Genomic DNA, 54,837 nt, shown 5'->3' with positions numbered 1-54,837 from the left:
TAGTGGGTGCATCCCAGGACGACGGTGGTCACCTCCTCGGGCGTGAGGGCGGCGGCGGCACGGACGGCGGCGTCGACGGCCGCCTCGTCCGCGTGCTCCACGGCCTCGGCCAGGCCCCAGCAGGGCACCTCGGTGACGGGCACCCCGCCGGCGAAGTCCCTGATCAGGTTCTGCTGGTAGGGGCTGCCGGTGGTGGCCGGGGTGGCCCAGATGGCCAGGTGGCCGCCTCCGGCCGCGGCCGGCTTGATCGCGGGTACGGTGCCGATGACCGGCAGCTCCGGCTCCAGGCGGGCGCGCAGGGCGGTCAGGGCGTGCACGGTCGCGGTGTTGCAGCCGACGATGAGGGCGTCGGGGCGGCGCGCGGCGGCCGCTTCGGCGACGGCCAGGGCACGGCCGGTCAGGTCCTCCGGCGTCCTCGGTCCCCACGGCATGCCGTCGGGGTCGAGGGAGAGCACGAGATCGGCGTCGGGGCGCAGCCGCCGCACCGCGGCGGTGGCCGCCAGCAGACCGATTCCGGAGTCCATGAGCGCGATCTTCACCCGATCACGATAGACGATGAGCGGCTTGCGGCCCCGGCCGTGGGGGAGACTGCGCGCGTGAGCGCCGTTGTGTGGACTGCCGCTGGATCACTGCTCGCCTGGCTGTGGCTGCTGCTCGGCCAGGGCTTCTTCTGGCGCACGGACGTGCGCCTGCCGCGGCGGCGGGAGCCGGACGTGTGGCCGCCCGTGTGCGTCGTGGTCCCGGCCCGGGACGAGGCGGCGGTGCTGCCGGAGGCGCTGCCGTCACTGCTGGGGCAGGACTATCCGGGCCGGGCGGAGGTCTTCCTCGTCGACGACGGCAGCACGGACGGCACCGGGGAGCTGGCACGCGAACTGGCGCGGCGGCACGGCGGGCTGCCGTTGACCGTCGTCTCCCCCGGCGAGCCGCCCGCGGGCTGGACCGGCAAGCTGTGGGCGGTGCGCCACGGGATCGCTCTGGCACGCGCGCGTGGGCCCGAGTACCTGCTGCTCACGGACGCCGACATCGCGCACGGGCCGGACAGTCTGCGCGAGCTGGTGGCGGCGGCCGGGTCCGGCGGGTTCGACGTCGTGTCGCAGATGGCGCGCCTGCGGGTGGAGAGCGTGTGGGAGCGCTTGGTGGTGCCGGCGTTCGTCTACTTCTTCGCGCAGCTGTATCCGTTCCGCCGGATCGGCCGGAGAGGCACCCGCACGGCGGCGGCGGCCGGTGGCTGCGTGCTGCTGCGGGCGGACGCCGCCGTGCGGGCGCGGATCCCGGACGCCATCCGGCACGCGGTGATCGACGACGTGGCGCTCGCGCGGGCTGTGAAGAGCGCGGGCGGCCGGGTCTGGCTGGGCCTGGCCGACCGGGTGGACAGCGTGCGGCCGTACCCGCGGCTGCACGACCTGTGGCGGATGGTCTCGCGCAGCGCCTACGCCCAGTTGCGGCACAACCCGCTGCTCCTGGCCGGGACGGTGGCGGGACTGGCGCTGGTGTACCTGGTGCCGCCGGCGGCCCTGGCCGCCGGTGTGGCGGCGGGCAGCACGGCGGCGGCGGTGGCGGGCGGTCTCGCGTGGCTGATCATGGCGGGGACGTACGCTCCGATGCTGCGCTACTACCGGCAGCCGTGGTGGCAGGCTCCGCTGCTGCCGTTCACGGCGTTCCTCTATCTCCTGATGACGGTCGACTCCGCGGTGCAGCACTACCGGGGGCGCGGTGCGGCCTGGAAGGGCCGCACCTACGCGCGCCCGCAGGCCGTCCCGGACGAGGGCTGACGGCCTGCGGCCGGTGTCACTTCCTGCCGGGAGTCCAGTTCATGCCCCACCCGTAGGCGTGGTCGACGGTCCGCTGCGGGCTCACGCCCCGCTCGGGCACCAGATAGCGCGCCTCCCGCTGCACGACGAGGTCGCCGCCGGTGTTGGTGATCAGCGCCAGCGCGCACACGAGCGAGGGGACCGTGCACTCGTCGAGGGAGAACTCGATGGGGGCCCCGTGCTGCGGCCGGAGCGTGACGGTGGCGTGCAGGTCGGCGAAGGAGCGGGCGCCCTCGTAGATGGTGACGAAGACGAGGATGCGCCGGAAGGCCTGCTTGTGGTCGAGGTTGACGGTGAGGTTCTCGCCGGCCGTCGAGGCGCCGGTGCGGTCGTCGCCGTCGAGGTGGATGAAGGGGGGCCGGTGCAGTGAGCCGAAGCTGTTGCCGAGGGCCTGGACGACGCCCTTGCTGCCGTCGGTGAGCTCGTACAGGGCGCACAGGTCGAGGTCGAGGTCGGAGTGCATCGCGGTGGGGCGGCCGAACTTGCTGCTCCAGCCCGAGAACTGCTTGCGCACCTCCCAGTTGAGGTTCACGCGCAGGGCGCCGGAGGTGCCGCCCTGCTTGGTGAGCGAGACGGAGGGGGCGCTCTTGGTGAGCGTGACCTTGGTGAGGCGGACGGGCTCGGGCGCCGGAGGCGCGGCGGGCGGAGGCGGGGCGACGGGGTGCGCGGTCATCGGGGGTGCGGGCGGCGGGGGCGGGGTGACCGGGTGCGCGGTCACCGGCGCAGCGGGCGGCGGCGGAGCGACGGCGGGGGCCGGGGTCGTCTGTTGCGGCTCGTCCACGGTGATGCCGTAGTCGGTCGCCAGTCCTTCGAGGCCGCTGCTGTAGCCCTGCCCCACGGCGCGGAACTTCCAGGCGCCCTGGCGGCGGTAGAACTCGCCCAGCACGAAGGCGGTCTCGGTGGTGGCGCCGGGGTTGTCGAAGCGGGCGACGGCGGTGCCCGCCGCCGCGTCCCGGACCTCGATGGACAGGCCCGGGACCTGTCCGAAGGTGCCGCCGTCCGCGGAGGCGGCGAGGACGATCGTCTCGATGGCGGGCTCCACGCGCGCGAGGTCGACCAGGAGCGTGTCCGTCACCTGCCCGCCGGCGTCGCGCTTGCCCTCGTGCCGGATCGCGCCGGAGAAGTGCACGGGCTGGTTGTAGAAGACGAAGTCCGCGTCCGAGCGCACTTTCCCGCCGACCAGCAGGAGGGCGGAGGCGTCGACGTCGGGCACGCCGGGACCGGTGCGCCGGCCCAGGTCCACCCGCAGCGCCCCCGTGGGCACCGGAGTGTTGGATCCCTTCATCATGCTCATGTCCGCCCCCATTGCCGATCACCGCGCCGGGCCCGTCCCGGGCGTCCGTGGAGTTCCGTCCGCACAACCTATTCCTCCTCGCGGCGGACTCCCATGCACGGCGGACGGAACACCGCCGGTCAACCGTCGGTAACCCGCCCGGAACTCGGGCTTTACACGATCTACGCCTCGCTCGGTGCCCCTTTTTGCCGAGTTCGCTCGCATTGGGGATCCCGGGCCACTGCGGGCCCGCAAAACAACCCTCTTATCGGTCTCCCCAACCAGCACATCGTGGGCTTAACTTATGTGCCATGACCTCCCCCCGCTCCACCTATGGCGGCGGCTACTACTCCGCCTCCTTCCCGGACACCCCGATCTACGACAGGCTCGTCGCCGAGCGGGGCACCCCGCAGATCGCCCCGATCCGGGTCCCCGCTCAGTACGACATGCCGGGCGGCAACCTCCCCGCCCTGCCCTCGGCGCTGCCCGCCCTCCCGGCAGCCCCCTCCCAGCCCGCCTACGGCTACCCGCAGGCTCAGCAGCCCGCCCCGCTGCAGCAGGCGCCCGCGGCGTACATCCCGCAGCAGGCCACCGCGCCGCGCGGCTACCCGGGCCCGTACCCGCAGCAGCCGCGCCCCGCGGCGCCCGCGGGCTACGAGGCGATGCGCCCCGCGGCTCCCCGGCCCGCCCCGGCGCCCTATCAGGACCCGTACCAGAGCCAGCAGTACCGCGGGTACTGAGCCGCCCCCGGGGCCGTCGGCGCGTGGTGGCACGATGGCCCCATGGGGAACGCTCACCTGCACTCGATCCACGTCCACCCGGTCAAGGCGGTCCGAGGGCTCGCGCCCGGTGAAGCCGCCGTGGAGCCCTGGGGGCTGGCCGGCGACCGGCGCTGGGCCGTGGTCGACGACGGGGGAAAGGTCCTCACGCAACGCCGGCTGCCACACCTCGCCCTCGCCGCCGCCGAGTTGACGCCCGGTGGCGGCGTCCGGCTGTCCGCGCCCGGCATGGAGCCGCTGACGGTGCCCGTCCCCCGGGTCCCGGGCACGGTGCCGATGGAGATCTTCCGCGACAAGGTCGACGCCGTCCCGGCCGAGGGCGCTGACGCGCACGCCTGGTGGAGCTCCTACCTCGGCGTCGGCGCGCGCCTCGTGTACCTGGACGACCCGGCGACGCGCCGCCCGGTCGCACCGGAGTACGGGCGGCCCGGCGACACCGTCTCCTTCGCCGACGGCTTCCCGCTGCTGCTCACCACGACCTCCTCCCTGGACGCCCTCAACGCCTCGATCGCCCGGGGCGAGCACGCGCACGAGGGCCCGCTGCCGATGAACCGCTTCCGGCCGAACGTCGTCGTGACGGGCACGCCGGCGTGGGCGGAGGACGGCTGGTCGCGACTGGCCGTGGGCGAGGTGGAGTTCCGCGTCGCCAAGCCCTGCGGGCGGTGCGTGGTGACCACCACCGACCAGGGCAGCGGCGAGCGCGGCCGGGAGCCGCTGCACACCCTCGGCCTGCACCGCCGCCTCGACGGCAGGCTCGTCTTCGGGCAGAACCTGATCCCGCTGTCCCGGGGCACCCTCCGCGTCGGCGACCCGGTCCGGATCCTCGCGTAGCGACCGGTCCGGAGCGTCCGGTTCCTCGCGCGGCGGTCGCGCCCCGGTCGAGCGGAGGCCGGGCGGCGGGACGGGAACCGGCTTCGCGGCCCGGGCGTTGGCCCTGTGTGAGAAATTCATGAGAGGGCCGGCGTGAGGTGAGGGTGGGCCCTCCTTCCGCGGGACCGGGCGTGGCGGCACCGCGGAGGCCGTCGCGGAGCGGGGAGGGGTGCGGGCCGTGCGGGTGATCAGCGGACTGTGGCGCTGGCGGGCCAACCCCCTGTGCCGTGCGACCGATCTGGCCGAAGCCTGGCTCGCGGCGGCCGCCCTGCTGCTCGTCGTCGTGGCCGCGCCCGTGGCCGGAGTGCTCGTCGGCGGTGCCGCCCAGGACGCCCTGCAGCGCTCCGTCCGCGCCCAGCACCAGACCCGGCACACGGTGACGGCCACCGTGGTCCGCACGTTCCGGCCCTCCCCTCTGGAGGCCGACCCGGAGACCTCGTCGGGCCGGGACCTGCGCACGCGCGTGTCCGCCGACTGGACGGCACCGGACGGAACAGCGCACCGGGGCACCGTCCCGGCGGACCTGCGAGACCCCCAGCGGGGCGATCGCTTCACGCTGTGGACCGATCGGCAGGGCCGTCCGGTGACCCGTCCCCTCGACCCCGCGACGGCGTCGACGCACGCCGTCCTCGCCGGCGTGGGTGCCGCGCTGCTGGCGGGTGCCGTCGTCGAGGCCGGCAGACGGCTCGTCCTGTGGCGCATGGTCCGCCGCAGGTACGCCCGTTGGGACCAGGCCTGGAACAGGGCGGGGCCCGACTGGGGCAGGACGGACGCCGGCAGCTGACGGCCTTCCGGCTCTGGTCAACCCACCACCCGCGCGCACGCTACGGTGGTCCGGCCGAACCCGTTCGGCACAACCCGCGCGCGAGTGAGCAGGAAGGCGCGCCGGTGCCGACACCGCGTCCGCGACCGGGCCCCCGGGGCCGGGCCCGGGGGCGGCGGCACCGGAGGAAGCGTCCCGAGGGCGAACGAGCCATCAGTACGACCGAGGTGGGGGCACGGCTACACCATGGCACAGGGCACGGTCCAGGTGACGCACACCGGCACGTCGCGGTGGCGGCGCCGCACGGGTGAGTACGCATCGCTCGCCGCGGCCCTGGAGGCAGCGGCCGACGGGGACGTGCTGACCGTCGCCCCGGGCACCTACCGGGAGAACCTCGTCCTGCAGCGCGCGATCACCCTGCGCGGCCCGGAGAACTCCCCGGGCTCGGTGCGGATCGCCCCCGTGGACGGGGTGCCGCTGACCGTGCGGGCCTCCGCGGTGGTGCAGGACCTGCATGTGGAGGGCCAGGATGCCACCGCCCCGGCCGTGCTGGTGGAGGAGGGCACGCCGGAGCTGCGCGACGTACGGGTCGTGACGCGGTCGGCGGCCGGCATCGAGGTGCGCGGCAGCGCCCGGCCGACGGTGCGCCGCTGCGCGGTCGACAACCCGGCGGGCATCGGCATCGCCGTGGTCGACGGCGCCGGCGGGGTGTTCGAGGAGTGCGAGGTGGTCGCGGCCGGCCAGGCCGGGGTGGCGGTGCGCGGGGGTGCCCATCCCCGCCTGGAGCGCTGCCGGGTGCACCACGCCTCGGGGCCGGGGCTCTCGGCGACCGGGGAGAACTCCGCGCTGGAGGCGGTGGGCTGCGAGATCTACGAGGTGCGCGGCAGCGGCGTGCAGATCACCGGCCGGGCCACCGCCCACCTCACCGACTGCGACGTGCACCGCACGACGGCAGACGGCGTCACCCTCGACACCGACGCGGTGCTGACCCTCGCCGACTGCCGCATCCACGACATCCCGGAGAACGCGGTCGACCTGCGCTCGCGCTCCGTCCTCACGCTGACCCGCACGACGGTGCGGCAGTTCGGGCGCAACGGCCTGTCGGTGTGGGACCCGGGCACCCGGGTGGACGCCAACCAGTGCGAGATCTTCGACAGCACGGGCGACTACCCGGCGGTGTGGGTCAGCGACGGCGCCACCGCCGTCCTGGAGTCCTGCCGGGTGCACGACGTGCCGGACGCCCTGTTCGTGCTCGACCGGGGCTCGCGCGCCGACGTCGTGGACAGCGACCTGTCGCAGGTGCGCAACACGGCCGTGTCGGTGAGCGACGGCGCGACGGCGCAGCTCGACGACTGCCGCATCCGGGACGCGGCGACGGGCGCCTGGTTCCGCGACCACGGAAGCGGCGGCACCCTCAGCAACTGCACGCTGTCGGGCACCCAGACGGGCGTGATCGTCACCAAGGGCGCCGATCCCGCGGTGGAGCGCTGCACGGTCGACTCCCCCGCGGAGGCCGGTGTCTACGTCTCGGCCGGGGGCCGCGGCAGCTTCGTGAACTGCCGGGTGACGGGCAGCGGCGGCTACGGCTTCCACGTGATCGACGGCAGCCGCACCACGCTGCGCAAGTGCCGCACGGAGCGGTGCGCGCGGGGCGGGTACGAGTTCGCCGACAGCGGTGCCGACCCGGCCTCCGCGGCGGGTCCGGTGGTCGAGGACTGCACCAGCGACGAGAGCGCGGGACTGCGGGCGCCCGCGGTGCCGGAGACGGCCGTGCAGACGGCGGCCCACTCCCCCGGTCTGCTCGGCGCGGTCCCCGGGCAGCGCACCGAACCGGCGCCCGCCGCCCCGGCCGCCGCGGCGCCGGCGGAGCGGCCCGCCCGCAGTTCCAAGGACGTCCTCGGTGAACTCGACGCGCTGGTGGGCCTGGAGAGCGTCAAGCGGGAGGTGCGCGCGCTCACCGACATGATCGAGGTGGGCCGGCGCCGTCAGCAGGCCGGCCTGAAGGCCGCATCGGTCAAGCGCCACCTGGTCTTCACCGGCTCGCCCGGCACCGGGAAGACGACGGTGGCCCGGCTGTACGGCGAGATCCTCGCCTCCCTCGGTGTGCTGGAGAAGGGCCACCTGGTCGAGGTGTCCCGCGTCGACCTGGTGGGCGAGCACATCGGCTCCACGGCGATCCGCACCCAGGAGGCCTTCGAGAAGGCCCGCGGCGGGGTGCTGTTCATCGACGAGGCGTACGCGCTGTCCCCGGAGGACGCGGGCCGCGACTTCGGCAAGGAGGCCATCGACACGCTGGTGAAGCTGATGGAGGACCACCGGGACGCCGTCGTGGTGATCGTCGCGGGCTACACGGCCGAGATGGAGCGCTTCCTGTCGGTCAACCCCGGTGTGGCCTCGCGCTTCTCACGGACCATCACCTTCAGCGACTACGGCCCCGAGGACCTGCTGCGGATCGTGGAGCAGCAGGCGGAGGAGCACGAGTACCGGTTGGCGCCGGGCGCGGACGAGGCCCTGCTGAAGTACTTCGCCGAGCTGCCGAAGGGCCCGGCGTTCGGCAACGGCCGTACCGCGCGGCAGACGTTCGAGGCGATGGTGGAGCGGCACGCGAGCCGGGTCGCCCAGGTCGCCGAGCCGACCACCGACGACCTCACCCTGCTGTACGCCGAGGACCTGCCCGGCGGGCGGTGAGCGTGCCCGCCGCTTAGGCGGCGGGCGGCTCGGGGGTGTCGCGGGGCGGCGGGACGGACGGCGTGAGCCGGCCCAGCAGGGTGCGGCGTTCCTCGGCGAAGACCGGGTCGGCCCGGTAGTCGGAGTGGCCGAGGATCGGGGCGGGCAGCGGGAGCCGGTCGGTGCGGCCGTAGGCCAGGGGGTCCTTCAGCGGGGCGTGGTCGACGCCGGGACCGGCCTCGGGGGACAGTCGCATCGGGCCGCCGATGGGGTCGGTGAGCCGGTACAGGTTGCGCCAGCAGTCGACGTCCCGGTGCAGGGACCCGAGCGCCGCGGGCCCGAAGTGGGCCGGGAACCAGCGTCCGTAGAGCCGCTCCAGCGGTGAGCCGTAGGTGAGCAGTGCGACCCTTGCGCGGGTGGACGGGGCCAGTTGCCAGGCCGCCGCGGCGGCGAGCACGCTGCCCTGCGAGTGCCCCGAGATGACCAGGCGGCCGCCGGTGGCGCGGGTCCAGGTGGCGATGCGCCAGGTGAGGTCGGGCACCGCGCGCTCGGCGTAGCAGGGCGGGGCGAACGGGTGGGCGGCGCGCGGCCAGAAGGTGCCGACGTCCCACAGGATGCCGATGGTGCGGCGGGCCGCGGCGTCCATGTAGGCGCGCCGGCCCCAGGTGACGAACAGGAGGAAACCGAGGCCGATGAGCCAGGAGCCGAGGGCCTCGGAGGTCTCGGCGGCGCCGTGGACGACGGCCCAGGTGCCCCGCGCGGCCTCGCCCGGCGTCTCGTCGGTGGCGAGCGCGCCCACCAGGGCACCCGCGCCGAGCAGCAGGGTGACGCCCGAGACGACGGCGACGACGCGGGGGCCCCGGTCGGTGAGCGAGGCCATGGCACGGGTGGAGGCGATGCGGCGGGTGCGGGCGCGGTCCTGGGCCTCGTCCGGGTAGTCGCGTGCCACGGCGTCCCGTTCCTCGCGGGCCAGGCGCCAGGCCCGCCGGGCCAGCCAGCCGAACAGTGCGAGCAGCACCACCAGCAGGGGCGGGATGACGGACGCCTGCCAGGTGAGCAGTACCGGCGGGCCCGCGATCGCCGCGCCGGTCCCGTCCAGCCAGTCGGCCACGCGCTGGGACACTCCCCCGGACATCACCCCGCCCAGGGCGCAGGCCAGCATCGCCACCGCCGGTCCGCCGAGGCCCCGCAGCACGGCCCGGCGGTCCGGGTCGGTGCGGTGCAGGACGTGGGCGACGACGGCCAGGCAGATCACGAGCAGGCCCTGGACCAGGGCGATCGCGCCGAAGGTGGTGTCGCCGGGCAGCCTGCCCTGCGATCTCCAGCCCGGGCGCTCCCAGCCGGCGTACAGCACGGTGAGGGCGAGCAGCACCAGGGCGACGAGCGGAAGGCGCCGTACGTGGCGTTCGTCGAGCTCGCGGTCGAGGCGGTTCTCGCTGCGGCCGCGGCGGCACACCACCCAGACCACGGCGAGGGCGCACGCGACCAGGGCCGCCTCCAGCAGCAGGCCGAGCACGTGCAGCGCGGCGGGGCCGCCGGGCTCGCGGTCGTGGCGGGCGGCGGCGCTGCCGACCGCGGCGGCGACGGTGACGAGTCCGGCGGCCGTGTGCGCGGCGCGCAGCCGGGCGACCAGCCGCCGCCCGTACCAGAAGCCGGGCCGGGCGAGGGCGGTCGGCCCGGTCTCCTCCTCGGGCTCGGGGGCGCGGGCGGCGGGCGCGTGCGACTCGTAGTCGTTCCAGGTGCGCCGGGACAGGTACCACAGCAGGACGGTCAGGGCCGTGGGGACGGCGGCGGCCAGGGCGAGGCGGCGGCCGGGGGCGCTCCACCAGCCGCCGTCGGAGACGGTGGGCGAGAGGAAGCCGAGCCAGCTGTGGCGGTCGGCGCACGCGGCGGTGCCGGCGCACTGCCATGCCGCGAGGTCGAGGGCGACCTCGCAGGCCGCCGCGACCAGCAGCACCGTCAGGGTCAGGGCCGTGAGCCGCACCAGCAGGCCGTACAGGCGGACGGTGCGGCGGCGGCCGCGTGCGGTGGGGCGCATCCAGTGGGCGAGGTTGACGACCATGAACGGCAGCAGCAGGAGCCACAGGGCGCGGATGCCGTTGCCGGAGGTGAGGTTGCACCAGACGTAGGCCTCGGGCACCGGTTCGTCGCGGCGGCCGGGGGTGTGCTCGGCGTCGACGTCGTCGGCGCGGCGGAAGACGGCGGCCGTGTCGTCGCCGGTGACGCGCACCGTCCGCGGGTCGTTCAGCATCTCCTGCGGGGTGGTGCCGCCCACGCCGTGGACCAGCAGCTCCAGGGCGGTCTCCCCCGCCCGTTCCGCCGTGCCGGCGGGTCTGCCGGCCGAGTCCTGCTCCTGCGCACGTTCCACTGTTCGCACTTCCCCGTGACGCGCCGTCGGCTCTGTCCGTGCGGGCACAGGATCTCCATTCGGGCGGCGCCCTACACCTGCTGTCACGGAATCTTCCCGATCCGTGACGCGGACGGCGGGCGGGCGGTGCTCGGGGTGACGTGAACGCGACCAGCAGTCGGTGGCGCCGTCCGGAGCCCGCCGTGCGAGGATGGGGCGTCCGTGCACCGGAGCCCGGGGGGAAATGTCCTGGTCGGCGGGGATGTGCGGGCCATGACGGACGGCAGTGAGGCGAAAGGACCGGAGCGGACGTGAGCGAGAATCAGAACCTCCTCGCGGAGCAGCGGCGATCCCTGATCCTCGACGAGGTGCGCCGCCGGGGCGGTGTCCGGGTCAACGAGCTGACGCGTCAGCTCGGCGTGTCGGACATGACCGTCCGCCGCGACCTCGACGCGCTCGCCCGCCAGGGCGTGCTGGAGAAGGTGCACGGCGGTGCGGTCCCGGTGGTCGAGGCCAGCACGCACGAGCCGGGTTTCGAGGCCAAGTCGGGCCTGGAGCTCAGCGCGAAGGAGGACATCGCGCGGGCGGCGGCGAAGCTGGTCGCGCCGGGTGCGGCGATCGCGCTGTCGGGCGGTACGACGACGTACGCGCTGGCGCAGCAGCTGCTGGACGTGCCCGACCTGACGGTGGTCACCAACTCGGTGCGGGTCGCCGACGTCTTCCACGCGGCGCAGCGCACCTCGGGCCCGCGGCAGGGCGCGGCGACGGTGGTGCTGACCGGCGGCGTGCGCACGCCCTCCGACTCGCTGGTGGGGCCGGTGGCCGACCAGGCCATCGCGGCGCTCCACTTCGACCTGCTGTTCCTGGGCGTGCACGGCATATCGGTGGAGGCCGGGCTGTCGACGCCGAACCTCGCGGAGGCGGAGACCAACCGGCGGCTGGTGCAGTCGGCGCGGCGCGTGGTGGTGGTCGCGGACCACACCAAGTGGGGCAAGGTGGGCCTGAGTTCGTTCGCCGCGCTGGAGCAGATCGACACCCTGGTGACGGACGCCGGACTTCCGGACGAGGCGCGCGGGGTGGTCACGGAGCATCTGCGCCGACTGGTGGTGGGCGGCGAGCCCCAGCCCGACGAGGACGGCGGCGAGGACCTCTGACGGGTCGCGCGACGGCGGCACCGCCGCCGCCCGTCCCGCCCTCCTCAGTCACCAGGGTGGGCGTGCGCCCCGCGTGCGCCCCTCGGCCCGGCCCGGCGCCGCGCGGGGACCGCAGCGCGTCAGCAGGGCCAGACGCCGGTCTCCAGCAGCGAGTCGATCGCCGCGCTGTAAGGCGTGATGTCGAGACCCTGCGCGGCCAGCCACGCGTCGGAGTAGTACTTGTCGAGGTACCGGTCCCCCGGGTCGCACAGCAGGGTCACGACGCTGCCCTGCCGCCCCTCGGACACCATCTCGGCGACGATCTTCAGTGCGCTCCACAGGCCCGTGCCGGTGGAACCGCCCGCCTTGCGGCCGATGGCCCGCTCCAGTGCCCGCACGGCGGCGACGCTGGCCGCGTCGGGCACCTTCATCATCCGGTCGACGGCGCCCGGCACGAAGCTCGGTTCCATCCGGGGCCGGCCGATGCCCTCGATGCGTGAGCCGCAGTCGCAGGTGACGTCCGGGTCACCGGTCGTCCAGCCCTCGAAGAAGCACGAGTTCTCCGGGTCGGCCACGCAGACGCGCGTGTCGTACTGCATGTAGTGCACGTAGCGCGCCAGGGTCGCCGAGGTGCCGCCGGTGCCCGCCGTGGCGACGATCCACGCCGGCTCGGGGAACCGCTCCAGGCGCAGCTGACGGAAGATCGACTCGGCGATGTTGTTGTTCCCGCGCCAGTCCGTGGCGCGCTCGGCGTAGGTGAACTGGTCCATGTAGTGGCCGCCGGTCTCGGCCGCGAGGCGGGCGGACTCCTCGTACATGGTGCGGGGGTCGTCCACGAAGTGGCAGCGGCCGGCGTGGAATTCGATGAGGCGGATCTTCTCGGCGCTCGTCGTGCGCGGCATCACGGCGATGAACGGCACGCCGATCAGCTTCGCGAAGTACGCCTCGGAGACGGCGGTCGAGCCGCTGGAGGCCTCGATGACGGGCCGGTCCGGCCGGATCCAGCCGTTGCACAGGCCGTAGAGGAACAGCGAGCGGGCCAGCCGGTGCTTGAGGCTCCCGGTGGGGTGGGTCGACTCGTCCTTCAGGTACAGGTCGATGCCCCACCGCTCGGGCAGGGGGAACTGCAGCAGGTGCGTGTCGGCCGAGCGGTTGGCGTCGGCCTGGACCCTGCGGACGGCCTCTTTCAGCCAGGCGCGGTAGGCGGCGTCGCTGTGGTCGACGTCGAGGGTGACGCCGGTGCGGGTCTGCTGAGGGGTGGTGCTCACGAGGGTGCTCCTAACGCTGCGCGCCGTCGACGCGTCGCGCGGCCGACACCTCGATCATAGGCACCCGGCGCACGCTTCTCACCTGCATAAACGCAACTTTGAGCCCCCCAAAGCGCCCCCTGGGGCAGGGCCGGTGCAAGGGGGCGCGCGGACCCGGGGGCGCATCGGCGGGTGTGCTGCGGGCGCCCCCCGGCCGGGTGTTCTCGGGCACTGGTGCTCGACGCCCGGCGGGGGCAGACTTCACCGCGGGGCCGGACTCCGGGCCGGGCGGCGGGCACGACACCCGCAGCGATCGGATCACCGGAAGCACGGCCCCGGGCACGGCGGCCCTTCGGCACGTGAGGGGCGCCGCGGCCGCAAGGCGGGGACACGGCCCGGGACGGGCACACCGGATCGCGACGAGCCCGTGCCGCACTCGCGTGCAGCGCGGGGCGGTACGCCGATACGCACAAGGGGGCGAGCAGCATGGCGGAGCCGGAGTTCAGCGCCACGGGGGTACGGATCGGCAGGCGGCTGCGCTCGCTCACCCGGGCCGGCCAGGTCCGGATCAGCGACGGCCGGCTCGAGTTGCTGACCAGTTACGGCAGCGAGATCGACAGCGCCCCGGTCCAGGCGGTCCGCGCCTCCAAACCCTGGTTCGGTCCCGATGACCGGGCCACGGCGGATCTCAACGGCAACCGGTACCTGCTGACCCTGGGCGATCACGACCCCGCCCCGGGCGAGCCGGGACCGCCGGCCGCGCGGCGCTTCATCGAAGCCGTGCGCCGGGCGTCGGGGCGTGACGACTGAGATGCACGCGAGTTGCGGTACCTCACCCCGTACGCCACTCTGGTCTCACGTCACTCTGGGTTTACCGGCGATAACGCTGCGAACCAGCCCGCCGGCCACGACAGCGGGCGAGAGTGTCACGAAGGCGCCCTGCTGGATCCGAACTCCGTGTTCTTCCGGACCTCACGTCGGGGAGTCGCAGCCGTGATCAGCATTCCAAGCAGGCACTGCACGGTGGAGCTCCAAGCCCTGCCGTCGCGGATCGGCCAGGTCCGCAGAATCGTATCTGCGCAATTGCGCTACTGGCATCTGGACGCCCTGATCGACCGGGCCTCGCTCGGCGTCACCGAACTGTTGTCCAACGTCCACCGGCATGCCCAGCCGGACAAGACGTGCACGGTCGAGATAGAGCTGCTGCTCGACCGGCTCACGGTCTCGGTGCGCGACGGCGATCCGCGGATGCCCGTGGTCGACGACGCGGAGCCGCTGGCCACCTGCGGGCGCGGACTCGCCATGGTCGCCGCCATGAGCGAGAGCTGGGGCGTCCGGCCGGACGGCGAGTCCGGCAAGGTCGTGTGGTTCACCCTGCCGACCGCCCCCGCCGCCCTGACGGCGCCCACGCTCCGTGCGCGCCACACCGTCAAGGAGAAACCGGTGCGCAGGTTCGCGGAGGTCGGGCACTCCGCCGACGGGCTGCTGCCCGACCATGCTCCCGCCCGGTCCGCCGTTGCCGGCTGACCGGGCGGTGACCACCGTTCGCACGGCGGCCGCCGGGTGGCGTACGCCGCGCGCCGGTCGACGCGCCCCGCGGGGTGCGCCGCCGGCGCGTACGCCACCCGGCGGCGCACCCGGCGAACGGGCTTCCCCAGCGGCTTTCTGACGGCCCGTCACGGCAACGTCCACGCCATCACCGCGGGTCCCGGACGCCGTGCGGGTCCACGCGGACGCCGGGTCCGACGCGGGCCGGCCGTCGCGGATGCCGTCGCTCCGCGCGTCGCGCCCGTCGGCTCGGGGCGTCGTGCCCGTCGGCTTCAGCCGCCGGGCTGGTCGCTGTCCTTCATCGCGCCCCAGCCGTGCCAGCGGTCCACCTCCACCCAGGCGCTGACCCGCGGCCGGTCGCGGTCCGGGTAGGGCCCGCCGGTGTAGTGCCGGGCGAGCAGGTCGATGTCGGCCAGGTCCTCGTCGTCGTGGATCTCGGTGGCGCGGCCGATGAGCGTGACGTGCGTGTACCAGTCGTCCGCCGCCAGGACGGTGAGGGTGACGCGCGGGTCGCGGCGCAGGTGCTTGAGGCGGACGCGGCCCGCGTCGAGGTTGATCAGCGCCCGGCCGTCCTTCCAGGCGTACCAGGTGGCCGTGGTCACCGGCGTTCCGTCGGAGCGCAGCGTGGCCATGACGCACGGGTTGGGCCGGGCGAGCAGGGCCTGGGCCTCGGGCGGCAGCGGCGGCTTGGACATGAGGGAACCTCCGGGTGTCAGCGGGAGTGGTCGTCGAAGCTGGCGAAGTAGGCGGCGGCCATGTCCTCGTCGGCGTGGCCCTGCGCCGCGGCCCGCTCCAGCCGGGCGGCGGTGGCCTCGGCGACGTCCAGGCGGGCGCCGTTGTCCGCACCGGCCCGGGCGATGAGGCGTGCGTCCTTGGCGGCCGTGCCCACCGCGAACTGGGGCGGGGTCAGCCGGTTTTCGAGGATCAGGCCGGACTTGGCGCGCAGATAGCCCATGTCGAGCGGGCCACCGGCGATGAGGTCGAAGAACGCCTGCGGGTCGACGCCGAGGGCCTTGGCCAGCGCCAGGCTCTCCCCGGCGGCGGCCGTCACCGCGAGGACCCAGCTGTTGGCGACGAGCTTGAGCCGTGTGGCGCTGCCCGCCGCCCCGTCCTCGCCGGTCCACACGGTCCGGGCGCCGACGGCGTCGAACACCGGCGTCACCGTGTCCCGGCCCTCGGCGGGCCCGGCCGCCAGCACGGTCAGCTGCCCGTCCTCGGCCGGCTTGCGGGTGCCCAGGACGGGGGCGTCGTAGAAGAGCAGTCCGTGCTCGCGGGCGAGCGCGGCCAGGCCGGCGACGGCCTCGACGCCCGCGGTGGTGGACTGCACCCAGGCGGTGCCGGCGCGCAGGCCCGGTGCGGCCTCGCGCATGGTCGCCTCGGTGGCCGGACCGTCGTGGAGCATCGTGAGGACGACGTCGGCGCCGCGGACCGCCTCGGCGGGGGTGCCGGCGACGTGCGCGCCCGCGTCCGCGAGCGGCTCGGCCTTGGCCCGGGTGCGGTTCCAGACGCGGACGGTGTGTCCCGAGCGGGCGAGGTTGCGGGCCATCGCCGCGCCCATGATGCCGGTGCCCAGGACGCTCACGGTGAGCTGGTCGGTCATGGTGTCGACTTCCTCGGTGGTGCGGTCGGGTGTGCTGCCCGGGGCCGGCCCTGCCGCCTGCCGGCGGCATCCGACCGGCCGGGCGGCGCGGGCGGGCCGCCGGGCGGCACGCGGTGTCCGGGTCCCCCCGTGGACGGGATCATGCCCGCTTTCCGTCGCCGGAGCGCGGCGGGCCGCCCGGCGCGGCGGGTCGGGTCACCCCTGCCGGGCCAGCGCGCCGAGGGGATCGTCCAGGACGGGTTGCCAGGCCAGTTCCGCCGCGCCGACCAGGCTGTTGTGGTCGAGGGTGCAGGCGAGGATGGGGACGCCGCCGCTCTGCCCCCACAGGCTGCGGTCGGCCACGACCGCGCGCAGGCGGGCGGGGTCGGCGTCCAGGAGGGTGCGGTGCAGGCCGCCGAGGATGATGCGGTCCGGGTTGAGGATGTTGACCAGCCCGGCGAGGCCGAGGCCGAGGCGGTCGATGAGGGCCTCGGTGGCGGTGCGGACGGCCGGGTCGTCGTAGTGGTGGCGGACCAGGTCGATGGACTGCTGCAGCAGGGACACCTCGGGACCCGGTGCGCGTCCGGCCTCGGTGAGGAAGGCCAGCGGGTCGGTCTCCACGTCGAGGCAGCCGCGGCTGCCGCAGTGGCAGGGGCGGCCCTCGGGATGCACGGTCAGGTGGCCGACCTCCAGGGCGAGGCCCGAACTGCCGCGGTGCAGACGGCCGTCGAGCACGAGGGCGCCGCCGACGCCCCGGTGCCCGGTGGCCACGCACAGCAGGTCGCGGGAGCCGCGTCCGGCGCCGTGCCGGTGCTCGGCGAGCGCGGCGAGGTTGACGTCGTTAGCGGCGAACGCGGGCCCTTCCAGACCGGCCGCGCGCACCTGCTCGGCGAAGATGTCCCGCACGGGCGCGCCCGCGGGCCAGGCCAGGTGCAGGGGGTTGAGGGCCAGCCCGTCGGGTTCGGCGACGGCGGACGGCACGGCCAGGCCCGCGCCGACGCAGCGGCGTCCGGTCTCGCGCAGCAGTTCGGCCCCGGCGGTGACGACGGAGGCCAGCACCTTCGCCGGGTCGGCGTCGACGGTCTCGCAGCCGGGCGCGGTGGCGACGATCCGGCCGCCGAGCCCCACCAGGGCCGCCCGGAAGCCGTCGGCGTGCACCTGCGCGGCGAGCGCGACGGGCCCGTCCTCGGCGACGGACAGGCGGTGCGAGGGCCTGCCCTGGGAACCGGCCGCCGCGCCGGGGCGGGCGTCGACCCGGATGAGGCCGAGCGCCTCCAGTTCGGCGGCGACCGCCCCGGCCGTCGCGCGGGTCACGCCCAGTTCGGCGGTGAGCACGGCGCGGGTCGGCGCGCGTCCGGTGTGCACGAGCTCCAGCGCGGGTCCGAGCGCCGCGCGCCCCCGGTCCAGCCGTGTCCTCGTGGTGCTCCCGTCCCCCGGCCGGGGGTCCGCCTTCCCGCTCATGAGGGCGAGTCTCCCATGATCCGCCGCGCCGCCGGCTACAGGCCGCTGACCCGGAGCGTGATGTTGAGCCGCCCGGTCAGGCCGAGTCCGGGCGGTGCCGTGCCGGGGTGGATGCGGGGCACCCCGTGGTATGCGAGCCGGGCGGGGCCGCCGAAGACGAACAGGTCGCCGCTGCGCAGCTCGACGTCGGTCCAGGGCCGGTTGCGGGACGCGGTGTTGCCGAAGCGGAAGACGCAGCTGTCGCCGAGACTCAGCGACACCACGGGCGCGTCCGACCTCTCGTCGCTGTCGCGGTGCATGCCCATGCGGGCGTCGGCGTCGTAGAAGTTGATCAGTGCGATGTCGTAGGCGGGTTCCGGTCCGCCGAGGGTGTCGCGGACCGCGCGGCGGCCGAGGTCGCCCAGCAGGCCGGGGAAGGGTTTGACCGGGGCGCCGTCCCCGTCGACGACGGTGCGGGCGTAGCGGTAGGGGTACCAGTGCCAGCCCAGGCACACCTGCCGGGCGCTCATGGTGCCGCCGCCGGGGGTGCGGACCGTGCGCAGTCCGGCGGGCGGGCGGGCCCAGAGGCGGCAGGCCTCCAGCAGCTCGCGCTGGTGCCGCGCGTCCAGCCACCCGGGCACGTGCACCGCTCCCGGGGCGATCTGCGCGCGCTCGCGGGGGAACAGCTCGGCGTCCATGCCCTCCATGGTGCCCGACCGGGGCTGAGCTGCGGCTCGGCTAGCCTGGTCGCACGATGAACGACCGTATGACGACCCCGTGGGGCGAGCTGGCGCTGACCCGTTTCCCCGAGGACCCGCGTGACCGGCTGCGCGCCTGGGACGCCTCCGACGCGTATCTGCTGAGGCACCTGGCCGGGGAGCGGGTGCCGCTGTCGGGGACGGTCGTGGTGCTCGGGGACCGCTGGGGCGCGCTGGTCACGGCGCTCGCGGCGCACCGCCCGGTCCAGATCACCGACTCGTACCTGACGCAGGAGGCGACGCGGGCGAACCTCGCCCGGGCCGGTGCCGAGCCCGGTGCGGTACGGCTGCTGACCACGCGGGACGCGCCGCCGGAGCGGGTCGACGTGCTGCTGGTGCGGGTACCGAAGAGCCTGGCGCTGCTGGAGGACCAACTGCTGCGGCTGGCGCCCGCCGTGCACGCGGGGACCGTCGTGGTCGGCACCGGGATGGTCAAGGAGATCCACACCTCCACGCTCCGGTTGTTCGAGCGGATCCTCGGACCGACGCGCACGTCCCTGGCCGAGCAGAAGGCGCGCCTGATCTTCTGCACCCCGGACCCGAAGCCGGAGCGGCCCGCGGGCCCGTGGCCGCTGACGTACACGCTGCCGGAGGACGCCGGGCCGGTGGCGGGGCGGACGGTGGTCAACCACGCCGGGGTGTTCTGCGCCGACCGGCTGGACATCGGCACCCGGTTCTTCCTGCGCCACCTGCCGCCCGGCCGGGGCGGGCGGGTGGTGGACCTGGGGTGCGGCAACGGGGTCGTGGGGACGGCGGTGGCGCTCGCCGACCCGGGCGCCGAGGTGCTGTTCGTGGACGAGTCGTTCCAGGCCGTCGCCTCGGCGGAGGCGACGTACCGGGCCAACGGCGTGCCGGGGCACGCCGAGTTCCGGGTCGGCGACGGGCTGGCCGGGGTGCCGTCCGGCAGTGTCGACCTGGTGCTCAACAACCCGCCGTTCCACTCCCACCAGGCGACGACCGACGCCACCGCCCGGCGGATGTTCACCGGGGCGAAGCGCGCGCTGCGGCCGGGCGGTGAGCTGTGGGTGGTCGGCAATCGCCACCTGGGCTACCACGTCACGCTGCGCAGGCTGTTCGGCAACAGCGCGCTGGTGGCGAGCGACCCGAAGTTCGTGGTGCTGAAGGCCGTCAAGCGGTAGCGGCGCCGAGGGTCCGCAGGGCCCTCGCCACCGTCCCGGTCATCGCCTCGCGGGCCGCGCTCAGGCAGCCGCGCGGGTCGACGGCCTCGGGGTGGGCGGCCAGGAAGGCGCGGACCGCCCCGGTCAGCGCGATGTTCAGGGCCGTGCCGATGTTGACCTTGGCGATGCCGCCGGCGATCGCGGCCGTGAGTTCCCCGTCCGGGACGCCGGAGGAGCCGTGCAGGACCAGGGGTACGTCCAGGGCGGCGGACAGGCGTTTGAGCAGGGCGTGGTCGAGGGCCGCGGTGCGGGTGGTCATGGCGTGGGAGCTGCCGACGGCCACGGCCAGGGCGTCCACGCCCGTGTCGGCGACGAAGACGCGGGCCTCGTCGGGGTCGGTGCGGGCGCCGGGGGCGTGGGCGTCCAGCGGGGCACCGCCGTTCTTGCCGCCGATCCGGCCGAGCTCCGCCTCGATCCACAGCCCCCGTGAGTGGGCCCAGTCGGCCGCGGCCCGGGTCGCGGCGAGGTTCTCGTCGTAGGGCAGGCGGGCCGCGTCGTACATCACGGAGCTGAAGCCGGCGTCGGCGGCCTGGTGCAGGAGGGCGTCGCTGCGGACGTGGTCCAGGTGCAACGCGACCGGTACGGCGGCCTGTTCGGCGCAGGTGGCGGCGGCGCGGGCCAGGGGGAGCAGCCGCCCGCCGTGGTACCGGACGGCGTTCTCGCTGATCTGGAGGACGACGGGGGCACCTGCCGATTCGGCGCCGGCGACGACGGCCTCGGCGTGCTCCAGCGTGATGACGTTGAACGAGGCGACGGCCGAACGGGCCGCGGCGGCGCGGGTGACGAGCTCGCCGGTGGTGGTCAGGGGCACTCTGTCTCCTGGGTGGGGAGGCGGGACGTCCGGCGGTCAGGGAGTGAGGATCACCGAGCGGGTGAGGTGCCGCGGGCGGTCCGGGTCGAGGCCCCGGGCGGCGGCGACGGCGACCGCGAGGCGCTGGGCGCGGACGAGTTCGGCGAGCGGGTCCAGTCCCCCGGCGATCCACGCCGCGCCGGTGGCGCGCACCTGGGGGGCCAGTCCGTGCGGCGCGTCCCCCAGCATCCAGGTCGCCGTGCCCGAGGTGCTGACGCTGATCGGGCCGTGCCGGTACTCCATGGCCGGGTAGGCCTCCGCCCAGGCCAGTGCGGCCTCCCGCATCTTCAGAGCCGCCTCGGCGGCCAGGCCGACGGTCCAGCCGCGCCCCAGGAAGGTGAACTGGCCGCAGTCGGCGAGCCCTTCGGGCAGCGGTTCGGCCAGTGCCGTGCGGGCGTCGGCCACCGCCCGGTCGGGGTGGAGGCCGACGTGGGCGCGCAGCAGGGTGAGGGCGGTGGTGGCGAACCTCGTCTGCACCACGGAGCGTTCGTCCGCGAAGTCGAGGACGGCCAGGTCGTCGGCGGCGCCGGCGACGGGCGTGGCGGGGTCGGCGGTGATCGCGGTGGTGCGGGTGCGGCCCGCCAGGCGGCCGAGCAGGCCGAGGACTTCGGTGGTGGTGCCGGAGCGGGTCAGGGCGACGACCCGGTCGTAGGCGCGGCCGTGCGGGAACTCCGAGGCGGCGAAGGCGTCCGTCTCGCCATGGCCCGCGCCCTCGCGCAGGGCGGCGGCCGCCTGCGCCATGAAGTACGAGGTGCCGCAGCCGACGATCGCGACCCGCTCCCCCGGCGCCGGCAGCACCCCCGCGTGGTCCGGCGCCTGCGACGCGGCGCGGGCCCAGCACTCCGGCTGGCTGGTCAGCTCGTCCTCGACATGCGACATACGGCACCCTCCGGTCTGCTTGTTCCTGCAAGATAGCGCCTGGTTTCGAGCATCATCAAGCATCGGGTGCGGACCGGTGCGCTAAGGTCGCCCGGAGATCGAGAGTGTGCCGCGGACCGGGAGTGGAGGTGCCGATGTCGCGCGACGCCCGTTGGAAGGCGCTGCTGGAACTGCTCGTGGAGCGCGGCCGGCTGGACGTCGAGGACGCGGCCGGCGAGCTGGGGGTGTCGGCGGCGACGATCCGCCGTGACTTCGACCGGCTGGCGGAGCAGCAGATGCTGGTGCGCACCCGGGGTGGGGCGGTGGTGCACGGGGTGTCGTACGAGCTGCCGCTGCGCTACAAGACGGCCCGTCGCGCCTCGGAGAAGCAGCGCATCGCCAAGGCCGTGGCGGAGCTGGTGGCGCCGGGCGAGGCGGTCGGCCTGACCGGCGGGACGACGACCACCGAGGTGGCCCGGGCCCTGGCCGTGCGCGGGGACCTGGCGTCCGGCACCCCGGCGCTGACCGTCGTGACGAACGCGCTGAACATCGCGAGCGAGCTGGCCGTGCGGCCCCAGTTCAAGATCGTGCTGACCGGCGGGGTGGCGCGGGCCCAGTCCTACGAGCTGGTGGGGCCGCTCGCCGACGGGGTGCTGGGGCAGATCACCGTCGACGTGGCGGTGCTCGGCGTGGTCGCCTTCGACGTCCGGCACGGGGCCGCGGCGCACGACGAGGCGGAGGCCGCGGTCAACCGGCTGCTGTGCGAACGGGCGGAACGGGTGGTGGTGGCGGCCGACTCCAGCAAGCTGGGGCAGCGGGCCTTCGCCCGGATCTGCGGGGCCGAGGCGGTGGGCACCCTGGTCACCGACGCGGCCGCCGAGCCGGGCACGGTGCGCGCCTTCGAGGAGGCGGGGCTGCGCGTCCTGACCGTCTGAGGGCGGCTTTCCGCCCGGGGCCCTAGGCTGGTGCCCAGACGCCTGTCGGGCCAGGGAGGCTGTCATGGGCGTGACGACGGGAGCAAGCGGCACCGCGGACGGACGGCGGTACGTGCCGATCGCCGAGCACGGGCTGATCGGTGATCTGCGCAGCGTGGCCCTGGTCGGGACCGACGGCACGATCGACTGGTACTGCTGCCCGGCCTTCGACGCGCCGAGCGTGTTCGCCTCGATCCTCGACACCGAGCGCGGCGGCTGCTTCGAGCTGGCGGCGGCCGTCCCGGCCCGGACCAAGCAGTTCTACTTCCCCGACACCAACGTGCTGATCACACGTTTCTACACCGAGGACGGTCTCGGCGAGGTGCAGGACTTCATGCCTGTCGACGGCGAGTCGTCGGAACCGGAGCGGCACCGGCTGATCCGCCGGGTGGTGTGCGTGCGCGGCTCCGTGCCGTTCCGCACCCGGGTGGCTCCCCGGTTCGACTACGGCACCCGGCCGCACACCGTGCGGATGAGCGGCGAGGTGGCCCTGTTCGAGTCCCGGGACGTCTCCCTCGCCCTGACCGCGACCGTGCCGCTGGAGGCCGACGGCCCCGACGTGTGCGGGGACTTCAAGCTCGGCGAGGGAGAGACGGCCGTGTTCGCCCTGGACAAGGTGGGCGGCGCGGTGACGCCCCGCCGCTGCGCCCACATCGAGGCCGAGGAGCAGTTCTCGGCGACGGTGGCGTACTGGCGGCGCTGGCTGGCGCAGTCCCGGTACAAGGGCCGCTGGCGGGAGATGGTCCACCGCTCGGCCCTGACGCTGAAGCTGCTCACCTACGCGCCGACCGGGGCGATCGTGGCCGCGCCGACCACGAGCCTGCCCGAGGACCTCGGCGGCGAGCGCAACTGGGACTACCGCTACGTGTGGGTGCGGGACGCGGCCTTCTGCGTCTACGCCCTGCTGCGGCTGGGCTTCTCCGGCGAGGCCGAGGCGTTCATGAGGTTCGTCAGCCGGCACATCAGCCCCGGCGACGGCAAGCAGTCCGGCCCGCTGCAGATCATGTACGGCATCGACGGCCGCACCGACCTGGCGGAGCGGGAGCTGGACCATCTGGAGGGCCATCTCGGCTCGGCGCCCGTGCGGGTCGGCAACGCGGCGGCCGACCAGCTCCAGCTCGACATCTACGGGGCCCTCATCGACTCCATCTACCTGTACGACAAGTGGGCCCAGCCGATCTCCAGCGATCAGTGGGACGACGTGTGCGCGCTGGTCGACTGGGTGTGCGCGCACTGGGACCAGCCCGACGAGGGCATCTGGGAGACCCGGGGCGGACGCAAGAACTTCCTGTACTCGCGGCTGATGTGCTGGGTGGCCATCGAGCGGGCCGTCCGGATGGCCAACCGGCGCGGGCTGCCCGCCGACCTGCCCCGCTGGCGGGAGTGCCGCGACACCATCTACCGGCGGATCATGAGCAGGGGGTGGTCCGAGGAGCGCCGGGCGTTCGTCCAGTACGAGGGCGCCGACGTGCTGGACGCGTCCGTGCTGATGATGCCACTCGCGAAGTTCATCGCCCCGCGCGATCCCAAGTGGCTGTCGACGCTGGACGCGCTGACCGGGGACCTGGTGTCCGACTCGCTGGTCTACCGCTACGACCCGCGCGCCAGCCCGGACGGGCTGCGCGGTGACGAGGGCACGTTCTCGATCTGCTCGTTCTGGTACGTCGAGGCCATGGTGCACGCGGGACGCATCGACGAGGCCCGCCTCGCCTACGAGAAGATGCTGACGTACGCCAACCACCTCGGCCTGTACGCCGAGGAGATCAGCCACACCGGGCAGCAGCAGGGCAACTTCCCGCAGGCGTTCACCCATCTCGCGCTGATCAGTGCGGCGTTCAGCCTGGACCGGGCCCTCGGCTGACGGTCAGTGCCCGTGCCCGCCGTCCCCGTGCCCCTGGGGGGTACCGGTCGAGGGTGCCGCCGCCCCGGCCCGGACGGTGAAGGCCGCCGTGCGGACCTTTCCGTCGTGCTTGAAGTCGAGGAACAGGCGGTAGGAGCCGGCGCTCGGGGCGGTGGCGGTGAACGAGATGTCCGGCCCGGGCCTGGTCGAGCCGTCACCGGGCTCGCCGTTCGGGTGGACGTGGAGGTAGGCGAGGTCGCCGGAGCGCAGGGCGACCAGATGGCCGTAGGCGCCGAGGTAGGGCTGGAGGTCGGTGACGGGCCTGCCGCCGCGGGACACCTTCAGCTCCAGCTCGCCCGCCCGGCCGGGGTTCAGCGCGCCGGCCAGTTCCACCTCGTAGCCGTCGACGGTGGTCCGGGCGCTCGGTGCGGGGAGTTCCTGCGGCCGGTACGGGCCGGAGGCCGCGAGGTCGGCGCCCAGGGTGAGGTTCGCCGCGCCCTTCTTCGCCGGGGTGAAGTCGGCGAAGACGCGGTAGCCGCCGGCACGGGGCAGGTCGACGGGGACGCTCCAGGTGCCGTCCGCGGCCCGGGTGGGGTGCAGGTGGCGGTAGGTGACCAGATCGCGTGAGGCGACGATGAGGTGGAGTTCCTTGTCGTGCTCGCGCTGGTAGGCGGTGAGCGCGCGTCCGGCCGCGTCCCGGACGGTGAAGCGCAGGTCGGAGGGCCGGCCCGCGGTGACCCGCGGGGTCTTCAGGTCGAGCGTGTAGCCGCCTTCGGCGACCTGCAGTCCGCCGGCCGGGGGCGTGCCGTGCCCGCCGTGGCCCCCGCCCGGCTCCGCCGGCTGCGGCGAGGGGCCGGGGTGTTCGTCCTCGTGCCGGGGCGGGCTGTCCGCGACGACGGGGCCGATCCCCTGCCCGACGCCGTAGGCCGTGCCGAACGTCGCGGCCAGCGCGACGGCGAACGTGGTGATCTTCAGTCCGGTGTTCATGGCCCTCGGCTCCTTCGGGTACCGGTTCACTCCCGCTCCTGCGGGGTTTTCCACGCAGCTCACCATACCCCTGGGGGGTATCAAGTCAAGCTGTTCCCGTGCTTGCATCGTATACCCCATGGGGGTATACAGGGAGCCGGGACGGGATACCCCTGGCCCGTATGTGCGCATCTGTCGAAGAGGAGGCACCCGATGCCCGCCACCACCTATGCCGTCTCCGGAATGACCTGCGGCCACTGCAGGACCGCCGTGACCGAGGCCGTCGGCGAGCTGGACGGTGTCAGCGGCGTGGAGGTCGACCTCGACGCCGGGCACGTCACCGTCACCGGCCCCGGCGAGCCGGACGACGCCGCCGTCGCGCGGGCCGTCGACGAAGCCGGTTACGAGCTGACCGGGCGGGCCTGACCATGACCACCGCCACGACGGGCGCCGGGGCCGAGGTCGAGCTCGCCATCGGCGGCATGACCTGCGCCTCCTGCGCGGCACGTGTCGAGAAGAAGCTCAACCGCATGGACGGGGTCACCGCCACCGTCAACTACGCCACGGAGAAGGCGAAGGTCAGCTACACCGGCGACGTCTCCGTGCACGACCTGATCGCCACCGTCGAGGCCACCGGCTACACCGCCCGGGTGCCCGACCCGCCCGCCGCGGCCGGTGAGCCCGACCCCGGCCCGGACGAACTGCGGCCGCTGCGCGAGCGGTTGACCACCGCCGTCGTGCTCGCGGTGCCCGTCGTCGCCCTGGCGATGATCCCGGCGCTGCAGTTCGCGTACTGGCAGTGGCTGTCGCTCACGCTCGCCGCGCCCGTCGTGACCTACGCGGCGTGGCCCTTCCACAAGGCGGCGTTCACCAACGCCCGGCACGGCGCGGCCACCATGGACACGCTGATCTCGGTGGGGGTCTCGGCCGCATTCCTGTGGTCGCTGTGGGCCCTGTTCTTCGGCACCGCGGGCACGCCGGGCATGACCCACCCCTTCGAGCTGACCGTCGAGCGCACGGACGGGGCCGGGAACATCTACCTGGAGGCCGCCGCGGGCGTCACGGCCTTCATCCTGGCCGGCCGGTACTTCGAGGCGCGCGCCAAGCGCAGGGCGGGCGCGGCGCTGCGGGCCCTGCTCGAACTGGGCGCCAAGGATGTCACCGTGCTCGGCGAGGACGGACGCGAACGGCGCGTCCCCGTGGCCGAGTTGAGGGTCGGGGACCGGTTCGCGGTCCGGCCCGGGGAGAAGATCGCCACCGACGGGACGGTCGTGGAGGGCTCCTCCGCCGTGGACGCGTCGATGCTCACCGGGGAGTCCGTCCCCGTGGAGGTGCAGGCGGGCGACGCGGTCACCGGCGCCACGGTCAACGCCGGCGGACGGCTCGTCGTGCGTGCCGCGCGCATCGGCGCCGACACCCAGCTGGCGCGCATGGCACGGCTGGTGGAGGACGCGCAGAACGGCAAGGCCGCCGCTCAGCGGCTCGCCGACAAGATCTCGGCGGTGTTCGTGCCGGTCGTGATCGCCCTGGCGCTCGGCACCCTGGGCTTCTGGCTCGGCAACGGCGCCGGGCTGACGGCCGCCTTCACCGCCGCGGTCGCGGTCCTCGTCATCGCCTGCCCCTGCGCCCTGGGCCTGGCCACCCCGACCGCGCTGATGGTCGGCACCGGCCGCGGCGCCCAGCTCGGCATCCTGCTCAAGGGTCCCGAGGTGCTGGAGTCCACCCGCCGGATCGACACGGTCGTCCTGGACAAGACCGGCACGGTCACCACCGGCCGCATGACCCTGCTGGCGGTGCACACCGCCGACGGCACCGGCGAGGCCGACGTGCTGCGGCTGGCGGGGGCACTGGAGCACGCCTCCGAGCACCCCGTCGCCCGGGCGGTGGCCGACGCGGCGCTGGAGAAGCTGGGCGCGCTTCCCGCGCCGGAGGACTTCGCCAACGTGCCCGGCCTGGGCGTGCAGGGCGTCGTCGACGGCCACGCCGTGCTGGTCGGCCGGGAGCGGCTGCTCACGGAGTGGGCCATGGCCCTGCCGCCGGACCTGGCCGGGGCTCGGGCCGCCGCCGAGGAGGCCGGGCGCACGGCCGTCGTGGTGGCCTGGGACGGCGAGGCACGGGCCGTGCTGGAGGTCGCCGACGCCGTGAAGGACACCAGCGCGGAGGCGGTCGCCCGGCTGCGCGCGCTGGGACTCCGGCCGATCCTGCTGACCGGTGACAACGAGGCGGTGGCCCGGTCGGTCGCCGGTGAGGTCGGCATCGACGAGGTCGTCGCCGAGGTGCTGCCGCAGGACAAGGTCGACGTCGTCAAGCGGCTGCAGGCGCAGGGCCGGTCGGTCGCGATGGTCGGTGACGGGGTCAACGACGCGGCGGCACTCGCGCAGGCCGACCTCGGGCTGGCCATGGGCACGGGCACCGACGCCGCGATCGAGGCGGGCGACCTGACCCTGGTGCGCGGCGATCTGCGCGCCGCCGCCGACGCGATCCGCCTGGCCCGCCGGACCCTCGGCACCATCCGCTCCAACCTCTTCTGGGCCTTCGCCTACAACGTGGCGGCCCTTCCCCTGGCCGTGTCCGGCCTGCTCACCCCGATGCTCGCCGGGGCGGCCATGGCCTTCTCGTCGGTCTTCGTCGTCGGCAACTCCCTGCGCCTGCGGACGTTCCGGGCGGCGGGGTGAGCCGGGTGGGGACCGACCGCCTCACCGGGGTGGCCGTCCGCCGAGCGGGCACTCGTCGGGTACCGGCCCGCGGGGGCGCCGAGCGTGCGCCCGGAGTGAGCCGGTACCTTGCTGAGGAAGGCCACTGCGGGGAGAAGCACATGACCGATCCGACGACCACAGCCGCGGACACCCCCCGTCCGCTCCCGGGGGACGGCCCGTCCCCGAGCCGGCCCCTACGGCTGGCGAAGGCCGTGCTCGGCGATCTCAGGGCCGTGGACGGCGCCCTGTACGCGGCGGTGGCCGCCACTCCGACCCCCACGCTGGACCGGACGCTGCGCCATCTGTCCCACGCGGCCGACCACTCGAAGATCTCCTTCGGGATCGCCGCCGCCCTGGCCCTGTCCGGGAAGCGGCCGCGCCGGGCCGCCCTCGCCGGCGTCGGCGCCATCGCCGTGGCGTCGGCCTCGGCCAACCTCCTCGGCAAGCGGCTGGTGCGCCGGGCCCGGCCGGACCGTGAGGCGGCCCGGGTGACGGTGGACCGGCACGTGCGGATGCCGACCTCCGCGTCGTTCCCGTCCGGACACACCGCGTCGGCGGTCGCGTTCGCCACCGCCGTGGGCGTGGTCCTGCCTCCGGCCGCGGTGCCGCTCGGCGCCCTGGCGGGTGCCGTGGGCTACTCACGCGTCCACACGGGCGTGCACTATCCGGGCGATGTGGCGGCGGGCGCGGTCCTCGGCATCGCCAGCGCGGCGGCGGCCCTGGCGGCGGCCGCGGCGACCCCGTCGACCAGGACGCAGGCGCTGCTGGCGGTGGCCCGCCGGTGGCCGCGCCTCGGTGACGGGGTCGACCGGCGCCGGTGAGCGGCGCGGCGGCCGGGCGCGTGCGCCCGGCCGCCCCCACGGGTCTTGCGACTGACGATCCGTCAGCCGAAGGCGCGCACGGCCTGGTAGTACGTCCACGCGGTGCTGTTGCAGGAGGTCTTCGTGGCACCGCCGTACGCGGCGCAGACCCGCTTGAGGTCCTCGTGGAAGGCGCTGTCCAGGCGTGACTTGTTGGCGCTGAACGTGCCGGCCGCCTTGTAGTTGCGGTAGCCGAAGTCGTGCCGGGCGCAGGACATGGAGAACGGGAAGCCGAAGGGGTTGTCCGGCGAGGAGGAGCAGAAGTCGGTCGACCAGTCGAAGCCGTACGCGGACCAGGCGCCCTGGTTCGCCCGGGCGGCGGCCCAGGTGCTGTAGCTCGACGCGCTGGTCTGCGTCCAACTCGCGAGCACCTGGGGCTTGTCGGCGGGAGCGGCGCTCGCCGTCGTGGCGGTGCCGACGACGGTGACGAGGGCCAGGGTCGAAGTGGCGAGACCGGTGGCGAGTCTTCGGTGCATCCCACACCTCCATCAGCCGCGGCCCGCCCATCGGACCGCAGGTTCATGACAAGAGGATGGCCACTTCTCCTGGGGGTTCACACCTGTCGCGCCTCAACGGCACTTGAACATCGGTCGATCTAAAGGGAACGGCTGCCGGCGGAGTCCGACGCGGCCGGCTCTCTCCCGGCCGGCCGCGGTCGGCTCCGGGAACACCGGTGCGGGGCAGGGGCGTTGGCCGGGGCGCAGACACCGGCCTCGCTCGTTCCGCGGGTGGAGGCACCGTTGCGGGCGCCCTCGACGGCGTCCGGAACGCCGGGAGCCCGGACCCGCTCACGGGTCCGGGCTCTTCGGTCGCTGCCCCTCGGGCCGGTCACCGTGACCGGCCGCGCCGGGTCAGGACTCGACGATCTTGCGCACGTTGTCCACGGAGCCGCAGCCGGCCTGCAACTGGCGCTCGCGCTCGCGCAGGAAGGCGACGCCCAGCTCCTCACGCCGCTCCATCGCCACGTTCTCCCGCGCACCGTTGAGGATGGTGCGCTCCTCCTCGTCGGCGTGGTGGGTCACGGCCTCGACCAGCTCCTCGAGCTTTTCGTCCCACTCGTCGGAGCCGACCTCGTCCACCTGGAGGAGGGCGAGGAGGGCCTCGTTCCCCTCCTCGTGCTCGTCCTCGCCGTGCTCGACTTCCTCGTCGTCGATGTTCTTGTACCGCTTCAGCGCCGGGTAGACCTCGGACTCCTCGGCGAGCGCGTGCGCGACCAGCAGGTCCGAGAATTCGCGCAGGGCACCCTCACGGTCGGCTTCGACGCTGCGCATCTGGCGGAAGAGGTCTTCCATGCGCCGATGGTCCTGGAGAATGAGCTCGACCACATCGTTCGTGTCGGCCATGAACAGGAACCCCTTTCGTACGGAGAATCAGGCCTTTCCCTTCACCCCGATTACCCCGTTCCCGGCGTTCCGTGCGCCGGGAACGGGCCGACCGGGTCTACCAGCGGTACCAGCGGCCCCTGCGGCCACCACTGTCCGCGCTGCGCATGACGAATCCGAGCAGCCAGACCACCAGGACGATCACCGCGATCCACCACAGGGCCTTCAGTGCGAATCCGGCACCGAAAAGGATCAGGGCCAGCAGCAGGACGAGAAGCAAAGGAACCATTGTTGTCCACCTCCGCAATTCCTGATGCCCGGCCTTTCGCTGAACACACGGGCGAATTGCTTTGTTTTTACAGGCGGACGAGGGGCAGACGTTCCGATTCGGCCGGCCGGGGCGCTCAGTCCCGGCCGACGACGACCACCTCGTCCCCGGGCGCCCAGCGGCGCCGCTCGGCCTTGGGCGGATTGACACGCACACCGTGGGCCGGGCCGCCCGGCACCCGGTCGCGGCTGCGGTAGCCGATGGCGCATTCACCCCGCTGCCGGGCCGCCGCCACGACGGTGGCGAAGGCCGCCTCGCGGCCGGGCAGCACGTAGTCGCCCGCGGGCCGCAGGCGGATGCCCGTGCCGTCGGCGGAGAACAACTCCTCGAAGACCGCCGCCAGATGCCGGTTCTGGGATATCTGCGCCATGAGCAGGCCGATGAGCTTGCCGCTGATGATCACATCGGCGTCCGGGCTGATGGGGGCCAGGGCCCGGTTGCGGTCGTCGACCAGCTCGGTGACGACCGGCAGCTCCCGCCCGGTGGCCTCCTCCAGCTGGCGCAGCAGCAGGAGCGTGACGAGCGTGCGGTTGTCCGGGTGGTCGGTGCTCTCGCCGGACGCGGGGTCGGGGCCCAGGACGATGACGCTGTCGTAGGAGTGCACGTCCAGGCGCCGGAGGGTCTCGGGCCGGGTGACGTCGCCGCGGTGCAGGGTCAGGGCCGGGCCGGCCCCGTGGTGCGCGCCGGACGCGTGCACCTGCCGGGCCGTCTCCTCGCCGCAGTCGGCGACCACGTCGACGGCCGACCCCGGCAGGGCGCCGCGGCGCAACTGGTCGACCATGAGCGGCGCCCTGCGGTTCCAGCCGAGCATCAGGATCCGCTCCGGCCGCGCCGGTGTCGGCGGGCCGGACGCCATCACCTCCTTGTCGACCCACGGGGCACAGTCGCCGGGCCAGGCCGTGTCGTCGTCGCGGGAGATGACGATGAGCAGGTCGTCCGCGGCGATGGTGGTCTGCGGCGGCGGGGCGAGCAGCGGGGTGTCGCCGCGCACCAGGCCCACCACGCCGGACGTCGGATACGACAGCAGCGCGTCGCCGAAGGTACGGCCGGTCAGGGACGCCTCGCCGACCAGGTAGAACTCGTCGCCCGCGAAGTCCAGCAGCTCCTGGTGGACCAGGGACAGACCGGGGCGGCGGGCGGCCTGGACGATGAGCCGGGCCGTGACCGTGTCGCTCTCCAGGACGACGCCGCCCGGTCCGGCGGCGAGGCAGGCGGCCAGCCGGTAGCGGTCGTCACGGACGGCGGCGACGACGGGCGGCCGCCTCTCCGCCCCGGCCAGGGCCGCCCGCAGCGCCAGCAGTGTCCTGACGACCTCGGCGTCGGCGTCGGGCTCGTCCCGGGGCAGCACCAGCACGACACCGGCCGTCGCGGGGCTGGTCAGGGTCAGCACGGACGGGTCGGTGGTGGGTCCGCTGCGGCAGATCAGCCGCGTACGGCCGACGGGCCCGGCCTTCGTGCCGAGGGCCTCCTCCATGGCGGTCTTGTCGCGGTCGGCCAGCACCGCCACGGCCGCGCGCCGCAGGTTGGCGTTGGCGGCGACCAGTTCGCCGACCACCGTGAACACCTGCTCCGACCACCCCAGGACCACGACGTGGCCCTCCTCCAGCACGGTCGAGCGGCCCCGGCGCAAGGCCGTGAGCCGTTCCGTGAGGGCGGTGGTGATCAGGCCGACCAGTGTCGACACGTACAGCAGCGCCACCAGGGCGAGCAGCACCGACATCGTCACGCGCAGCGGGGTGCCGGTCGCACCGCCCAGCCGGAGGGTCTCCCCCGTCAGGTGCCACACCTGGGCGAGCCGGTCCGGCAGGGACCGGGGCGCGTCCGGGTCGGTCCACACCACCACCGCGCTGGCCGGGACGACGACGGCCAGGCACAGCAGCGCCATCCAACCGACCAGGGCGGAGGCACCGCGGGCCAGCGTGCTGTCGAACCAGTAACGGGCCCGGTCGCCGAACGAAGTGCGCCGCTGCGCCACCCTTCCCCTTCCGTCGCCCCGGCCCCCTTCGTGCGCCGGCCGGCGCCACCGTGCGCGGGCGGCGCGCGGACGGACGGAGAGCGCGGGTGTGAGTACGCATGTCGCAGTCTGAGGGCATATGCCGGGCGCCGAGCACGGTTCGCGACGCATTCATTCCTTCGGGTTCACGGCGCGTGCCGAGTGCGCAACGCCTGCCGTGACGTGCCGGTTGCGTCCGGAATCTGCTCGCTCCCGGGACGCAGGGTGACGGGCCTGGTCGGCACACCCTTCTCGGTGACGGTGTACGCGGTGATCGTGCTGCTGCCGGCCTGGCCGCTGCCGAAGAGGGCGGGAGGGCGCCGGCGCACGGCGGCCTGACCCCGGAGCCCGGGTGCGGGCGCCGCAGGACGCGGCGCCCGCACCTCACAGCGGTGTCGCGGCGTGCAGGATGAGGACCATGGTGACGGCCGCGTTGGCCGACGACATCGCCGACACCGCCGTCCCGGCGGCCGCGCCCCAGGCCGCCAGGCCGACGGCCGTGCACACCGGGGGCCAGCTGCGCACGGCGGGCGCCGGGCCGAGCAGGGCCGCCACGCGGCGCGGCACCGGCCCGGGCGCGGCCAGGCCCGCGAGGGTCGGCGACGGGGTGCCCCGCGAGACGAGGGCGGCCGTGCCGATGGCCCGGGCCACCGTGCGCCGGCTGCCGACCGCCCGGGCCGCCTCCTCGTCCGCCCAGCGCTCGGCCGTACAGGCCACGGCGGTGCGCAGCGGACGCAGGAACGGGTTGGCCCGGGCGGCGAGTTGCACGGTGAGGAGGAAGCGGTCGTGGCGCGCGGCGAGATGGGCCCGCTCGTGGGCGAACAGGGCGCGGCGCTCGGCGGGCCTCAGCCGCTCCAGCAGGGCCGTCGTCACCACGACCCGGCCCCGCCCCGCCGCGCGCGGACGGCCGGACGTCCGCCGCGGCGCCCGCCCCGGGTCCGGGCGTGCGGCGTCCGGGCCCCCGACCACCGCGCCGCGCCCCGCTCTTCTGCGCCCGGTGCCCGCACCGGCCTGCCGCCCGCCGGGCGGCAGCGCGTACGCGTAGGGGACGGCGTCCGGCAGGACGGCCACCTGGGTGTCCGGCAGTCCGGCCAGCGCGCGGTGGGCCTGCCGGCGCACCCGCCCGTGCCGCCACAGGGCCCGGGCGCACGCGGCCACCACCGCGCACAGCGCCGGGATGGCGGCCTTGCCGACGACCTCGTCGAAGGGCACGGCAGCCCGCACCTCCGGATCCGACCAGCCGTCGGGCAGCGGATTGCCGGGCAGTTGGGCGGTGCCGACCACCATGACCAGGCCCAGGCACACCGTGCTGCACACTGCCAGCACCGCGGCCAGGACGGTCAGCAGCCGGGTCGCGGTGCGCGGATGCAGGTGCTGCTCGGCCAGCCGCGCGACCGGCCAGGCCGTGAGCGGCAGGACCAGCGGGAGGAAGACGAAGACCCCCATGCGGCGTCAGTCTTCCTCGCCGCCGTGTTCCTGCTCCAGCAGGTCGCGCAGCAGCCGTTCGTCGTCGGGACCGAGTCCCGTGACGAAGCTGGCGAGGACCGCCTCGCGGTCGCTCTCGGCGTCCAGCACCTTGCGCATCTTGCGCGCCGCCAGGCCCGCCTGATCGGAGGCGGGCGTCCAGGCGAAGGACCGGCCCGCCCGCTCCCGGGTGACGGCGCCCTTGCCCAGCAGCCGGGTCAGGATCGTGATCACCGTGGTGTACGCGAGGCCGCCACCGAGGCGCTCCTGCACCCAGCCGGCCGTCGCCGGCCCGTCCGCCTCCCGCAGTGCCGACAGCACCAGCGCCTCCAGCTCGCCCTGCCCCCGCCGGGGCCGCTGCCGGGGATCCGCCACCGCTCTGCCTCCTTCGCGCCGCCCTGCGTCGACCGTGCGGACATCGTATAGACCGGCGGGACCCACCCAGCCTCTTCTACAGTGCTGTAGATTCAGCCGTACCGGCACGGCACCGAGCGGAGGTTCCGTGCCGGTCGGCCCGGTTTCGCGCCCGGAGCGGCAGGCATCGCCTCCGGCTTCGGCGTCCGCGTCTGCCTCCGACCGCACCGGCGAGGCCGCCGGGCCCGCCCCGGGCGGACGAGCCCACCGCACCCGCAACCGACCGAACAGGAGAACACGTGGCCGCTGCGCCCCGCCTCGCACCCGAGGACCGCGCGGACTTCGAAGCCGTCCTGACCGAGGCCCTCCGCAGCGCCGGCCTCCGGGACGCGCTCGGCACCGACCCGGACGGCCGGGCCGAGGCCCACCTGCGCGCCGAGGCACTCGCCCACGCCGACACCATCGCGGCGGCGGCCCGAGGCCCCTACCGCGACTACCTCGCCGTGCGGCGGGCGGCCCGGCATCGGCCGCCGTTCGGCACGGGCAGCCTGCTGCCCGCCCTCGCGGTGCTCACCCCCCTGGTGTCCGCCGTGTCCGCGGCCCTCCTGCTCGCCCTCGGGGGCACGCTGCACGCCGTCGGGGCGCCCGGGCCGCTGCCGGGTTCGCTCCTCGCGAGCGGCTGGACCCTCGCGCTGGTCGCCGCGTTGACCGGCCTGGTCGCGGCGGCCGCGCTGCTGCGCACGGCGCTGGACCGCCGCGTCCCGCCCGCCGCCGACCAGGTGGAGCACGCCCGGCTGCTCTGGCGGCGGGCGCTGCTCGACCGCGGCATGCTGCCGCACCTGCGCCGGCACGCGCACCCGCACCCCGAGGCGGCGATCAGGCCGTGCTCCCCGCCCGATACGCTCGCGCCGTGCCCGGCCCGGGCGAGAAAGGACAGGACACCATGTTCGGACTGAGCGAGCTGGCGATCATTCTCATCGTCGTCATCGCCGTCATCGGGATGAAGAAGCTGCCCGAGCTGACCCGCTCGGCCGGCAAGGCGGCCCGCGTCCTCAAGGCCGAGGCCCGGGCCGCCAAGGACGAGGAGGCCGGTACGGCGCCCGCACCGCGGGTGGTCCGGGGCGAGGTCGTCCCGCCGGGCACCGGCCCGACCCCGCCCGGCTCACGCCCGGCAGGCGCCCCGGACCACCCCTGATCCGTCCTGCTCCGTTCCCGGCCCGGTCCCGGCCCGTCCGTGACTACAGCGTGCGCTCCAGGCGCTCCGACACGGCCCGGACGAACTTCGCCGGGTCCTTGGGCTGTCCGCCCTCGGCGAGCACCGCGAGGGCGTGCAGCAGCTCCGCCGACTCGACGAGCCCGCCGCGGTCCTCACGGTCGCGGTAGGCCTGGTTGAGGCCCTGCACCAGCGGGTGCGAGGGGTTGAGCTCCAGGATCCGCTTGGTGCGCGGCACTTCCTGGCCCATCGCCCGGTACATGTTCTCCAGCGCCGGGGTCAGGTCGTGCGCGTCGGAGACCACGCAGGCCGGGGAGACGGTCAGCCGTGCGGACAGGCGCACCTCCTTGATGTCCTCGTCCAGCTGCTCGCGCATCCAGCCGAGCAGCCCCGCGTACTCCTCGGCCTGCTTCTCCCGCTCCTCGCCGGCCTTCGCCTCGCCCTCGCCGTCCAGGTCGATCTCGCCCTTGGTGACCGAGCGCAGCTTCTTGCCCTCGTACTCGCCGACCGCGTCGGCCCACACCTCGTCGACCGGGTCGGTGAGCAGCAGCACCTCGATGCCCTTGGCCCGGAAAGCTTCCAGGTGCGGGGAGTTCTCGATGCTCTGCCGGGACTCGCCGGTGATGTAGTAGACGGCGTCCTGGCCGTCCTTCATCCGCTCCACGTACCCGGCGAGCGTGGTCGGCTCGTCGTCGGAGTGCGTGGTCGCGAAGGAGGCGACGGCCAGCAGCGCGTCCCTGTTGTCGGGGTCGGTGACCAGGCCCTCCTTCAGGACGGTCCCGAACTCCCGCCAGAACGTGGCGTAGCGCTCGGCGTCCTTGGCCATGAGGTCCTTGACCGTCGACAGGACCTTCTTGGTGAGCCGGCGCTGCATCATCCGGATGTGCCGGTCCTGCTGGAGGATCTCGCGGGAGACGTTCAGCGAGAGGTCCTGCGCGTCGACGACGCCCTTGACGAACCGCAGGTAGGGCGGCAGCAGCGCCTCGCAGTCGTCCATGATGAAGACGCGCTTCACGTAGAGCTGGACGCCGCGCTTGTAGTCCCGCGTGAACAGGTCGTGCGGGGCGTGCGCGGGGATGAAGAGCAGCGACTGGTACTCGAAGGTGCCCTCCGCCTGGAGCCGGATCGTCTCCAGCGGCTCGCGCCAGTCGTGGCTGATGTGCTTGTACAGCTCGTGGTACTCGTCGTCGGACACCTCGTCGCGCGAGCGCGCCCACAGCGCCTTCATCGAGTTCAGCGTCTCGGGCTCGGGCGTGCCGTCCCCGCCGTCCTTGTCCGGGACCATCCGGATCGGCCAGGTGATGAAGTCCGAGTAGCGCTTGACGATCTCCCGGATCATCCACTCGGACGTGTAGTCGTGCAGCTGGTTCTCGGGGTCGGCCGGCTTGAGGTGCAGCGTGACGGAGGTGCCCTGAGGGGCGTCGTCGACCTTCTCCAGCGTGTAGGTGGCCTCGCCGCGGGAGGACCAGCGGGTGCCCTGGGCCTCCCCGGCGCGCCGGGTGATCAGCGTGACCTCGTCGGCCACCATGAACCCGGAGTAGAAGCCGACGCCGAACTGGCCGATGAGCCCCTCGGCGCCGCCCCCGTCCTGTGCCTCCCGCAGCTCCTTCAGGAAGGCCGCCGTGCCGGAGTTGGCGATGGTGCCGATGAGGCGGCCGACCTCGTCGTACGACATGCCGATGCCGTTGTCCCGCACGGTCAGGGTGCGGGCCTCCTTGTCGACGTCGATCTCGACGTGCAGATCGGTCACGTCGGCGTCGAGCGCGTCGTCCCGCAACTTCTCCAGACGCAGCTTGTCGAGCGCGTCGGAGGCGTTGGAGACGAGCTCGCGCAGGAAGACATCCTTGTTCGAGTAGACCGAGTGGATCATCAGCTGGAGCAGCTGACGTGCCTCTACCTGGAACTCAAACGTTTCGGTCGTCATGGTTCGCGAATACCTCACAGGTCCCACAGTCGCCTGAACTGGTGGGTGTCACTGTAAAACACCAAGTCAGGCCGGGGACCCGGAAGTCAGACGAGATGGGCGAAGACGACCAGGTTCTCGGTGTAGTCCCGGGCCTTGCGGTCGTAGGCGCCGGCGCAGGTGATGAGCCGGACCTGGGCCTGGGGGGTGTCCCCGTAGACCCGGTCGCTGGGGAAGTCGTCCTTGCGGAAGGACTCCGCGTCGTCGACGACGAAGTCCGCCCTGCTGCCGTCGGCCCGGGTCACGTGGAACTTGTCGCCCTTCTCCAGCTCGCCCAGGCCGGCGAAGACGGCCGGTGAGGTCTTGGTGTCCACGTGCCCGGCGATGATCGCGGTCCCGGGCTCGCCGGGCGCATGGCCCCGGGCGTACCAGCCGACGAGGTTGGTGTCGTCGGCCGGCGGGGGGTCGAGCATGCCCGAGGCACCGATGGCGAGGTCGGTGAAGGGCGCGTTGACGCCGATCTTCGGGATGACCAGGCGGACCGGCCGGGACCGGGACATCCGCGGGCCCTCGGCGGACGGCGAGGCCGACGCCCCGGGCGGCGTGTAGGGAGCGGCCGAGACGGCGGGAAGGGCGGGCGGGGCGTGCGGCGGGCCGCCGGCGTCGAAGGAACCGCCCCGGCCGCCCGTCAGGTTCAGGATCAGGGCGAGCGCGGCCGCCGTCCACAGCACCGCCACTACGGTGCGCAGCCGCCGCCGCGACGGTGCGGGCTCCGGGTCGGGAAGGGCAGGGGGGCTGACTGCCATCGATAACCACCTAGTTCAGGGCACAGCAGGGGGCACGGCCCGCGCCGGGACGAGCCGGGCCGCCGCGACGCGCGGGGCGCGTGCGGCGGCCGGTATGAGGTCAGGCATCGGTCACGCCGCGCCCTGGGCGGCCTTCCGGCGGCGCAGCGCGTACACGCCGGTACCGGCGACCGCCAGCACCGCGAGCCCGCCGGCGGTCACACCCGAGGTGTTGGCCAGCGCGCCGCCACCGGTGTGCATGCCACCGCGGGGCTTGTCGTGCTTGCCCTCCCAGGAGCCCTTGTCGTGCTTGCCGCTGTACCCCTCGTCGCCCTTGTCGCCGTAGGAGTCGTCCTCGTGCTTGCCGGACCAGCCGCCCTCGCTGTCCTCCTTGTAGCCACCGCCGTCCTGCTTGTCCCAGTCGTCCGAGTTGACGACGGCCAGGGCGCCGCCGCCGGTGTGCATGCCGCCGCGCGGCTTCTCGTGCTTGCCGCCCCAGGAGTCCTTCTCGTGGGTGCCGTGCTCCTCGTCCTTGCCGTGCTCGTCCTTGCCGTGGTCCTCGTCCTTGCCGTGGTCCTCGTCCTTGCCGTGCTCCTCGTCCTTGCCCTGCTCGTCGTGGCCGGCCTCGTCCTCGGGCTTGCCCTGCTCCTCGCCGGCCTCGTCCTCGGGCTTGCCCTCGTCGTCGCCGGAGTCCCAGTCGCCGTCCGCGGTCACGGCGGTCAGCGCTCCGCCGCCCGTGTGCATGCCGCCGTGCGGCTTGTCGTGCTTGCCGTGCTCGTCGTGCTTGCCGTTCTCGTCGTGCTTGTCGTGCTCCTTGCTGTAGGAAGCGGAGTCGTCGTCCCAGTCGCCCATCACCTGGGCGTAGGCGCCGGGGGCGGCGATCGCGAGGGCCGCCGTGGCCGTGGCCGTGGCGAGCAGCATGCGGGCAGAGCGCATCGGTGAGTCCTTCCGTCGCGAACCGGGCAGCCGGCGCCTCGCCGACTCACGAGACCCGGTCTCGACGTGAACCACCGTCAGTCACGCCGGGCGCTCCCACCATCCGGGACGTTCACACGGGTTACGGCCGCACTCTGTCGGAGCAACCGGGCCCCGGAACGGGGCACCCGCCCGAGGCAACCCCGCCCCCGCCGATCCCTGTCTCCACCTGCGGTACAGGGGGCGGGAACGGCTCTCCCCCGGCCCGTCAGGGGAGGCGCACATGGCCATGGTCGGCCTGTTCTGGATCGGCGAGGACTCGGTGTACGTGGGGGCCGAGCCCATGGGCGCGGCCGCGGGGCTGCGGCTGACCGGGGACGGGGTCGAGGCGCTGGGGTCCGGCCAGGGCGGATCCTGGGCGTGGGAGGAGGTGCGGCGGCTGGAGCCCCGGGCCGTGGCCGTGCGCTCGGGCGTGCGGCGGATGGCGTCCATGGCCTTCGACGCGGTGCTCACCGCCCTCACGGGCGAGGGTCAACTGCCGCCCGCCTTCGCGGTGGAGGTCACCACGGCCCGGGGGGCGGTGGAGGTCAGTGTGCACACGGCCGCCGCCGGGGGGATGCCGCTCCCCTGCGAGTACGAGCTGTCCGTCGTGCTGCTGGAGCGGCTCGCGAACGGGGGCGCCGACATCGCGGACCTCCTCGCCTGGGGCCGTGACCACGCGGGCGCCGGGACGCCGCCGCGTGAGGAGCGCGAGGCGCTGCTGCGGAAGTGGGCGGGCGTGTGACGACGTCGGCGGGCCGGCAGGTCGGCGGGCCGACAGCGGACCGGTGCCTGAGCGGCTGGGCGGCGGACCCGCGGGGGACGGGGAGGGTGGCGGACTTGCACGTGAGGGGGTGGGCGGTGGGACGTAGGTGAGGAGGCGCGCGGCGGTCCGCACGTGAGGGGACGTGTGGCGGTCCGTACGGGACGGGGCGGGCGGCGGGGCCGGAGGTGTCAGTGGCGGCCGGGGCTGGGGGGCGTCGTGTCTGCGGCGTCCGGGTCGATCAGCTGGGCGGCCATGCCGAGGACGACCAGCCCCGCCGCGATGAGCAGCCCCTGGGGCAGGACGATCCCCACGCCCAGGAGGACCGCGCCGACCGCCAGCCCCCAGCGGGGCCCGGTGCGCCGGGTCCGGCGGGGCGGGGCCGACCGACCGGATCTCATGCCGCGGGGGAACCCGGGGTCCTCCCGCTCCAGGCGTGTCTGCAGGTCCACGAGGCGCGCGTCGTCGGACGGGGGCACGGTTTCTCCTCTCCGGAGCCGGCGGCGCCGCGAGCAGGGCAGACCGGGGCCGGGGCTCGTCGCGGAGGTGCGGTTCGGGGCGGGGTGCGCGGGGAAGCGGCGCACCGGTGTCCGGCCGGCCGGTCGCACCGGGGTTCAGGCTTCTCCCCCCTTCGGCGGCGCGCACCATCGGGCCCGACCTCATTCTTCCCGGTGGCCGCCCCTCGCGAACGCCCGCCGCTTTGGGCGCAGTTCGGGCCGTAGACGAGTGCAGCCACGGACGGCGGGAAGCCGAATGGCCGGCCGGAACCGACCCGCTACGCCATGCCCTGCCGTCGCGGGACTCCTCGGGTCTGAGTGGCCCGATGCCCCGAACCGCGGGCCCCCGCAGTCGCCTTCAGCGCTCGGCGGGCCGCGGCGCGCTGTCCGCGGTGACGGGAACTCCGGTGCCGTCGGCCCCGTTCTGCGGCTCGCCCTCCTCCGCAGCCGTCCGCTCCGCCGGGCCGAGGGTGCGGGCCGTGCCGCCGGACAGGAGGCGGCGGCCGGACCGGAGGGCACGGGCGAGCAGGTGGGCGCGTCCGGCGGCGATGGGGCCGAGGATCGCGAGGACGAGGACGTAGCCGGCGATGAACGGGGCGAGGCGGGCGTCGAGACCGGCGCCGGCGGCCATCGCGGCCAGGATCAGCGCGAACTCCCCGCGGGCCACCAGGGTGGTGGCGATGTCGGCCGCGATGCCGGTGCCGTAGCGGTACAGGCGGGCGACGAGGAGTCCCGCGGCGATGTTCATGACGAGGGTCAGGGCGGCCGCCGCGGCGACGGGGCCGGCGACGGAGACGATGTCGCCGGGATCGATGGACAGCCCGAAGGCGAAGAAGAAGAGGGCTGCGAAGGCGTCGCGCAGGGGATGCACCAGGTCCCGTATGCGGGGGCCGGACGGCGTGCCGGCCAGGATGAGGCCGACCATGAACGCGCCGATGGCGTCGGCCACTCCGAGGACTTCGGAGATTCCCGCCACCAGCACGGCCGCGCCGAGGAAGCTGATGACGAGCAGTTCGTTGTCGCGGGTCCGGATCAGACGCCCGACCGGACGGGTGCCGTAGCGGGCCGCCGCGGCCAGCAGCAACAGGAAGCCGAAGGCCTTGGCGGCCTGCAGGACCGTGTCGCCCACACCCTCGGCGCCGCTGATGACGGGCTGGAGCGCGGCCAGGTACAGCGCGAGGAAGATGTCCTCGACGACGATGACGCCGAGGATGAGACGCGTCTCGGGGCGGCCGATGCGGCCGAGGTCGATGAGGATCTTGGTGACGATGGCGGACGAGGAGATGCCGAGGACACCGGCGAGCACCAGTGCCTCCCGCACGCCCCACCCGAGGGCGAAGCCGAAGCCGAGTCCGGCGCCGACGTTGAGCAGCAGATAGATCCCGCCCGCGCTCAGCAGGCGCCGGCCGCCGCTCTCGAGGTCGTCCAGGTGGAACTCCAGGCCCAGGTAGAACAGCAGCAGGACCAGTCCGAGCGCGGAGAGCATCTCGAAGTCGTGGGCGTCCTCGACGATGACCAGGCCCGGGGTGTGGGGGCCGAGCAGGATGCCCGCGAGCATGAACAGCGGGATCGTGGGGAGTCCGATCCGGCCGCCGAGGCGGGCGAGGAAGGCGGCGGCGAGGAAGGCGCCGCCCATGGCGAGCAGGCTGTCAGCGTGTCCCACGGGTCACCGCCTTCCCGGGGGCGGAGAGGGTGGATCGTTTCTGCGCACGAGGATGGATGGGCTTCTCCTTGGGGGGATGTGCCGGATGTCGTGTGGGGTCGGCCCTCGGCGCGCGCTCCTGTGACGAGGCGCCGGCGCCGGGCCGTTGACAGCCTCACACGGTCTCCGGCCGTGCCGCCATCGGTGACCGCACCCATCTTCGGGTGGGGGCGACACCCATGCCGGGCGGATTCCCTGCCCTCACGCCTGCCGGGTCGCGGCGGAGGCCGACGCGGCCGGCGGTGGTGCCGGTCTCCCCCTCGCTGCCGTGCGACCAGGCACGACGGGGACCTTCTCGGGCGCTGCACCGGGGCCCGGGCACTCGGGCCCGGCACGTACGACGTGGCCGTCCCACGGCACCGTCACGTCAGTCCCTCAAAGGTCCCGCGCACCGCGCGGCTCGGCCCGGCGGAGGGGCGGGGACGCGGGCGGGCGGTCGGTGGAGGGAGGCCGGCGGCCCGGGGCCGTCGCCCCGTCCAGGAGGCGGCGGAAGGTGGGGCACTCGAGGTGGCTCGGCGCGGGGCAGGCGGCGGCATGGCGCAACGAGTCCCGCAGCGCGCCGAGTTCACGGATCCGCCCGTCCAGTTCGGCGGCCTTGGCGGTCAGCGCGTCCCGGTCGATCCGCGGCCTGCCGTCCGGCGCGAACATCCCGGCGATCTCGTCGAGGGAGAACCCGGCCGTCCTGCCCAGCGCTATCAGGGCCAGCCGCTCCAGCACCGACGGGTCGTACTGGCGGCGCAGCCCCCGGCGGCCGGCCGGGGTGATCAGTCCCTTGTCCTCGTAGAACCGCAGCGTCGAGGCGGGCACGGCGGCACGGCGCGCCACCTCCGCGATGTCCAGGTGCGTCATTGTCTTGACCTCAAGTCGGCTTGAAGTAGAACGCTGTCATCCCGGTTCCCCGACGGCAAGCAGAAGGAGAGACGCCCATGGACGCCTCGCACAAGGACCACGACGAACAGGCCGCCCGCTGGAACGGGCCGTCCGGTCATGCCTGGGTGGATCTGCAGCAGGTCCTGGACGGCATGTTCCGGCCGTTCGAGGAGTTGCTGGTGCGGGCCGTGTCGGAGGAGGGGGCGGCCCGGGTCCTCGACGTCGGCTGCGGAACCGGTGCCGTCACCCGGGCCGTCGCACGGCGGACCGGGCACTGCGTCGGGGCAGACATCTCGGCGCCGATGATCGCCGCAGCCCGGGAGCTCGCCGAACAGGAGGGCGTACCGGCGTCGTTCGTGCACGCCGACGTCCAGGAGCACGACTTCGGGACCGGTGTCTTCGACACCGTCGTCTCGCGCTTCGGCGTCATGTTCTTCCCCGATCCCGTCCGGGCGTTCACCCGCCTGCGCGGCGCCGTGCGGGACGGGGGCGGGCTGCGGCTGGTGGTGTGGCGGGGGCCCGAGGAGAACCCGTTCATGACGACGGCGGAACGGGCCGCGGCGCCGTTCGTCCCGGACCTGCCCGCCCGTCGGCCCGACCAGCCGGGGCAGTTCGCCTTCGCCGACCCCGACCGTGTGCGCGGCATCCTGCGGGAGAGCGGATGGTCCGACGTCGTCCTGCGGCCCGTCGATCCGGTCTGCGCCCTGCCCGAGAAGGACCTGCAGCGCTACGTCACCCGGCTCGGCCCGCTCGGCACGGTCCTGCCGCAGGCGGACGAGCGGACCCGCGCCGAGGTCGTCGACGCGGTCCGCCCCGCCTTCGAGCCCTTCGTGCAGGGCACCGAGGTCCGGTACACGGCGGCCTGCTGGGAGATCTCCGCGCGGGCCGGCGCGAATGTTTCGTGACGCCCACGGGCAGCGGGCCGGGGGTGAACTCGCCCTGCACGTCCTGGAGATCATGACCGCGCTGCTGCGCTCGTCGGCCGAGGGGCGCGTGGAGCTGACGACGTCCGCCGGGGCGCCGGCGCCGGTCCCGCTGACCGGGGCCCGCGTCTGGCGCGGCCGGGCCCCGGCCGGCGCGGCCTGAGGACCGTCAGTCCACGGGCCAGGTGTGCACGGGGGCGTTCATGTGCATGTAGTCCATGTACGTCCTGGTCATCTGCCGCAGCGCCTCGCGCCGGTCGGAGACGCCGGCCTTCTCCAGGTGGTGGACCGTCTCCGTCTGCCAGGTCGCGCCGTTGCGGCCGGTGACGCAGCGCTGCTCGATGATGCCCAGCAGCGGTTCGCGCCAGGGGGCGTCCATCCCGGCCAGTTCCAGCCCCCGGTGGGCGAGGGGCAGCAGACGCCGCAACACCAGTTCCGTCACGGGCACTTCGCCCACACCGGGCCAGTACAGGCGGGCGTCGATGCCGTCGCGGGCCGCGGTGTGCAGGTTCTCCTCGGCCACGGCGAAGGACATCCGCGTCCACACCGGCCGGTCCTCGTCGACCAGGGCCCGGGTCAGGCCGTAGTAGAAGGCGCCGTTGGCGATGATGTCGGCGACGGTGGGTCCGGCGGGCAGGACCCGGTTCTCGATGCGCAGGTGCGGACCGCTGTCGGTGACCGCGTAGATGGGCCGGTTCCAGCGGTAGATCGTGCCGTTGTGCAGGGTGAGTTCGCCCAGCTCGGGCACGCGCCCGCCGTCCAGCTCCTGCTGCGGGTCCTCGTCCTCGCACAGCGGCAGCAGGGCGGGGAAGTAGCGCACGTTCTCCTCGAAGAGGTCGAAGACGCTGGTGATCCACCGCTCCCCGAACCATACGCGGGGCCGGACGCCCTGGGCCTTGATCTCCTCGGGGCGGGTGTCGGTGGCCTGCTCGAAGAGGGGGATGCGGCTCTCGCGCCAGAGCTCCTTGCCGAACAGGTAGGGCGAGTTGGCCGCGAGGGCGACCTGCACCCCGGCGACGGCCTGCGCCGCGTTCCAGTAGTGCGGGAACTCCTTCGGCGCGACCTGGAGGTGGAACTGCGTGCTGGTGCAGGCGGCCTCGGGCGTGATGGTGTCGGCGTAGGTCGCGAGGCGTTCGACCCCGTCGACCTTGATCCGCAGGTCCTCGCCCCGCGCTGCGAAGATCTGCTCGTTGAGCAGCCGGTACCGGGGGTCGCCGGAGAGGGCCGCGCCGCTCACGTCCTGCTCCCCCAGGGTGGGCAGGATGCCGACCATGATCAGGTGGGCGCCCACGGCGGCGGCGCCGTCCTCGGCGTGGTTCAGCGCGTCCCGGATCTCCTGCTCCCAGGCGCCGGGGCCGCCGGCCGTCAGCTCCCGGGGCGGGATGTTGATCTCCAGGTTGAAGCGGCCCAGCTCGCTCGACCAGGCGGGGTCGGCGATCGACTGGAGCACGTCGGTGTTGCGCATCGCCGGGAGACCGTGGTCGTCGACGAGGTTCAGCTCGATCTCCAGCCCGACCTGGGGGCGCTCGCTCTCGAAGCCGGACTCGCGGAGCATCCGCGCCAGCACTTCGAGGTCGGTGTGCATCTTCTCCCGGTACCGACGGCGGTCCTCCCGTGTGAACACCAGGGCCGGCACGTCACGTCCCATCGCCCCTCCTGCCCTCCGGCGGTGGATGCTGTCAGGTCCCAGCGTCGCACCTTGTCCTCTCCCCCGCACCCACCTAGCCTGAGTTTGTGCCGCAAATAAACAAAGCCCCGCACAGTGCCGTGCCGGGCCACGACCACTCCCTCACCCGACTCCGGATCGCCCTCACCGTCTTCTTCGCCCTGGACGGCTTCGTCTTCGCGGGCTGGGTCGTCCGGATCCCCGCCATCAAGGAGCAGACGAACGCCTCCGCCAGCGCCCTCGGCCTCGCCCTGCTGGGCGTCTCGGCCGGCGCCGTCGTCACGATGACCCTCACCGGGCGCCTGTGCCGCCGGTACGGCAACCACCGGGTCACCGTCGTCTGCGCGGTCCTCCTCTCCCTCAGCGTCGCCCTCCCCCCGCTGACCGGGTCGGTCCTCGCGCTCGGACTGGTCCTGCTGCTCTTCGGCGCCGCGTACGGCAGCATCAACGTCGCCTTCAACAGCGCGGCCGTGGACCTGGTGGCCGCACTGCTACGGCCGATCATGCCGACCTTCCACGCGGCCTTCAGCCTGGGCGGCATGCTCGGCGCGGGCCTGGGCGGGCTGGTCGCCGGCTTCCTCAGCCCGACCCGGCACCTGCTGCTCCTCACCGCCGTCGGCCTGCTGGTGACGGCCGCGGCGGGCCCCGCCCTCCTGCGGCACGAGCCCCCGGTACCGCCCGGGCGCGAGCGGGCCCGGGGCAGCGCCCCGCGCCGGCTGGACGGCCGCACCCGGGCCCTGGTCCTCGTCTTCGGCCTGATCGCCGGCTGCACCGCGTACGGCGAGGGCGCCCTGGCCGACTGGGGCGCCCTGCACCTGGAGCAGGACCTGGACGCCTCCTCCGGGACGGCCGCCCTCGGCTACTCCTGCTTCGCGCTCGCCATGACCGTGGGCCGGCTGACCGGCACCATCCTGCTGGAGCGGCTGGGGCAGACCCGGACCGTCGTGGCCGGCGGCACCACCGCGGCCGCCGGGATGCTGCTGGGCTCCCTCGCGCCCTCCCTGTGGGCGGCCCTGCTCGGCTACGCGGTCACGGGCATCGGCCTGGCCAACCTCTTCCCCGTCGCGGTGGAGCGGGCAGGCGCGCTGGCCGGGCCCAGCGGCGTCGCCACGGCCTCCACCCTGGGCTACGGCGGCATGCTGCTCGGTCCGCCGGCCATCGGTTTCATGGCCGACTGGTTCACCCTGCCCACCGCGCTGACCAGCGTCGCGGTGCTGGCGGCGGTGGCGGCGGCGGTCGGGGCGCTGGTGGGGAGGAGGACGCGCAGGCCCGGTGACCGGCCCGGGACGCCGGCCCCGGACGGCGTCCGCGAGCCCGAGCCGCCCGGGGAGTCCCGGACGCCGTCACGCTGAGGACGCGGTCGAGCCAGGGGGTCTCGCCTCGCGGGTGCAGGTCGCGGGGGTCCTCACCGCCGTTCGGGTGAATGCCCTCCCGGCCGCGAAGTCCGTCGCGGCCGGCGGGTCGGATCGCGCGGATCCTGGGTACCCGTGGCTCGGCCCACATGATCACCGGGCCGTATGCCGCGGACCAGGAGGAAGACCCGTGACCGAACAGCACCACCCCGGCGAGCAGCACCCGAACCCGGAGTTCCCCTCCCAGGACCAGCCGCACCCGGGCTGGACGGGGCCCATGGACCCACCGCCGGACCACGGTGAGGAGTCCTACCGCGGCAGCGGCAAGCTGGAGGGCCGCAAGGCCGTGATCACCGGCGGTGACTCCGGCATCGGCCGCGCGGTCGCCCTGGCCTTCGCCCGCGAGGGAGCCGACGTGCTCTTCACCTACCTCGACGACGAGAAGGACGACGCCGCCGAGACCGTCCGGCTCGTGGAGTCGGCCGGACGGCGCGCCGTGGCCGTCTCGTGCGACATCCGCGAGGAGGACAACTGCCGGGCGCTCATCGACAGCGCCGTGCAGGAGTTCGGGCGGATCGACGTCCTGGTGAACAACGCGGCCTACCAGATGTCCCAGCCCGACGGCATCGAGGCGATCTCCACCGAGCAGTTCGACCGGGTGATGCGCACCAACCTGTACGGCATGTTCTGGCTGTGCAAGCTGGCCGTGCCGCACATCCCGGAGGGCGGCAGCATCATCAACTCCACGTCGGTGCAGGCGTACAAGCCCAGTCCCCACCTGCTGGACTACGCGACGACCAAGGGCGCGATCGTCACCTTCACGCAGGGACTCGCGCAGATGCTCATCGAGCGCGGCATCCGCGTCAACGCGGTCGCGCCGGGCCCGGTGTGGACGCCTCTGATCCCGGCGACCATGCCGGACACGCAGGAGTTCGGCAAGCAGGCGCCGATCGGGCGCCCCGCGCAGCCGGCCGAGATGGCTCCGGCCTACGTCTTCCTGGCCTCGCAGGACGCCTCGTACATCACCGCCGAGATCGTCAACGCGACGGGCGGTACGCCACTGCCGTAACGGCCCGGCCCCGCGGCCGCCGCCGCGGCGGTACGCCTCCTGCGCCTCAGCCGTTCGCCAGCATCCGGGCCAGCACCGCGCGCTGCACGGGAAGAACCTCCCCGTGCAGCGCGCGCCCCTTTGCGGTGAGCGAGACCTGGACGCCCCTGCGGTCCTCGGGGCACATGCAGCGCTCGACGAGGCCCTCCCTCTCCAGCCGGGCGATCAGTCGCGACAGCGCGCTCTGGCTGAGGTGGACCCGTTCGGAGATCTCCTGCACGCGGAAGGCGGACGCGCTCTTCGCCGGGCGGCGTCCGGCGAGGACGTCGAGCACCTCGAAGTCGCTGGCGCACAAGCCGTGGTCGTGCAGCGCGCGATCGAGTGCGCACTGCGTCCGCGCGTGCAGCGCCAGCATGTCCCGCCACTGCTCCACGAGCGTCTGCTCGGCCCCGGTCACCGCCATGCGCGGCACCGTAACAGAGGATCCGTTTTGTTGCATCCGAATTAAATGCGTTTGCATCTCATGCATGCGCATGTAGTGTCTCGGGCATGACCTCTCCGCTCATCTCCCCCACGTCCGAGGGACGGTGGACTCCCCGGCTCTGGGGCACCCTGCTCGTGCTCTGCGCCGCGATGTTCCTGGACGCCCTCGACGTGTCCATGGTCGGCGTGGCGCTGCCGTCCATCGGCGCCGACCTCGGCCTGTCGACCTCGGCGCTGCAGTGGATCGTCAGCGGCTACATCCTGGGCTACGGCGGCCTGCTGCTCCTCGGCGGCCGCGCGGCCGACCTGCTGGGCCGGCGCCGGGTCTTCCTGGTGGCCCTGGGCGTGTTCGCGCTCGCCTCGCTCCTCGGCGGGCTCGTCGACTCCGGTCCGCTGCTCATCGCCAGCCGGTTCGTCAAGGGCCTCAGCGCCGCCTTCACCGCCCCCGCCGGGCTGTCGATCATCACCACGACGTTCCCCGAGGGGCCGCTGCGCAACCGGGCGCTGGCCATCTACACGACCTGCGGCGCCACCGGCTACTCGATGGGCCTGGTCTTCTCCGGCCTGCTCACCGAGGCCAGTTGGCGGCTCACCATGCTGCTGCCCGCTCCCGTCGCGCTGATCGCCCTGGTCGCCGGCCTGAAGCTGCTGCCGCGCACCGCTCGGGAGCGCGGCCGGGGCGGCTACGACATCCCCGGTGCCGTGCTCGGCACCGCCTCGATGCTGCTGCTGGTCTTCACCGTGGTGGAGGCGCCCGAGGTGGGCTGGGGCTCGGCCCGCACCGTCGTCTCCTTCGCGGCCGTCGCCGTCCTGCTGGCCGCCTTCGTGGCGGTCGAACGGCGCAGCGCGAGCCCGCTGGTGCGGCTCGGCGTGCTCCGCTCGGGGCCGCAGGTGCGGGCGCAACTGGGCGCGTTGACGTTCGTCGGCAGCTACATCGGCTTCCAGTTCCTGGTCACGCTGTACATGCAGCAGGTGCTCGGCTGGTCCGCGCTGCACACGGCCCTGGCGTTCCTGCCGGCCGGCGCGCTGGTGGCCCTGTCCGCGACGAAGGTCGGCGCCGTCATCGACCGGTTCGGCACGGCCCGGCTGATCGTGGCCGGCTTCGCCCTGATGGTCACCGGTTACGTCCTGTTCCTGCGCATCGACCTCGACCCGGTCTACGCGGCGGTGATCCTGCCGACGATGCTGCTGGTCGGCTCCGGCTTCGCCCTGACCTTCCCGTCCCTCAACGTCCAGGCCACCAACGGTGTCGACGAGCACGAGCAGGGCATGGTCTCGGGGCTGCTCAACACCTCGGTCCAGGTGGGCGGGGCGATCTTCCTCGCCGTGGTGACGGCGGTGGTGACGGCCAACTCCCCGGCGCCCGGCGACGCCTCGCCGCAGGCCGTCCTCGACAGCTACCGGCCCGGGCTGGTGGTCGTCGCGGTGATCGCCCTGGCCGGGCTGCTGATCACCCTCACGGGCCTGCGGCCCCGGCGGAACCGTCAGGCCGCAGCGGCGTCCGTCGTGGTCGCCAAGTCCACCCCGAGGGAGGCGGAGCGCGTCGCCGTGCGCGACTAGCGCGACCGGGGGGAACGCCTCCGCGGTGTGCCCGGCGGCTGCCTTGCCCGCCGGGCACACCCCTGTTTGACTCGCCGTATGACCGCACACGGGGGACGGCGCAGCCAGGCCGAGCGTGACGCGATGACCGTCGAGATCGGCTACGCGCTGTGCAGCGCGGCCTTCGCGGCCGCCGTGGTGTTCGGGGCGGTGGCGGGGCCTGCGCTGCTCTTCGCCCTGCCGCACACGGCCGCACTGCTCCTGCTGCGGGCCGGCATGGTGCTCGCGCCGGTGCTGTTCGTCTGGCGGGTGGTCAGTGTGCTGCTCCGGTTCCGGGCGTCGGCTCAGCCCAGCCAGCCCGGCCGTACGAGCCCCGACTCGTAGGCGAGGACCACCAGTTGGGCCCGGTCGCGGGCGCCCAGCTTGACCATGGTGCGGCTGACGTGGGTCTTGGCGGTGAGCGGGCTGACGACCAGCCGCCGGGCGATCTCCTCGTTGGACAGGCCGATCCCGACCAGCGCCATCACCTCCCGTTCCCGCTCGGTGAGCCGGCCCAGGGCACCGGCCGCGGCGGGCTCCTTGGACCGGGCCGCGAACTCGGCGATCAGCCGCCGCGTCACGCCCGGCGACAGCAGGGCGTCGCCCGCCACCACCGCCCGCACCGCGCGCAGCAGTTCGTCCGGTTCGGTGTCCTTCACGAGGAACCCGGAGGCGCCCGAGCGGATCGCCTCGAAGACGTACTCGTCGAGCTCGAACGTGGTGAGCATGACGATCCTGACGTCGGTCAAACCCGGGTCCCCGGTGATCTCCCGGGTCGCCGCCAGACCGTCCAGCACCGGCATGCGGATGTCCATCAGGACGACGTCGGGCCGCAGTTCGCCGACCCGGCGCACTGCCTCCGCCCCGTCTGCCGCCTCTCCGGCCACCTCGATGTCCGGCTGCGCGTCGAGCAGCGCCCCGAACCCCGCCCGGACCAGGGACTGGTCGTCGGCGAGCAGTACGCGGATCACCGGTCCTCCCGAGGTCGTCGCGCGCCGGGGCGCCCGTGCGGGGTCCCGCCCGCCTCTCCGGCAGCGGAGCCGGCCGTCAGGGGCAGCACGGCGCGCACCCGGAACCCCCCGTCCGGGCGGGGCCCCGCCTCGATGGTGCCACCCAGGGCGGCGGCCCGCTCCCGCATCCCGGCCAGCCCGTTGCCGCTGCCGCCCTCGTCGGAACCGGTGGCCGGCCCGTCGTCGTCCACCCGCAGCCGCAGCGCCGCCGCGTCGTGCGCCAGGTGCACGCGCGCGTGCCGGGATCCCGAGTGCCGCACCACGTTGGTCAGCGCCTCCTGGACGATGCGGAAGGCGGCCAGGTCCGTGCCGGGCGCGAGCCGGGGCGGCGCGCCCTCGACCTCGACCGTGAGGCCGGCGCTCGCGGCCTGCTCCACCAGTTCCGGCAACCGGTCCAGGCCCGGCGCCGGCGTACGCGGCGCGTCCCCCGGGGCCCGCAGTGTGTCCAGCACCTGGCGCACCTCGCCGAGCGCCTCCTTGCTCTTGGCCTTGATCGTGGTGAGCGCGGTCCGGGCCTGCTCCGGGTCGCTGTCCAGGAGGGCCAGGCCCATCCCCGCCTGAACGTTGATCACGGAGATGCTGTGGGCGAGCACGTCGTGCAGCTCCCGGGCGATCCGCAGCCGCTCCGCGTCGGCCCTGCGCCGCGCGGCCCCGGCCCGCTCGGCTCGCTCCCGGGCCCACTGCTCCCGGCGGACCCGCGCCAGCTCCGCCACGGACGCGATCGCCACCACCCACGTGGCGACGACGATCTCCTCGCTCCAGGAGGCGGCGGAGTCCCCCGCGGGCGGCAGCCACCGGTACAGCCAGTGCGCCAGCAGGACGTGCCCCGCCCACAGCGTCCCCATCGCGGCCCACGCCGCCGCGCGGTGCCCGGCGACGACCGCGCTGAAGCACGCCACGGCGACGGTCAGGAACACCGGCCCGTACGGGTATCCACCGCCCAGGTAGAGCATGACGACCGCCGCCGTGCCGAACACCACCGCCACCGGGTGGCGCTTGCGCCACAGCAACAGCCCTCCGGCCACGAGCAGCAGCAGCCGGGCGTAGAGATCCAGGTCAGCCCGCTCCCCGTGCTGTGCGCGGCCGGCGAAGGCCGAACCCGCCAGGACGAAGACGGCCACGACCAGCGTCGACCGCCAGGGCCACCGCGGCCCCCGCTCCTCCTGCCGGTCCCACCAGGCGGGGCCGTACCGCCACCACTGCGGCGGGCCGCCCCGCCCGCGCTGCTCGTCCATACCGGCCACGCTAGACGCCCGCCGCGGACCCCGGCGTCCGCTGAACGCGGTGATCACGCGTACTTCCCGGGGAGTAGCCTGTGCCCCGCCGGCCGTGCGGCATACGGGGCGCGGGGCGCGGTCAGCGGGGTGCCGGCCCCCGCTGCGGATACACCAGCCCGACCCCGTGGGCCAGTTGGCCCGCCGCATGACGGAAGAAGGCCTCGCGGTCCTCCACCACCCGGTGGAACTGCCCGAACAGCTCGAATCCGACGAGCCCGTACAACTGCGCCCAGGCCGCGACGAGCACCGTGACGACCTCGGGGGGAAGGTCCGGCGCGAGGTCGGCGGCCATGCGCTCGGCCTCCGGGCGCAGTTCGGCCGGCAGGGCGGGCCGGGCCAGGCCGAGCCCTTGGTGGGCGTCGCGGACGATGCCGATGAGCAGCAGGCCGACCCGGGCCGCCGCCGGAACGGTGGTCTCGGGCGCCTTGTAGCCGGGGACGGGAGTGCCGTAGATCAGGGCGTACTCGTGCGGGTGGGCCAACGCCCAGCCGCGCACCGCCTCGCACACCGCGATCCAGCGCTGCCGGGGGCCGGTGTCCGCCACCGCGGCGTGAGCCGCCTCGGCCGCCTCGCCCAGGGAGTCGTAGGCGTCGATGATGAGGGCGGTGAGGAGGTCGTCGCGACTGGGGAAGTAGCGGTACAGCGCGGAGGAGACCATGCCGAGTTCGCGGGCCACGGCGCGCAGGGACAGACGAGCGGCGCCTTCGGCCGCGAGCTGTCTGCGGGCCTCGTCCTTGATGGCCGCCGTGACTTCGATCCTGGCCCGGGCCCGGGCGCCCTGTGTGCTGCTCATGCGAGAAGAGTCTGCCATGGAACGAGAGCGGTGCACACAATGGAGAGCACTGCTCGAAAAAGAGAGCACTGCTCTTGCTAACGACCCCGACGTGCAGCAGACTGGCTGACAGCTAAAGAGAGCAGTGCTCACAAACCAGAGCGGCGCTCACCAACGACAGACCGCCGCTCGCAGAGAAGAGCAGTGCTCACAGTCGAGAGCACACCCACCTCACGCCACGCCCGACCCACTCAACGCCAACTCGCCGAGTCGCTGAGTCGCCGGTCGACAACTCGACACCTCGACACCTCGCCACCAACTCACCACTCAAGGGGCACCCATGTCCGCACACGTCAAGAAGCCCGGCTGGTTCACGGTCAACGTCCTCAACCGCTTCGTCGCCTGGCTGACCCGGCGCGGTGTCAGCGTCTGGGGCTCGCGCGTCCTCGCCGTGCGGGGTCGCAAGAGCGGCCAGTGGCGCACCACCCCCGTCAACCTGCTGGTCCTGGACGGCAGGCAGTACCTCGTCGCGCCCCGGGGCCATGTCCAGTGGACGCACAACATGCGGGCCGCGGGCGGCGGCGAACTGCACCTCGGCAAGCACGTGGAGGCCTTCTCCGCCGCCGAGGTGGCCGACGACGACAAGGCCCCGATCCTGCGGGCCTACCTCAAGCGCTGGAAGGCGGAGGTCGGGGTGTTCTTCGACGGCGTCGGCCCGGACTCACCGGACGACCAGCTGCGCCGCATCGCTCCCGACCACCCGGTCTTCCACATCACTCCGACGCGCTGACCTCGGTCCCGGTGCCCGTCCCGGACCCGGCCCCCGCCCCCGCTCCCGTCCCGGCAGCGGCTCCCGCCCCGGCCCCGCCACCGGCCGCGGGACGGCGGTCCATCGCGGACAGGGCGCGCTGGGCCAGCGGATGCGTACGCACGAGTTCGCCCAGCGAGGTCGACCCCCGCGTGATGTCCCGGAACGCGTTCCATGCCGGGCGGAAGCCCGTCAGGACGGCGTGGAACAGCCCGGGGCGGCGTTCGAACACCGTCAGCATCCGCTTGCCGACGCTCATCTCGACGCCGAGCCCCGCCTTGATCGCGAAGGCGTAGTTGAGGGCCTGGCGCCGGGTGTCGACGGCGTCGTGCGCCTCGGCGATCCGCACCGCCCACTCCCCCGCCAGCCGCCCCGAGCGCAGGGCGAACGAGATGCCCTCGCGGGTCCACGGCTCGAGCAGCCCGGCGGCGTCGCCGCACACCAGCACCCGGCCGCGCGACAGGGGCGAGTCGTCGGCTCGGCAGCGGGTCAGGTGGCCGGAGGAGATGCTCGGTTCGAAGCCGGCGAGCCCCAGCCGTCCGATGAACTCCTCCAAGTACCGCTTGGTCGCGGCCCCTTCACCACGCGCCGAGATGACCCCCACCGTGAGGGTGTCGCCCTTGGGGAAGACCCAGCCGTAACTGCCGGGCATGGGGCCCCAGTCGATGAGGACGCGGCCCTTCCAGTCCTCGGCGACGGTCTCCGGCACCGGGATCTCCGCCTCCAGGCCGAGGTCCACCTGGGCCAGCTTGACGCCCACGTGCGCCCCTATGCGGCTGGCGCTGCCGTCGGCGCCGACGACCGCGTGGGCCAGCAGGACCTCGCCGCCCTGCAGGACGACGGCGACCGTACGCCGGTCCGGGACGGCGCTGCCGTGCTGCTCGACGCGCTGGACGGTGACCCCCGTGCGCAGCTCGGCGCCCGCCTTCTGGGCGTGTTCGACCAGCTGCTGGTCGAACTCGGGCCGGTTGATCAGCCCGAACAGCATGCGCTTGGAGCGGCGGGTGCGGGTGAAGCGGCCGTTGTGGGAGAAGGTCACCGCGTGCACGCGGTCCCGCAACGGCAGCTCGAAGCCGGGCGGCAGGGCGTCGCGCGAGGGGCCGATGATGCCGCCGCCGCAGGTCTTGTACCGCGGCAGCTCGGCCTTTTCCAGCAACAGCACACGTCTGCCGGCCACCGCCGCCGCGTACGCGGCCGAAGCGCCCGCGGGTCCCGCGCCCACCACGACGACGTCCCACACCTGCTGCACGTCGTCCGCCGAAGAGTTCTCGCTGCTCACGATGGTCTACTGCTCCCGATCAAGCCGCCTGCCGCTGTCTCCCGCATCCTACGGCG

At 74.1% G+C, this 54,837-nt stretch carries 52 protein-coding genes and 1 pseudogene (1 of these 53 cut by a window edge); 24 read left to right on the top strand and 29 right to left on the bottom strand.

The genetic code is table 11. The annotated features are described in order from the left end of the window. Positions 1-539: the 5' portion of a glutamate racemase gene (locus ACFYWG_RS07090; RefSeq protein ID WP_385414555.1), read on the bottom strand. 247 nt of this gene lie to the left of the window's left edge; 539 of the gene's 786 nt are visible here — the first part of the coding sequence; it begins with the start codon at positions 537-539; its stop codon lies off the left edge, out of view. 39 nt (positions 540-578) lie between these two features. Between ACFYWG_RS07090 and ACFYWG_RS07085 the strand changes: the two genes are divergently transcribed. Then, entirely contained in the window at positions 579-1,772 is a 1,194-nt protein-coding gene (locus ACFYWG_RS07085; protein WP_385414558.1) for a glycosyltransferase, read from the top strand. A 16-nt stretch (positions 1,773-1,788) separates the two neighbouring features. On the opposite strand, the gene ACFYWG_RS07080 is transcribed toward ACFYWG_RS07085, so the two are convergent. After that, positions 1,789-3,099, bottom strand: coding sequence for a TerD family protein (locus tag ACFYWG_RS07080; RefSeq protein WP_389200725.1), 1,311 nt, complete (start codon positions 3,097-3,099; stop codon positions 1,789-1,791). 296 nt (positions 3,100-3,395) lie between these two features. Between ACFYWG_RS07080 and ACFYWG_RS07075 the strand changes: the two genes are divergently transcribed. From ACFYWG_RS07075 to ACFYWG_RS07060, 4 genes are all read left to right on the top strand, one after another. Next, entirely contained in the window at positions 3,396-3,824 is a 429-nt protein-coding gene (locus ACFYWG_RS07075) for a DUF6643 family protein (RefSeq protein ID WP_376331003.1), read from the top strand. Between the two features lie 42 nt (positions 3,825-3,866). Beyond that, positions 3,867-4,694, top strand: a complete 828-nt coding sequence (locus ACFYWG_RS07070; protein ID WP_376331005.1) for an MOSC domain-containing protein — start codon at positions 3,867-3,869, stop codon at positions 4,692-4,694. 217 nt (positions 4,695-4,911) lie between these two features. Further along, positions 4,912-5,517 (top strand): hypothetical protein, encoded by a 606-nt coding sequence (locus ACFYWG_RS07065; protein WP_385414561.1) that lies wholly within the window; start codon positions 4,912-4,914, stop codon positions 5,515-5,517. A gap of 225 nt (positions 5,518-5,742) precedes the next feature. After that, positions 5,743-8,184 (top strand): right-handed parallel beta-helix repeat-containing protein, encoded by a 2,442-nt coding sequence (locus tag ACFYWG_RS07060; protein ID WP_383509228.1) that lies wholly within the window; start codon positions 5,743-5,745, stop codon positions 8,182-8,184. A gap of 13 nt (positions 8,185-8,197) precedes the next feature. Here ACFYWG_RS07060 and ACFYWG_RS07055 read toward each other — a convergent pair whose 3' ends face one another. After that, positions 8,198-10,531, bottom strand: a complete 2,334-nt coding sequence (locus tag ACFYWG_RS07055) for a hypothetical protein (RefSeq protein WP_389199799.1) — start codon at positions 10,529-10,531, stop codon at positions 8,198-8,200. A gap of 290 nt (positions 10,532-10,821) precedes the next feature. Here ACFYWG_RS07055 and ACFYWG_RS07050 point away from each other — a divergent pair, with 290 nt between their 5' ends. After that, complete coding sequence (locus ACFYWG_RS07050; protein ID WP_383509234.1) at positions 10,822-11,664, top strand: DeoR/GlpR family DNA-binding transcription regulator; 843 nt, start codon at positions 10,822-10,824, stop codon at positions 11,662-11,664. Between the two features lie 119 nt (positions 11,665-11,783). Here the strand turns inward: ACFYWG_RS07050 and ACFYWG_RS07045 are convergent, their stop codons facing one another. Further along, positions 11,784-12,911, bottom strand: coding sequence for a PLP-dependent cysteine synthase family protein (locus tag ACFYWG_RS07045; RefSeq protein ID WP_376331014.1), 1,128 nt, complete (start codon positions 12,909-12,911; stop codon positions 11,784-11,786). Positions 12,912-13,376: 465 nt separating this feature from the next. On the opposite strand from ACFYWG_RS07045, the gene ACFYWG_RS07040 reads away from it, so the two are divergent. After that, positions 13,377-13,700, top strand: a complete 324-nt coding sequence (locus ACFYWG_RS07040) for a hypothetical protein (protein ID WP_376331016.1) — start codon at positions 13,377-13,379, stop codon at positions 13,698-13,700. A 183-nt stretch (positions 13,701-13,883) separates the two neighbouring features. Further along, positions 13,884-14,417, top strand: coding sequence for an ATP-binding protein (locus tag ACFYWG_RS07035; protein WP_376331017.1), 534 nt, complete (start codon positions 13,884-13,886; stop codon positions 14,415-14,417). 293 nt (positions 14,418-14,710) lie between these two features. Here the strand turns inward: ACFYWG_RS07035 and ACFYWG_RS07030 are convergent, their stop codons facing one another. From ACFYWG_RS07030 to ACFYWG_RS07015, 4 genes are all read right to left on the bottom strand, one after another. Further along, positions 14,711-15,133 carry a PPOX class F420-dependent oxidoreductase gene (locus ACFYWG_RS07030; RefSeq protein WP_376331019.1) on the bottom strand — a complete coding sequence of 141 codons (423 nt, stop codon included), beginning with the start codon at positions 15,131-15,133 and terminating at the stop codon, positions 14,711-14,713. A gap of 17 nt (positions 15,134-15,150) precedes the next feature. Next, positions 15,151-16,038 carry an NAD(P)-dependent oxidoreductase gene (locus tag ACFYWG_RS07025; protein ID WP_389199797.1) on the bottom strand — a complete coding sequence of 296 codons (888 nt, stop codon included), beginning with the start codon at positions 16,036-16,038 and terminating at the stop codon, positions 15,151-15,153. 195 nt (positions 16,039-16,233) lie between these two features. Continuing rightward, the gene (locus ACFYWG_RS07020; protein WP_376331022.1) at positions 16,234-17,478 is read right to left on the bottom strand and encodes an ROK family protein; all 1,245 of its coding nucleotides are present in this window, start codon (positions 17,476-17,478) and stop codon (positions 16,234-16,236) included. Positions 17,479-17,513: 35 nt separating this feature from the next. Further along, positions 17,514-18,155 carry an alpha-ketoglutarate-dependent dioxygenase AlkB family protein gene (locus tag ACFYWG_RS07015; RefSeq protein ID WP_385414572.1) on the bottom strand — a complete coding sequence of 214 codons (642 nt, stop codon included), beginning with the start codon at positions 18,153-18,155 and terminating at the stop codon, positions 17,514-17,516. 68 nt (positions 18,156-18,223) lie between these two features. Here ACFYWG_RS07015 and ACFYWG_RS07010 point away from each other — a divergent pair, with 68 nt between their 5' ends. Continuing rightward, on the top strand, positions 18,224-19,354 hold the full coding sequence (locus ACFYWG_RS07010) for a methyltransferase (protein ID WP_389199794.1): 1,131 nt from the start codon (positions 18,224-18,226) through the stop codon (positions 19,352-19,354). Here ACFYWG_RS07010 and ACFYWG_RS07005 read toward each other — a convergent pair. Together ACFYWG_RS07005 and ACFYWG_RS07000 are read right to left on the bottom strand one after the other, a co-directional pair. After that, on the bottom strand, positions 19,344-20,204 hold the full coding sequence (locus tag ACFYWG_RS07005) for a ketose-bisphosphate aldolase (protein WP_383510799.1): 861 nt from the start codon (positions 20,202-20,204) through the stop codon (positions 19,344-19,346). The genes ACFYWG_RS07010 and ACFYWG_RS07005 overlap by 11 nt on opposite strands. A gap of 36 nt (positions 20,205-20,240) precedes the next feature. Then, a complete protein-coding gene (locus tag ACFYWG_RS07000) occupies positions 20,241-21,122 on the bottom strand; it encodes an SIS domain-containing protein (protein ID WP_389199792.1) in 882 nt (293 codons plus the stop codon). 134 nt (positions 21,123-21,256) lie between these two features. Between ACFYWG_RS07000 and ACFYWG_RS06995 the strand changes: the two genes are divergently transcribed. Together ACFYWG_RS06995 and ACFYWG_RS06990 are read left to right on the top strand one after the other, a co-directional pair. Further along, complete coding sequence (locus tag ACFYWG_RS06995) at positions 21,257-22,036, top strand: DeoR/GlpR family DNA-binding transcription regulator (RefSeq protein ID WP_389199790.1); 780 nt, start codon at positions 21,257-21,259, stop codon at positions 22,034-22,036. A gap of 64 nt (positions 22,037-22,100) precedes the next feature. Further along, positions 22,101-23,936, top strand: a complete 1,836-nt coding sequence (locus ACFYWG_RS06990) for a glycoside hydrolase family 15 protein (RefSeq protein WP_376331032.1) — start codon at positions 22,101-22,103, stop codon at positions 23,934-23,936. 3 nt (positions 23,937-23,939) lie between these two features. On the opposite strand, the gene ACFYWG_RS06985 is transcribed toward ACFYWG_RS06990, so the two are convergent. Further along, the gene (locus ACFYWG_RS06985; RefSeq protein ID WP_389199788.1) at positions 23,940-24,902 is read right to left on the bottom strand and encodes a hypothetical protein; all 963 of its coding nucleotides are present in this window, start codon (positions 24,900-24,902) and stop codon (positions 23,940-23,942) included. Between the two features lie 192 nt (positions 24,903-25,094). Here ACFYWG_RS06985 and ACFYWG_RS06980 point away from each other — a divergent pair, with 192 nt between their 5' ends. From ACFYWG_RS06980 to ACFYWG_RS06970, 3 genes are all read left to right on the top strand, one after another. Further along, on the top strand, positions 25,095-25,307 hold the full coding sequence (locus ACFYWG_RS06980; protein WP_383510807.1) for a heavy-metal-associated domain-containing protein: 213 nt from the start codon (positions 25,095-25,097) through the stop codon (positions 25,305-25,307). 2 nt (positions 25,308-25,309) lie between these two features. Then, positions 25,310-27,556 (top strand): heavy metal translocating P-type ATPase, encoded by a 2,247-nt coding sequence (locus ACFYWG_RS06975; protein ID WP_389199785.1) that lies wholly within the window; start codon positions 25,310-25,312, stop codon positions 27,554-27,556. A gap of 140 nt (positions 27,557-27,696) precedes the next feature. Continuing rightward, positions 27,697-28,398, top strand: a complete 702-nt coding sequence (locus tag ACFYWG_RS06970; protein ID WP_389199783.1) for a phosphatase PAP2 family protein — start codon at positions 27,697-27,699, stop codon at positions 28,396-28,398. A 62-nt stretch (positions 28,399-28,460) separates the two neighbouring features. Here ACFYWG_RS06970 and ACFYWG_RS06965 read toward each other — a convergent pair whose 3' ends face one another. The 6 genes from ACFYWG_RS06965 to ACFYWG_RS06940 form a co-directional block, all read right to left on the bottom strand. Beyond that, positions 28,461-28,913 carry a phospholipase gene (locus ACFYWG_RS06965; RefSeq protein WP_383509459.1) on the bottom strand — a complete coding sequence of 151 codons (453 nt, stop codon included), beginning with the start codon at positions 28,911-28,913 and terminating at the stop codon, positions 28,461-28,463. Between the two features lie 375 nt (positions 28,914-29,288). Next, positions 29,289-29,780: a hemerythrin domain-containing protein gene (locus tag ACFYWG_RS06960; protein WP_383509456.1), complete on the bottom strand. Its 492-nt coding sequence runs from the start codon at positions 29,778-29,780 to the stop codon at positions 29,289-29,291. 97 nt (positions 29,781-29,877) lie between these two features. Continuing rightward, complete coding sequence (locus ACFYWG_RS06955) at positions 29,878-30,048, bottom strand: DUF5670 family protein (protein WP_383509453.1); 171 nt, start codon at positions 30,046-30,048, stop codon at positions 29,878-29,880. A gap of 115 nt (positions 30,049-30,163) precedes the next feature. Next, positions 30,164-32,062, bottom strand: a complete 1,899-nt coding sequence (locus ACFYWG_RS06950) for an NAD-binding lipoprotein (RefSeq protein ID WP_389199780.1) — start codon at positions 32,060-32,062, stop codon at positions 30,164-30,166. A 402-nt stretch (positions 32,063-32,464) separates the two neighbouring features. Continuing rightward, positions 32,465-33,526 (bottom strand): M56 family metallopeptidase, encoded by a 1,062-nt coding sequence (locus tag ACFYWG_RS06945; RefSeq protein WP_389199778.1) that lies wholly within the window; start codon positions 33,524-33,526, stop codon positions 32,465-32,467. 6 nt (positions 33,527-33,532) lie between these two features. Further along, positions 33,533-33,919 (bottom strand): BlaI/MecI/CopY family transcriptional regulator, encoded by a 387-nt coding sequence (locus ACFYWG_RS06940; RefSeq protein ID WP_385414607.1) that lies wholly within the window; start codon positions 33,917-33,919, stop codon positions 33,533-33,535. Positions 33,920-34,197: 278 nt separating this feature from the next. Between ACFYWG_RS06940 and ACFYWG_RS06935 the strand changes: the two genes are divergently transcribed. Both ACFYWG_RS06935 and ACFYWG_RS06930 read left to right on the top strand, forming a co-directional pair. Continuing rightward, a complete protein-coding gene (locus tag ACFYWG_RS06935; RefSeq protein WP_389199777.1) occupies positions 34,198-34,854 on the top strand; it encodes a hypothetical protein in 657 nt (218 codons plus the stop codon). After that, entirely contained in the window at positions 34,842-35,093 is a 252-nt protein-coding gene (locus ACFYWG_RS06930) for a twin-arginine translocase TatA/TatE family subunit (RefSeq protein ID WP_383509439.1), read from the top strand. Before ACFYWG_RS06935 ends, ACFYWG_RS06930 begins: the two co-directional genes overlap by 13 nt. Before the next feature lie 43 nt (positions 35,094-35,136). Here the strand turns inward: ACFYWG_RS06930 and htpG are convergent, their stop codons facing one another. From htpG to ACFYWG_RS06915, 3 genes are all read right to left on the bottom strand, one after another. Continuing rightward, positions 35,137-37,035, bottom strand: a complete 1,899-nt coding sequence (gene htpG / locus ACFYWG_RS06925; protein WP_389199776.1) for a molecular chaperone HtpG — start codon at positions 37,033-37,035, stop codon at positions 35,137-35,139. Positions 37,036-37,121: 86 nt separating this feature from the next. Continuing rightward, positions 37,122-37,820, bottom strand: coding sequence for a class F sortase (locus tag ACFYWG_RS06920; RefSeq protein ID WP_383509433.1), 699 nt, complete (start codon positions 37,818-37,820; stop codon positions 37,122-37,124). Positions 37,821-37,931: 111 nt separating this feature from the next. Continuing rightward, positions 37,932-38,735, bottom strand: coding sequence for a hypothetical protein (locus ACFYWG_RS06915; protein ID WP_385414615.1), 804 nt, complete (start codon positions 38,733-38,735; stop codon positions 37,932-37,934). 262 nt (positions 38,736-38,997) lie between these two features. Here ACFYWG_RS06915 and ACFYWG_RS06910 point away from each other — a divergent pair, with 262 nt between their 5' ends. Next, on the top strand, positions 38,998-39,498 hold the full coding sequence (locus ACFYWG_RS06910) for a hypothetical protein (RefSeq protein ID WP_389199773.1): 501 nt from the start codon (positions 38,998-39,000) through the stop codon (positions 39,496-39,498). A 209-nt stretch (positions 39,499-39,707) separates the two neighbouring features. Here ACFYWG_RS06910 and ACFYWG_RS06905 read toward each other — a convergent pair whose 3' ends face one another. The 3 genes from ACFYWG_RS06905 to ACFYWG_RS06895 form a co-directional block, all read right to left on the bottom strand. Beyond that, a complete protein-coding gene (locus ACFYWG_RS06905) occupies positions 39,708-39,995 on the bottom strand; it encodes a DUF3040 domain-containing protein (RefSeq protein ID WP_389199771.1) in 288 nt (95 codons plus the stop codon). A 376-nt stretch (positions 39,996-40,371) separates the two neighbouring features. Then, positions 40,372-41,676: a cation:proton antiporter gene (locus ACFYWG_RS06900; RefSeq protein ID WP_389199769.1), complete on the bottom strand. Its 1,305-nt coding sequence runs from the start codon at positions 41,674-41,676 to the stop codon at positions 40,372-40,374. A 414-nt stretch (positions 41,677-42,090) separates the two neighbouring features. Next, entirely contained in the window at positions 42,091-42,564 is a 474-nt protein-coding gene (locus tag ACFYWG_RS06895) for a helix-turn-helix domain-containing protein (RefSeq protein WP_385414624.1), read from the bottom strand. 77 nt (positions 42,565-42,641) lie between these two features. Here ACFYWG_RS06895 and ACFYWG_RS06890 point away from each other — a divergent pair, with 77 nt between their 5' ends. Continuing rightward, a complete protein-coding gene (locus ACFYWG_RS06890; protein WP_389199766.1) occupies positions 42,642-43,490 on the top strand; it encodes a class I SAM-dependent methyltransferase in 849 nt (282 codons plus the stop codon). Between the two features lie 13 nt (positions 43,491-43,503). Next, a pseudogene (locus tag ACFYWG_RS06885) lies at positions 43,504-43,671 on the top strand (gfo/Idh/MocA family oxidoreductase); the annotation flags it as partial. Between the two features lie 6 nt (positions 43,672-43,677). Here ACFYWG_RS06885 and ACFYWG_RS06880 read toward each other — a convergent pair. Continuing rightward, a complete protein-coding gene (locus ACFYWG_RS06880) occupies positions 43,678-45,156 on the bottom strand; it encodes a glutamate--cysteine ligase (protein ID WP_376334221.1) in 1,479 nt (492 codons plus the stop codon). A 119-nt stretch (positions 45,157-45,275) separates the two neighbouring features. Between ACFYWG_RS06880 and ACFYWG_RS06875 the strand changes: the two genes are divergently transcribed. Further along, positions 45,276-46,526 carry an MFS transporter gene (locus ACFYWG_RS06875; protein WP_389199764.1) on the top strand — a complete coding sequence of 417 codons (1,251 nt, stop codon included), beginning with the start codon at positions 45,276-45,278 and terminating at the stop codon, positions 46,524-46,526. A 190-nt stretch (positions 46,527-46,716) separates the two neighbouring features. Further along, a complete protein-coding gene (locus ACFYWG_RS06870; RefSeq protein ID WP_389199762.1) occupies positions 46,717-47,595 on the top strand; it encodes an SDR family oxidoreductase in 879 nt (292 codons plus the stop codon). Between the two features lie 46 nt (positions 47,596-47,641). On the opposite strand, the gene ACFYWG_RS06865 is transcribed toward ACFYWG_RS06870, so the two are convergent. Further along, entirely contained in the window at positions 47,642-48,037 is a 396-nt protein-coding gene (locus ACFYWG_RS06865; protein WP_383509412.1) for a MarR family winged helix-turn-helix transcriptional regulator, read from the bottom strand. Positions 48,038-48,123: 86 nt separating this feature from the next. On the opposite strand from ACFYWG_RS06865, the gene ACFYWG_RS06860 reads away from it, so the two are divergent. Next, entirely contained in the window at positions 48,124-49,617 is a 1,494-nt protein-coding gene (locus ACFYWG_RS06860) for an MFS transporter (protein WP_383509409.1), read from the top strand. A gap of 78 nt (positions 49,618-49,695) precedes the next feature. Next, positions 49,696-49,980 (top strand): DUF6332 family protein, encoded by a 285-nt coding sequence (locus ACFYWG_RS06855; RefSeq protein WP_385414637.1) that lies wholly within the window; start codon positions 49,696-49,698, stop codon positions 49,978-49,980. Here the strand turns inward: ACFYWG_RS06855 and ACFYWG_RS06850 are convergent. From ACFYWG_RS06850 to ACFYWG_RS06840, 3 genes are all read right to left on the bottom strand, one after another. Next, a complete protein-coding gene (locus tag ACFYWG_RS06850) occupies positions 49,941-50,606 on the bottom strand; it encodes a response regulator (protein ID WP_383511606.1) in 666 nt (221 codons plus the stop codon). The two genes, ACFYWG_RS06855 and ACFYWG_RS06850, sit on opposite strands and share 40 nt — an antisense overlap. Continuing rightward, positions 50,603-51,880, bottom strand: coding sequence for a sensor histidine kinase (locus ACFYWG_RS06845; RefSeq protein ID WP_389199758.1), 1,278 nt, complete (start codon positions 51,878-51,880; stop codon positions 50,603-50,605). The genes ACFYWG_RS06850 and ACFYWG_RS06845 overlap by 4 nt, the downstream gene beginning before the upstream one ends. 121 nt (positions 51,881-52,001) lie before the next feature. Further along, complete coding sequence (locus ACFYWG_RS06840) at positions 52,002-52,715, bottom strand: TetR/AcrR family transcriptional regulator (protein ID WP_376334209.1); 714 nt, start codon at positions 52,713-52,715, stop codon at positions 52,002-52,004. Positions 52,716-53,034: 319 nt separating this feature from the next. Between ACFYWG_RS06840 and ACFYWG_RS06835 the strand changes: the two genes are divergently transcribed. After that, positions 53,035-53,484 carry a nitroreductase family deazaflavin-dependent oxidoreductase gene (locus ACFYWG_RS06835; RefSeq protein WP_383511612.1) on the top strand — a complete coding sequence of 150 codons (450 nt, stop codon included), beginning with the start codon at positions 53,035-53,037 and terminating at the stop codon, positions 53,482-53,484. Here the strand turns inward: ACFYWG_RS06835 and ACFYWG_RS06830 are convergent. Then, positions 53,468-54,781: a geranylgeranyl reductase family protein gene (locus ACFYWG_RS06830; protein WP_376334205.1), complete on the bottom strand. Its 1,314-nt coding sequence runs from the start codon at positions 54,779-54,781 to the stop codon at positions 53,468-53,470. The genes ACFYWG_RS06835 and ACFYWG_RS06830 overlap by 17 nt on opposite strands. Between the last annotated feature and the right edge of the window lie 56 nt (positions 54,782-54,837).

Origin of the sequence: Streptomyces sp. NPDC003456 (assembly GCF_042878735.1) — a bacterium.
Taxonomy (GTDB): domain Bacteria; phylum Actinomycetota; class Actinomycetes; order Streptomycetales; family Streptomycetaceae; genus Streptomyces.
Note: the sequence above shows the minus strand (reverse complement) of the source record. Positions and strands in the feature narration are given on the sequence as shown.

What these genes read in the sequence shown, in the direction of transcription:
- ACFYWG_RS06970 (WP_389199783.1), top strand. Translation starts at nt 27,697, where the DNA reads ATGACCGATCCGACGACCACAGCCGCGGACACCCCCCGTCCGCTCCCG.
- ACFYWG_RS06890 (WP_389199766.1), top strand. Translation starts at nt 42,642, where the DNA reads ATGGACGCCTCGCACAAGGACCACGACGAACAGGCCGCCCGCTGGAAC.
- ACFYWG_RS06960 (WP_383509456.1), bottom strand. Translation starts at nt 29,780, where the DNA reads ATGGCCGACACGAACGATGTGGTCGAGCTCATTCTCCAGGACCATCGG.
- ACFYWG_RS07030 (WP_376331019.1), bottom strand. Translation starts at nt 15,133, where the DNA reads ATGTCCAAGCCGCCGCTGCCGCCCGAGGCCCAGGCCCTGCTCGCCCGG.
- ACFYWG_RS06915 (WP_385414615.1), bottom strand. Translation starts at nt 38,735, where the DNA reads ATGCGCTCTGCCCGCATGCTGCTCGCCACGGCCACGGCCACGGCGGCC.
- ACFYWG_RS06995 (WP_389199790.1), top strand. Translation starts at nt 21,257, where the DNA reads ATGTCGCGCGACGCCCGTTGGAAGGCGCTGCTGGAACTGCTCGTGGAG.
- ACFYWG_RS06835 (WP_383511612.1), top strand. Translation starts at nt 53,035, where the DNA reads ATGTCCGCACACGTCAAGAAGCCCGGCTGGTTCACGGTCAACGTCCTC.
- ACFYWG_RS07020 (WP_376331022.1), bottom strand. Translation starts at nt 17,478, where the DNA reads ATGAGCGGGAAGGCGGACCCCCGGCCGGGGGACGGGAGCACCACGAGG.
- ACFYWG_RS06880 (WP_376334221.1), bottom strand. Translation starts at nt 45,156, where the DNA reads ATGGGACGTGACGTGCCGGCCCTGGTGTTCACACGGGAGGACCGCCGT.
- ACFYWG_RS06840 (WP_376334209.1), bottom strand. Translation starts at nt 52,715, where the DNA reads ATGAGCAGCACACAGGGCGCCCGGGCCCGGGCCAGGATCGAAGTCACG.
- ACFYWG_RS06980 (WP_383510807.1), top strand. Translation starts at nt 25,095, where the DNA reads ATGCCCGCCACCACCTATGCCGTCTCCGGAATGACCTGCGGCCACTGC.
- ACFYWG_RS07040 (WP_376331016.1), top strand. Translation starts at nt 13,377, where the DNA reads ATGGCGGAGCCGGAGTTCAGCGCCACGGGGGTACGGATCGGCAGGCGG.
- htpG (WP_389199776.1), bottom strand. Translation starts at nt 37,035, where the DNA reads ATGACGACCGAAACGTTTGAGTTCCAGGTAGAGGCACGTCAGCTGCTC.
- ACFYWG_RS06845 (WP_389199758.1), bottom strand. Translation starts at nt 51,880, where the DNA reads ATGGACGAGCAGCGCGGGCGGGGCGGCCCGCCGCAGTGGTGGCGGTAC.
- ACFYWG_RS07075 (WP_376331003.1), top strand. Translation starts at nt 3,396, where the DNA reads ATGACCTCCCCCCGCTCCACCTATGGCGGCGGCTACTACTCCGCCTCC.
- ACFYWG_RS06985 (WP_389199788.1), bottom strand. Translation starts at nt 24,902, where the DNA reads ATGAACACCGGACTGAAGATCACCACGTTCGCCGTCGCGCTGGCCGCG.
- ACFYWG_RS06990 (WP_376331032.1), top strand. Translation starts at nt 22,101, where the DNA reads ATGGGCGTGACGACGGGAGCAAGCGGCACCGCGGACGGACGGCGGTAC.
- ACFYWG_RS07070 (WP_376331005.1), top strand. Translation starts at nt 3,867, where the DNA reads ATGGGGAACGCTCACCTGCACTCGATCCACGTCCACCCGGTCAAGGCG.
- ACFYWG_RS06865 (WP_383509412.1), bottom strand. Translation starts at nt 48,037, where the DNA reads ATGGCGGTGACCGGGGCCGAGCAGACGCTCGTGGAGCAGTGGCGGGAC.
- ACFYWG_RS06930 (WP_383509439.1), top strand. Translation starts at nt 34,842, where the DNA reads ATGTTCGGACTGAGCGAGCTGGCGATCATTCTCATCGTCGTCATCGCC.
- ACFYWG_RS06975 (WP_389199785.1), top strand. Translation starts at nt 25,310, where the DNA reads ATGACCACCGCCACGACGGGCGCCGGGGCCGAGGTCGAGCTCGCCATC.
- ACFYWG_RS06855 (WP_385414637.1), top strand. Translation starts at nt 49,696, where the DNA reads ATGACCGCACACGGGGGACGGCGCAGCCAGGCCGAGCGTGACGCGATG.
- ACFYWG_RS06895 (WP_385414624.1), bottom strand. Translation starts at nt 42,564, where the DNA reads ATGACGCACCTGGACATCGCGGAGGTGGCGCGCCGTGCCGCCGTGCCC.
- ACFYWG_RS07025 (WP_389199797.1), bottom strand. Translation starts at nt 16,038, where the DNA reads ATGACCGACCAGCTCACCGTGAGCGTCCTGGGCACCGGCATCATGGGC.
- ACFYWG_RS06945 (WP_389199778.1), bottom strand. Translation starts at nt 33,526, where the DNA reads ATGGGGGTCTTCGTCTTCCTCCCGCTGGTCCTGCCGCTCACGGCCTGG.
- ACFYWG_RS07010 (WP_389199794.1), top strand. Translation starts at nt 18,224, where the DNA reads ATGACGACCCCGTGGGGCGAGCTGGCGCTGACCCGTTTCCCCGAGGAC.
- ACFYWG_RS06955 (WP_383509453.1), bottom strand. Translation starts at nt 30,048, where the DNA reads ATGGTTCCTTTGCTTCTCGTCCTGCTGCTGGCCCTGATCCTTTTCGGT.
- ACFYWG_RS07080 (WP_389200725.1), bottom strand. Translation starts at nt 3,099, where the DNA reads ATGATGAAGGGATCCAACACTCCGGTGCCCACGGGGGCGCTGCGGGTG.
- ACFYWG_RS07060 (WP_383509228.1), top strand. Translation starts at nt 5,743, where the DNA reads ATGGCACAGGGCACGGTCCAGGTGACGCACACCGGCACGTCGCGGTGG.
- ACFYWG_RS07000 (WP_389199792.1), bottom strand. Translation starts at nt 21,122, where the DNA reads ATGTCGCATGTCGAGGACGAGCTGACCAGCCAGCCGGAGTGCTGGGCC.
- ACFYWG_RS06860 (WP_383509409.1), top strand. Translation starts at nt 48,124, where the DNA reads ATGACCTCTCCGCTCATCTCCCCCACGTCCGAGGGACGGTGGACTCCC.
- ACFYWG_RS06920 (WP_383509433.1), bottom strand. Translation starts at nt 37,820, where the DNA reads ATGGCAGTCAGCCCCCCTGCCCTTCCCGACCCGGAGCCCGCACCGTCG.
- ACFYWG_RS06965 (WP_383509459.1), bottom strand. Translation starts at nt 28,913, where the DNA reads ATGCACCGAAGACTCGCCACCGGTCTCGCCACTTCGACCCTGGCCCTC.
- ACFYWG_RS06910 (WP_389199773.1), top strand. Translation starts at nt 38,998, where the DNA reads ATGGCCATGGTCGGCCTGTTCTGGATCGGCGAGGACTCGGTGTACGTG.
- ACFYWG_RS07015 (WP_385414572.1), bottom strand. Translation starts at nt 18,155, where the DNA reads ATGGACGCCGAGCTGTTCCCCCGCGAGCGCGCGCAGATCGCCCCGGGA.